General features: G+C 44.7%; 52 protein-coding genes (1 of these 52 cut by a window edge). 9 read left to right on the top strand and 43 right to left on the bottom strand.

Annotated elements, in window-relative coordinates; translation table 11 throughout:
* Positions 1-298: 298 nt before the first annotated feature.
* Positions 299-673: a hypothetical protein gene (locus HZB61_01685; protein ID MBI5055317.1), complete on the bottom strand. Its 375-nt coding sequence runs from the start codon at positions 671-673 to the stop codon at positions 299-301.
* Complete coding sequence (locus HZB61_01680) at positions 663-947, bottom strand: hypothetical protein (GenBank protein ID MBI5055316.1); 285 nt, start codon at positions 945-947, stop codon at positions 663-665. The genes HZB61_01685 and HZB61_01680 overlap by 11 nt, the downstream gene beginning before the upstream one ends.
* A gap of 87 nt (positions 948-1034) precedes the next feature.
* Between HZB61_01680 and HZB61_01675 the strand changes: the two genes are divergently transcribed.
* Entirely contained in the window at positions 1035-1391 is a 357-nt protein-coding gene (locus HZB61_01675) for a hypothetical protein (GenBank protein ID MBI5055315.1), read from the top strand.
* Here the strand turns inward: HZB61_01675 and HZB61_01670 are convergent.
* Both HZB61_01670 and HZB61_01665 read right to left on the bottom strand, forming a co-directional pair.
* Positions 1388-1864 carry an OsmC family protein gene (locus tag HZB61_01670; GenBank protein MBI5055314.1) on the bottom strand — a complete coding sequence of 159 codons (477 nt, stop codon included), beginning with the start codon at positions 1862-1864 and terminating at the stop codon, positions 1388-1390. The genes HZB61_01675 and HZB61_01670 overlap by 4 nt on opposite strands.
* A gap of 183 nt (positions 1865-2047) precedes the next feature.
* Complete coding sequence (locus tag HZB61_01665) at positions 2048-2380, bottom strand: divalent-cation tolerance protein CutA (protein MBI5055313.1); 333 nt, start codon at positions 2378-2380, stop codon at positions 2048-2050.
* A 143-nt stretch (positions 2381-2523) separates the two neighbouring features.
* Here HZB61_01665 and HZB61_01660 point away from each other — a divergent pair, with 143 nt between their 5' ends.
* Positions 2524-3519, top strand: a complete 996-nt coding sequence (locus tag HZB61_01660) for a potassium channel protein (protein ID MBI5055312.1) — start codon at positions 2524-2526, stop codon at positions 3517-3519.
* Positions 3520-3545: 26 nt separating this feature from the next.
* Here HZB61_01660 and HZB61_01655 read toward each other — a convergent pair whose 3' ends face one another.
* From HZB61_01655 to HZB61_01465, 39 genes are all read right to left on the bottom strand, one after another.
* Positions 3546-4745: a glycosyltransferase family 4 protein gene (locus tag HZB61_01655; GenBank protein ID MBI5055311.1), complete on the bottom strand. Its 1200-nt coding sequence runs from the start codon at positions 4743-4745 to the stop codon at positions 3546-3548.
* Positions 4742-5806, bottom strand: coding sequence for a glycosyltransferase family 4 protein (locus tag HZB61_01650; GenBank protein ID MBI5055310.1), 1065 nt, complete (start codon positions 5804-5806; stop codon positions 4742-4744). The genes HZB61_01655 and HZB61_01650 overlap by 4 nt, the downstream gene beginning before the upstream one ends.
* Before the next feature lie 17 nt (positions 5807-5823).
* Positions 5824-7434: a capsule biosynthesis protein gene (locus HZB61_01645; GenBank protein MBI5055309.1), complete on the bottom strand. Its 1611-nt coding sequence runs from the start codon at positions 7432-7434 to the stop codon at positions 5824-5826.
* 88 nt (positions 7435-7522) lie between these two features.
* A complete protein-coding gene (locus HZB61_01640) occupies positions 7523-8221 on the bottom strand; it encodes an acylneuraminate cytidylyltransferase family protein (protein ID MBI5055308.1) in 699 nt (232 codons plus the stop codon).
* A gap of 24 nt (positions 8222-8245) precedes the next feature.
* Positions 8246-9148, bottom strand: a complete 903-nt coding sequence (locus HZB61_01635) for a glycosyltransferase (protein MBI5055307.1) — start codon at positions 9146-9148, stop codon at positions 8246-8248.
* A 108-nt stretch (positions 9149-9256) separates the two neighbouring features.
* Positions 9257-9757, bottom strand: coding sequence for a hypothetical protein (locus tag HZB61_01630; GenBank protein MBI5055306.1), 501 nt, complete (start codon positions 9755-9757; stop codon positions 9257-9259).
* Positions 9758-11830 (bottom strand): hypothetical protein, encoded by a 2073-nt coding sequence (locus tag HZB61_01625; GenBank protein MBI5055305.1) that lies wholly within the window; start codon positions 11828-11830, stop codon positions 9758-9760.
* 22 nt (positions 11831-11852) lie between these two features.
* Positions 11853-12716, bottom strand: coding sequence for a glycosyltransferase family 2 protein (locus HZB61_01620; GenBank protein MBI5055304.1), 864 nt, complete (start codon positions 12714-12716; stop codon positions 11853-11855).
* A gap of 82 nt (positions 12717-12798) precedes the next feature.
* On the bottom strand, positions 12799-13620 hold the full coding sequence (locus HZB61_01615; GenBank protein MBI5055303.1) for a class I SAM-dependent methyltransferase: 822 nt from the start codon (positions 13618-13620) through the stop codon (positions 12799-12801).
* A gap of 65 nt (positions 13621-13685) precedes the next feature.
* A complete protein-coding gene (locus HZB61_01610; GenBank protein ID MBI5055302.1) occupies positions 13686-14504 on the bottom strand; it encodes a class I SAM-dependent methyltransferase in 819 nt (272 codons plus the stop codon).
* 54 nt (positions 14505-14558) lie between these two features.
* A complete protein-coding gene (gene asnB / locus HZB61_01605; GenBank protein ID MBI5055301.1) occupies positions 14559-16478 on the bottom strand; it encodes an asparagine synthase (glutamine-hydrolyzing) in 1920 nt (639 codons plus the stop codon).
* Positions 16479-16490: 12 nt separating this feature from the next.
* Entirely contained in the window at positions 16491-16700 is a 210-nt protein-coding gene (locus tag HZB61_01600) for a hypothetical protein (GenBank protein MBI5055300.1), read from the bottom strand.
* Positions 16694-17638 carry a hypothetical protein gene (locus HZB61_01595; protein ID MBI5055299.1) on the bottom strand — a complete coding sequence of 315 codons (945 nt, stop codon included), beginning with the start codon at positions 17636-17638 and terminating at the stop codon, positions 16694-16696. Before HZB61_01595 ends, HZB61_01600 begins: the two co-directional genes overlap by 7 nt.
* A complete protein-coding gene (locus HZB61_01590; GenBank protein ID MBI5055298.1) occupies positions 17638-18993 on the bottom strand; it encodes a radical SAM protein in 1356 nt (451 codons plus the stop codon). Before HZB61_01590 ends, HZB61_01595 begins: the two co-directional genes overlap by 1 nt.
* Positions 18994-19149: 156 nt before the next feature.
* Positions 19150-20049, bottom strand: a complete 900-nt coding sequence (locus tag HZB61_01585; protein MBI5055297.1) for a hypothetical protein — start codon at positions 20047-20049, stop codon at positions 19150-19152.
* The gene (locus HZB61_01580) at positions 20030-21250 is read right to left on the bottom strand and encodes a glycosyltransferase (GenBank protein MBI5055296.1); all 1221 of its coding nucleotides are present in this window, start codon (positions 21248-21250) and stop codon (positions 20030-20032) included. Before HZB61_01580 ends, HZB61_01585 begins: the two co-directional genes overlap by 20 nt.
* Complete coding sequence (locus HZB61_01575; protein ID MBI5055295.1) at positions 21247-22173, bottom strand: NAD-dependent epimerase/dehydratase family protein; 927 nt, start codon at positions 22171-22173, stop codon at positions 21247-21249. The genes HZB61_01580 and HZB61_01575 overlap by 4 nt, the downstream gene beginning before the upstream one ends.
* Positions 22167-22856, bottom strand: a complete 690-nt coding sequence (locus HZB61_01570) for a class I SAM-dependent methyltransferase (protein MBI5055294.1) — start codon at positions 22854-22856, stop codon at positions 22167-22169. The genes HZB61_01575 and HZB61_01570 overlap by 7 nt, the downstream gene beginning before the upstream one ends.
* A 164-nt stretch (positions 22857-23020) precedes the next feature.
* Positions 23021-23713, bottom strand: a complete 693-nt coding sequence (locus HZB61_01565; GenBank protein MBI5055293.1) for an acyltransferase — start codon at positions 23711-23713, stop codon at positions 23021-23023.
* A complete protein-coding gene (locus tag HZB61_01560) occupies positions 23713-25404 on the bottom strand; it encodes a capsule biosynthesis protein (GenBank protein MBI5055292.1) in 1692 nt (563 codons plus the stop codon). The genes HZB61_01565 and HZB61_01560 overlap by 1 nt, the downstream gene beginning before the upstream one ends.
* A gap of 54 nt (positions 25405-25458) precedes the next feature.
* On the bottom strand, positions 25459-26400 hold the full coding sequence (locus HZB61_01555; GenBank protein MBI5055291.1) for a glycosyltransferase: 942 nt from the start codon (positions 26398-26400) through the stop codon (positions 25459-25461).
* Positions 26401-26631: 231 nt separating this feature from the next.
* Positions 26632-27405: a methyltransferase domain-containing protein gene (locus HZB61_01550; protein ID MBI5055290.1), complete on the bottom strand. Its 774-nt coding sequence runs from the start codon at positions 27403-27405 to the stop codon at positions 26632-26634.
* Positions 27402-28727 (bottom strand): UDP-glucose/GDP-mannose dehydrogenase family protein, encoded by a 1326-nt coding sequence (locus HZB61_01545; GenBank protein MBI5055289.1) that lies wholly within the window; start codon positions 28725-28727, stop codon positions 27402-27404. The genes HZB61_01550 and HZB61_01545 overlap by 4 nt, the downstream gene beginning before the upstream one ends.
* Positions 28728-28740: 13 nt before the next feature.
* Entirely contained in the window at positions 28741-29676 is a 936-nt protein-coding gene (gene nadE / locus HZB61_01540; GenBank protein MBI5055288.1) for an NAD(+) synthase, read from the bottom strand.
* 31 nt (positions 29677-29707) lie between these two features.
* A complete protein-coding gene (locus HZB61_01535) occupies positions 29708-30679 on the bottom strand; it encodes an NAD-dependent epimerase/dehydratase family protein (protein ID MBI5055287.1) in 972 nt (323 codons plus the stop codon).
* 16 nt (positions 30680-30695) lie between these two features.
* Positions 30696-31709: a class I SAM-dependent methyltransferase gene (locus HZB61_01530; GenBank protein MBI5055286.1), complete on the bottom strand. Its 1014-nt coding sequence runs from the start codon at positions 31707-31709 to the stop codon at positions 30696-30698.
* 468 nt (positions 31710-32177) lie between these two features.
* Positions 32178-33080 (bottom strand): FkbM family methyltransferase, encoded by a 903-nt coding sequence (locus HZB61_01525; protein MBI5055285.1) that lies wholly within the window; start codon positions 33078-33080, stop codon positions 32178-32180.
* Positions 33081-33090: 10 nt separating this feature from the next.
* A complete protein-coding gene (locus tag HZB61_01520; protein MBI5055284.1) occupies positions 33091-34365 on the bottom strand; it encodes an ABC transporter ATP-binding protein in 1275 nt (424 codons plus the stop codon).
* Positions 34366-35211, bottom strand: a complete 846-nt coding sequence (locus HZB61_01515; GenBank protein MBI5055283.1) for an ABC transporter permease — start codon at positions 35209-35211, stop codon at positions 34366-34368.
* Positions 35212-35342: 131 nt separating this feature from the next.
* A complete protein-coding gene (locus HZB61_01510) occupies positions 35343-36278 on the bottom strand; it encodes a transketolase family protein (GenBank protein MBI5055282.1) in 936 nt (311 codons plus the stop codon).
* Positions 36214-37107: a transketolase gene (locus tag HZB61_01505; GenBank protein ID MBI5055281.1), complete on the bottom strand. Its 894-nt coding sequence runs from the start codon at positions 37105-37107 to the stop codon at positions 36214-36216. Before HZB61_01505 ends, HZB61_01510 begins: the two co-directional genes overlap by 65 nt.
* Positions 37108-37268: 161 nt before the next feature.
* Positions 37269-38753 carry an aldehyde dehydrogenase family protein gene (locus tag HZB61_01500; GenBank protein ID MBI5055280.1) on the bottom strand — a complete coding sequence of 495 codons (1485 nt, stop codon included), beginning with the start codon at positions 38751-38753 and terminating at the stop codon, positions 37269-37271.
* 15 nt (positions 38754-38768) lie between these two features.
* On the bottom strand, positions 38769-39575 hold the full coding sequence (locus tag HZB61_01495; protein MBI5055279.1) for an SDR family oxidoreductase: 807 nt from the start codon (positions 39573-39575) through the stop codon (positions 38769-38771).
* Positions 39568-40113, bottom strand: coding sequence for an HAD hydrolase family protein (locus tag HZB61_01490; GenBank protein ID MBI5055278.1), 546 nt, complete (start codon positions 40111-40113; stop codon positions 39568-39570). Before HZB61_01490 ends, HZB61_01495 begins: the two co-directional genes overlap by 8 nt.
* Before the next feature lie 8 nt (positions 40114-40121).
* On the bottom strand, positions 40122-41168 hold the full coding sequence (locus HZB61_01485; GenBank protein ID MBI5055277.1) for an N-acetylneuraminate synthase family protein: 1047 nt from the start codon (positions 41166-41168) through the stop codon (positions 40122-40124).
* Positions 41169-41426: 258 nt separating this feature from the next.
* Positions 41427-42356 carry a GDP-L-fucose synthase gene (locus tag HZB61_01480; GenBank protein MBI5055276.1) on the bottom strand — a complete coding sequence of 310 codons (930 nt, stop codon included), beginning with the start codon at positions 42354-42356 and terminating at the stop codon, positions 41427-41429.
* A 49-nt stretch (positions 42357-42405) separates the two neighbouring features.
* The gene (gene gmd / locus HZB61_01475; GenBank protein ID MBI5055275.1) at positions 42406-43533 is read right to left on the bottom strand and encodes a GDP-mannose 4,6-dehydratase; all 1128 of its coding nucleotides are present in this window, start codon (positions 43531-43533) and stop codon (positions 42406-42408) included.
* A 126-nt stretch (positions 43534-43659) separates the two neighbouring features.
* Positions 43660-44247 carry a winged helix-turn-helix transcriptional regulator gene (locus HZB61_01470; GenBank protein ID MBI5055274.1) on the bottom strand — a complete coding sequence of 196 codons (588 nt, stop codon included), beginning with the start codon at positions 44245-44247 and terminating at the stop codon, positions 43660-43662.
* A 63-nt stretch (positions 44248-44310) separates the two neighbouring features.
* Complete coding sequence (locus HZB61_01465) at positions 44311-45297, bottom strand: NAD-dependent epimerase/dehydratase family protein (protein MBI5055273.1); 987 nt, start codon at positions 45295-45297, stop codon at positions 44311-44313.
* A 232-nt stretch (positions 45298-45529) separates the two neighbouring features.
* Here HZB61_01465 and HZB61_01460 point away from each other — a divergent pair, with 232 nt between their 5' ends.
* The 7 genes from HZB61_01460 to HZB61_01430 form a co-directional block, all read left to right on the top strand.
* Positions 45530-46498: a peptidylprolyl isomerase gene (locus HZB61_01460; protein MBI5055272.1), complete on the top strand. Its 969-nt coding sequence runs from the start codon at positions 45530-45532 to the stop codon at positions 46496-46498.
* Positions 46499-46599: 101 nt separating this feature from the next.
* Positions 46600-48060, top strand: coding sequence for an IMP dehydrogenase (gene guaB / locus HZB61_01455; protein ID MBI5055271.1), 1461 nt, complete (start codon positions 46600-46602; stop codon positions 48058-48060).
* Positions 48053-48898 (top strand): M23 family metallopeptidase, encoded by an 846-nt coding sequence (locus HZB61_01450; GenBank protein MBI5055270.1) that lies wholly within the window; start codon positions 48053-48055, stop codon positions 48896-48898. Before guaB ends, HZB61_01450 begins: the two co-directional genes overlap by 8 nt.
* Before the next feature lie 76 nt (positions 48899-48974).
* Positions 48975-49616, top strand: a complete 642-nt coding sequence (locus tag HZB61_01445) for a hypothetical protein (GenBank protein MBI5055269.1) — start codon at positions 48975-48977, stop codon at positions 49614-49616.
* Between the two features lie 127 nt (positions 49617-49743).
* Positions 49744-50313, top strand: a complete 570-nt coding sequence (locus HZB61_01440; GenBank protein MBI5055268.1) for a SocA family protein — start codon at positions 49744-49746, stop codon at positions 50311-50313.
* Between the two features lie 690 nt (positions 50314-51003).
* A complete protein-coding gene (locus HZB61_01435; GenBank protein MBI5055267.1) occupies positions 51004-52650 on the top strand; it encodes a hypothetical protein in 1647 nt (548 codons plus the stop codon).
* Between the two features lie 4 nt (positions 52651-52654).
* Positions 52655-52785, top strand: the 5' end (the start) of a protein-coding gene (locus HZB61_01430) for a M48 family metallopeptidase (GenBank protein MBI5055266.1). It continues 1117 nt past the right edge of the window; the window shows 131 of its 1248 coding nt (coding positions 1-131); its start codon is at positions 52655-52657; the stop codon falls past the right edge of the window.

The raw sequence follows: 52785 nt of genomic DNA, 5'->3' as shown, positions 1-52785 counted from the left end.
CTTCTTCCACTCCTTCTGGCTCAGCATGATAATGTCCTTTCGTGTCACCGTACCTCCTTATTGAAAAGAAGGCAGTTTAGCATCTTAAATCCGGACATTCTTATTTTGGTTGTTTAGGACATTATCATTTTGGTATTACAGAAGGAAATTCAAACCACGGTGGAAAATGAATATTAAGCACCACCACTCATATTTTTACCTTTCAGGCACCACCCTGACATGTCATCTGTACAACTCCCAAAACTCTTCAACCCTCAACCCTGCCCTTTCCTATCTGAAAGACAAGACAATAAATTGGTTACACCATTATCTCAACCAGTATCTTTTCATACTCTACAACCGGCTTTGTCTTTTGCCTGCCGTTTTTGGTCTTTTTAATTTCAATTAATCCAAGCTCTGACAGGTAATGAACGTCGTCTGATACATTTTTTGTGTCTCTCTTTAACAGCTTTGCAAGCTCATAAATGGATTCCGGTTTGTTCTTCTTTATTGCCTTCAATATCCTGAGCCGTTCATCTGTTATGAATTTTCTCATTACCTTCAGGGACTTAAAAGAGATTGCCGATTTAGGCACTACAGCCTTGCCTTTTGCTACTGCCTTCATGGCGCTCTTTGCCTCTGTTATAAATTCGTCCTCATTCTGGATGTCTAATCTTACATTTTTAATCTTCATTTCTGGACCTCCTTACATCATTGAAAAAATCTTCAAAGAGTTTATCAATGCCCTTGAACTCATAGGGATATACTTCGTCTCTGTCATGCCGATGGTCTCCTTTTCTTTCAGCATTGTCATAACCGATTATCCGTTTACCCTCTCTTATATATACAAGTGAATATTTAAACCCGTGCGGTTTATCCGGCGTCATGTCGACATGCCATGACTTAATTTCAACAATGTCCCCATCCGGGTAAACTCTTTTACGAATTATAAAAGGCCCAGCCTTCATATAGGTTATTATATGCCATGCATTAGGATAAGGCAATAAGAACCGGGCAGGTGGATAATCGAGATATTTTCATATAAGATATACCCCATGGAAAACGCGAAACTTTTGAGCATAGACTTTCTTAAAAATGACAAAGAATTTGTTGGGGACATCAGGTGGGACATTACGCCGAAGATATTTTTGCCCCGCACCCCTTCTAAAGATCAGCCCGTGGACACTACTCACGGCTATATGCTTTACGTTGATCTTATTGATGACAAGCCTGCCCTGATGGTCATGCATTTGAAATATACCCTGAGCAAGACACTCGGTTATGTAGAGGGAGTCCCCGAGGATTTGTTGAGCGAGGCAATGCAATGCGCCTCTACGGAATGCATGGGTGGCATGTATCCGATAACGGAAAAGATCGAGAACTGGCTTAAAACAAAATTGGGAATTTCTTAGCCGCCGTTGCCGTTGATCTTATAATCTACTTTTACCTCTATGTCTTTGCGCAGGGCATTGTAAACAGAGCAGTATTTGCTGTGAGAGAGGGACACTGCCCGGTCCATTTTTTTCGGCGTTAACCCGTTCCCCGAGACGTTTATCGAAAGCAGAATAGATTTATAATACTGGGGCGGGTCGGTCTTCCTTACCCCTGAAAAATTGATCCTGAAGTCCGTGATGTCCGCTTTCATTTTTTTCAGGAAGTAGAAGACGTCAATTGCCATGCATCCGGCAAGGCTTGTCAAAAGGGTCTCTGTAGGTGAGCATCCCCATTGCAGGTTTGCGTCATAATCAATTTCGTAACCCATCTGGGTCCTGACTTTAAAAATGAGGTCTTTGTCCCACTCAAGGGACCCCTTGTTGATTTCCAGGATCTTCTTTTTATATCCCTGTAATGAATCTTCCAGTTTTTCCGCAAGCTGTTCTTCCATATTATTCTAAAACCTCCATTGGTTAATTGTAGTTTGTTTATAAACTCAATTTATCTGTCTGTCATTCCGGCAGTTCTTAAGCCGGAATCCAGTCTTTTTAAGAAGTTCTTGGATGCCCGATTAAAGACCCCCGATTACGAATTTCGAGGGCAGGCTTCAGGCATGACAAACACTAATTCGCATTCAGTCTGTTGAGCGCCTCAACCAGTTGAGATAATCTTCAGAACCCGCTGCGATCGGCAGCGCGATAATCTCCGGCACCTCGTAGCTGTGCATTTCTTTGACCTTTGCTTTTAATCCGTCAAAAAGTTTCATCTTTGTCTTTATGATCATAAGGGCCTCTTGATCGTCTTCAACCTTCCCCTGCCACGTGTAAATAGAGCGGATGCTCCTTATTATGTTAGCACATGCGGCAAGCCTTGCTTCAACAAGCGCTTTGGCGATCGCGGCCGCCATATCTTCATTGGGAACGGTAACAAGTACGACGATCTCCCCTGTTTCAATGTTTTTGCTCATGCAAAATATTTTCGCAAAGATAACATGAAAAAAGCAAATGGACCGGCAACCGGGCAAAGCCATTGTAAAATATGTCCATATCTGTATAATCTAATAGCAATTTATATAATCTTAATCCGGGAGTTTTGGTTTTATAATTAACCGTGAACCCAAATAAGCAAATTACACTTTTATTTTTTCTTATACTCGGAGTTATTTTATTTGGGACAATCGGATATACGGCAATAGAAAGATGGGACCTCTTCGATTCGCTTTACATGACCATCATTACACTGACGACCGTGGGATACATGGAAGTCCACCGACTGTCAACGCCCGGGAGGGCTTTCACGATTGTCCTGATACTTTCCGGCGTCGGAACAATGTTATACGCGCTTGGGGTCGGGGCCAAGCTGCTACTTGAAGGCGAGATAAGAGAACTTTTCGGGAGGAGAAAATTGAGCAAAAAAATAGAGGGATTAAAAAACCACTACATCATCTGCGGGTTCGGAAGGATGGGAAGAATAATCTGCCGGGAAATGCAGCAGCACGGCGCGCCTTTTTTGATAATTGAGAAGATACCGGAGGTCTTTGCCTCCATTGACAAGGACATCCTCTCAATGCAGGGTGATTCGACCCAGGATGCCGTGTTAAAAGAGGCAGGGATTGAAAGGGCGAGCGGCCTGATCTCCGTGCTCTCAACGGACGCGGACAACCTCTATGTCGTCCTGTCCGCCAGAGGGCTGAATCCAAAACTCAAAATAGTGGCAAGGGCCAGCGATGAGGGTGCGGAACAAAAGCTGTTCAGGGCAGGGGCTGACAGCGTTGTCTCTCCTTATTACATCGGAGGACTGAGGATCGCCCATACGATATTAAAACCCGCAGTCGTTGATTTCATCGAGTTTGCAACAAGGAGCGGCAATCTCGAACTTCAGATGGAGGAAATCAAAGTGAAAGAATCTTCTTCAATCACAAACAAGACACTCGATGAATGCGGGATAAGAAAAGAGCTCGGGATAATAATCGTTGCCATCAAGAGGGAATCAGGCGAGATGGAGTTCAATCCGACTTCCACGAGCGTGATTAAAAATGGCGACACACTCGTAGCCATGGGCGAGACTAAACAGTTGAAGGCGCTTGAGGAGTTAGTGGGGGTGTGAAAAGCAAAGAGGTGAGGGCGTAGAGTTTAGAGCAGAGATATTGATCCGCCGAAAAATTCAGAAATTTTCCTGTCTGTAAAGTCCTTAAATTCTTTCCTGAATCTCTCTATGCCGAACCTTTCGGCATTCTTCCTTATTTCAAAGGGATCAAATTTGTCCTCAATGGAAATAAATCTCTTTACAGCGTCAATTAAAGCTGAAGATGTTTGCTCATAAAAGAAGACGCCGGTAGGGGGTTCCTCTGTGCGGGCGTATTGCAATACGCCCCTGCTTCTGACTTCTGACTTCTGACTTCTGACTTCTCCGAAGGGGACCACCGATTCCGTGACCCCGCCTTTGCCATAAGCTATCACGGGTGTTCCGCAAGCCTGAGCTTCGACGGGGACAATACCGAAATCTTCTTCAGCAGCAAATATAAAGGCCTTTGCCTTTTGCATATACTCTGCCAGCACACTTCCTTCCTGGTATCCAAGAAACTTGATGTTCTTTTTCGCCCTGCTTTTGACCTTCTTAAGATCGGGACCGTCTCCGATGACGACAAGAGGCAGCCCTAATCCAGAGAACGCTTCAACTATAATGTCCATTTTTTTATAAGGGACCATCCGTGAGACGGCAAGGAAGTAATCATCTTTTTTATCACTCACTTTGAAACTGTCAACATCCACGGGCGGATAAATAACCGTTGCGTCCCTGCCGTATGCGCGCTTTATTCTGTCCTTTATATAATTTGAATTGGCGATGAAATAATCCACCCTTTGCGCAGTTTTAAAGTCCCACTTCCTGATGCGGTCCAGAATAAATTTGACTGCGGCCCCCTTGATGCCGGAGTCAAGCCCCGTCTCTTTGAGATACTGGTCCCGAAGGTCCCACGCATACCGCATCGGCGTGTGACAATAGCATATCTGAAGCTGTTTTGAATTTTTCCTGACGCCTTTTGCCACAGAGTGGGAATTCGATATTATCAGGTCGTACTCAGACAGATGAAACCGTTCGACGGCAAAGGGCATGAGCGGCAGGTAGCTGCGGTATTTAGCTTCAGCCTTAGGCAATTTCTGGATGAAGGACGTTTTTGCTTTCTTGTTCAAGATAAACCATCTCTCACCCTCTTTGAGAAAATCGACCTGGCAGAAAAGATCGGCGCCGGGGAAGATATGAAGGATCTGCTCCAGCACCCTTTCAGAGCCGGCATAATTTACAAGCCATTCGTGGATGACGGCGGTCTTCAACCGCGCAAAACCTCTTCAAAAACTTTTATATGCTCCCTTGCTGATTTTTCCCAGCTGAATATCTTCGCCCTTTCAAGGCCTTTTTTTATCATATCCTGTCTTAAGGAATTGTCCGTCGATACTCTATGCATTCCGACGGCAATGCTTTCTTCACTATACGGGTCAATATAATATGCGGCATCGCCGCAGACCTCCGGCAGGCTCGCGACGTTGGAGACGACTACAGGGCAACCGCACGCCATCGCCTCAAGCGGGGGCAGGCCAAAGCCTTCGTAGAGAGAGGGGAAGACGAACAGTCTGGCTTTCTTATATAAATTTGCCAAATCATCATCTGACGCATATCCGACAAAAATTATTTTTTTATTTTCATCAATTAAATTATTTAATTCCACATCGGCAAAGATCTTTTTCCTTTCACCCGCAATAATTAGTTTAAACCCTGGTAGTTTTATTCTATCGAAGGCCGATATCAACGCTTTGAAGTTCTTCCTCGGGTCAAGAGAAGAAACCGCCAGGATGTAGTCTCCATAGCCGAAGTCGACAGGGTATTCTGAAGGGCGTAAAAACTTTTCTGAAACAGCGTTATAAATAACTTGCACTTTTTCTTCAGGCACCTTCAATAACCTGACAATTTCTTTCCTGGAAAAATAACTTACTGTTATAATTTTCGCAGAATTCTTTGCAATTTGTGGAATTAGAAACTTGTAGTAGCAGGAAAACGTTTTGGAAAACCATTCCGGTTTTCTGAAAAATGCCATGTCATGAATGGTGACGATCTGATTTTTGTAAAATAAAGGTGCGGTGTTCGCGAGGTTCAGAAGCAGCGGGCTTCCAAACTTTTTAAGATGCAAGGGTAATTCTATTTGTTCCCATAAAGAACCTGTTGTTTTTCCGATTGATGCAGGGGTCAACTCCTTTGAAAGTCTTTTATTGATAGTATTTAGGGGAGATATAAAGGCTGTATCCGGATACAGCCTTTTAATCTGTTTTGAAATTTCCGCGGCATAACGCTGAACGCCGGTAATATTCTGGGAGAGAAAACGTGAGTTGATGAAAATCATTGGGGGAATTAGATGAGTTAACTTGAAGGATCGAAAATAAAATCTGAACCTTTTAATATCCCGTCACATATAACGTCAAATCCCGCATTTTTGCCGGGCATTAATTCATTCAGATCGGCAAGCTCTGCCTTAAAGGGAGGGTTGGTTCCAGTAGGTGACATGAAATCAAGAGGAATCATTCGTCTGAAAAAGAAATGGTATGCATATTTTTTTGCTTTAAGAATATCCTCGTCCGACATTTTTTTGTTCAACGGCAACGCATCGAGAAGCTTAAAGTATGTAGGGGGATCGATAACATCAATTGCAAAGCCTTTATTTCTTATCCAGGCTTCTCCCGCAACTATTACAGGTATTCCCATGGCCGCCAGTTCAACCCCGGTTTTGGTGTTATAAATAATTACCGTATCACATTGTGTCATCAACATGTAAGTGCTTATGCTGCTTTCCGGAGGAATTATAATGATGTTCTTGGGGATTTCGGAGTAGACCTTGTTTATCTGGTCCAGCATTTTTTGACGTGACGGCAGGGTGCCGCGCACTTCCGCCGGATGTATCCTAAGTATCAATTGAAGGTCCGGGCGTCTGATAAAATAAGCAATCGTACTCGTGACCCATTCAAGCATATTCGGAAACGCGTTCGAGGGATAGTGCAACTGGGCGTCCCACATTACACTCGTAAGCATCCCTATGCATGGTTTTGAAAAATCTATGCCGGTTTCCTCAATGATTTTTTTCAGTTCAAACTCGGGTTTTTCATGGAACCATATCCAGTCCTTGGTTCCCTGCCATCTGCTTTTCAAATAGTCCATCAAACCGGCTTCCAACCCTTCAGACCAATTCAGGTTCGTCCATTTATCCATCGGCTCGGTTATCATTGTATGGTGATAAGAATCGCCGTGACTGAAGATAAAGGTCTTTTTCCTGTAGCCTGGATTCCAATTAACGATCCTAACCCCTTCCCTGCGGCATACTTCTCCGATGAGCCCTTGAGGCACATAGATGCCGTGATGAAATACAGCGCATTCGTATCGATGCTTTATCAAGAGATTGTTCATTGCATAAGTTGTCAGCAGGGACGCCTTCAAATATCTCCTTAAAATCCGCTCGGAATAAGGTTCACCATTGACATCCCCGCGGGCAAAGAAGCGTAAAGCCCCTGCAAGCGCATGCTCTCCCACGGCTATGCCGTTCAGCGCGTAATGCCCGATCATATCAAACGGAACCGATGAGGAAATACGCCCGGCTTCACTTATTTCGCCCGGCGATAAGAATTCGCTGTACCGGTGAACATGTGTTCCGAGAGAACGGTACATTTCATATGCGGGTTTAAAGCAATCCCTGCACAAATCTTTTTGCGGTCCGTGCTCGGAAAAATATTGCTGGTCGGAATACCATCCAACCCAACATGAAAGGCACGCCGGGAGTATGGAATCACACAAGAGGATCTCAATGGAAGCTCCTCTCAGCGTTAAAGCAACAGCAAGGACGCTTTCGAGGATCGTTCCGGCCAAATGTCCGCCAACGCTTGTGGCAATGAGTATTTTCGGCCCGCCTTCAGACCGTCTTAAGGCCGAAGTCCATATTTCCTGGTCTTTTTTCAGCACTGGCGCCCAGGAAGGCTGGTTCATTCTCTGGGTATAACTTCTATGGGCGTTTCTCAGAAACAGGCTCTTTTTGGCGAGCCCCTTGATTGCGGTAAGACTTTTATTCATTAAATCATTCTCTGATCAACGCTTCCGCAAACGTAAAATCAAGCGGTGTATTTATATCTATAGATTCAAACTCATCCATGATATACGGAATTATCACATCGCCTGTTGGTGATTTCCTGTTTTTTATGGTTGATGGTTTAGTGATGTAAATACTGGCATTTTGAATAAATGTCGTCGGCAGCAACTGATACGAAAGGGTGTGAATATTGGAATCCTTGCCTTTCACGAAAGGTTTGAGATAGTTGCCTTCAATAACCCACATTTTATAAGGATGCTCTGAACACAGTCTTATTGAGCGTAAAGAATCCGCTTCGGGATGTTTTAGCATTACTTCCACCGCACGGTCAATTGACTCGGCCTTTCTGAAAGGCGAGGTCGGATATAAAAGAACAATTAAATCCGGCTCGTAATTTTCATTCTCCATAAACCAGCCCAGAGCATGTTCAAAAAACTGCATCTCCGTGGAATCGCTTTGAGAGATGCTCTCAGGGCGGAGAAAGGGGACCTCGGCGCCGTATTGTTTGGCTATTGCGGCGATCTCTTCCGAGTCGGTGGAAACAATTATCCGGTTAATAGTATGAGCGGCTTTTGCCGCCGCAATTGTATAAGCAATGAGGGGCTTGCCGTTCAGCAGTTTCAGATTTTTTTGGGGTACTCGTTTTGAGCCGGCACGCGCCGGGATAAAGGCCAAAATCTTCTTCATGTAATTTTGCGGGCCTGTTTAGGGCTAAGTGGATTTTTTTCGCAATGATTGAACAAGGTGATAATCTTTGCCCATGGCCAATAAGAAATCAAAAAAACTAATATATTTCCCTTGTAAAATATTATTAAAGTCGCGAACAACACTCTTCTTCCTTAGGCGGCTTTTATAAATTCCAGTTGATGAGATTTTTTTTAATGTGGCAATAAAACCCTGTCTCAACATATCGGTTTTCCCGTTATCTGTATGTCTCAGATATTTTTCGTTATACAATTCATAATACCGTCTGTGCTTTTTCTGTAATTTATCGTATTCTTCAGAATTGGTGTCTGTAGCCCAATTTCTATAGTGATGGATTGCAACTTTTTTTGTATACACTATTTTATAACCTGCGAAAAGCACTTTAGCGGTGATGTCGGGATCTATTCCGTAATCCTGAAACTCTTCACTGAATCCCCCGACCTTTTTCAAAACGGCCGTCGGTAACATACCTTGATTGACATTCAGTATCCCTATGGATGATATCCCCCCGATATAAGGAGCATCCGTAAATGGGCCTTCCAGGTCCTTCACCTTCAAAGCCACCATACCTATGCCGGAATCGTTTTCAAGGATATCCAGCGCTATGTCGAGCCCTCTGTTTACAATTACATTGTCATCGCTCAACCAGCAGGCATAAGGGGTGTCAATGAGATTGAAAACGTCATTATACGCCTTTGCCTGTCCCAGTTTTTTCCCCGCAAAGATCGGAATGACTTTATCGGATGCAATAGATTTTAAATAGTCGATTGTGCCGTCAGTGGAGCCGGCGTCTGTTATGTATACCTTTGCCCCGATCGAGGTCTCTCTGAATACGCTTTCAAGGCAGTTTTTAATCTGCCCGATCCGGTTATATGTCCCTATGACAATTGAGAGTTTCAAATTGTGCATTTCCCTCTTTATAAGATTCTGGCTGCTGCTATTGCGAACGCCTGCTTAGTTGTATGAGAACGGGCAGAAAGCCATTCCGCTCATATGCTGAACTGTAAATGAGGCGATTTAGTTAATACTAACGGAAATATCCAGCGGCGTTGCACCGTTATTGATAAAGATTCCGCCGACATCCTCCTGTGCCATAGTAAATCTCAAAGTATATTTGCCTGCGCTATCAGGAGCAGTAATCTCCGCGTTTATAACTTCCGAATCACCTGGGGACAGATCTTCTTTAAGATATCCCCCGTTTTTTATTATGGAATTACCGGATTCGTCGATCCAATAGTATAAGAGATGAACGTGATTTTTCCCCACTGCATTGTCATATGTATGCCACTTTTCCCTGCTGATATTTTTTACGGTTACCGGCAGCGTCATTGCCTCATTTACCTTAAGGGATTTAAGCGACGTGGAAACGGTTATATCCTGTTTAAACTCTTGCAACGCGGGAGGAATGAATACCGGAAACGACATTGAAGAACCTGCTTTATCCCCTGGTTTATTGCATGCAGCAGCCAACAATATAATAAAGAATAAGCCTATTAACCGAACCATCCTCTTTTTCATTTAAGTGCCCATCTTTTTTGTTGTATTGTACTGTTTGTGATTAGCTCGTACTGGTACTTTCATAAGCTCGCCTATATCCTCAGTGGTAATTCTGTACAACACTATGTCATTGGTTTCTGATAGCTTTGCTCCAAGATTGTTAGGTCCGATATAATCTACTGATTTACTTATAACAGCATAGTCCGGCATTTCTGTAAGCCCACCGGCCGGAAAATTGTCGTTGACGTCAAACCCGTTATCGATGATTATGCCATCCTGAAAATAACTCCTGTATTTGCTGAATACGAAAATTGCATAGTATGGAAATGCCCATGTTTTTACTCTTGGAATGTTTACCAGTAAAAGGCTGGGCGGATTTTTATCCAGGTAATCCGTTATAGCAGATATATCATACTGCTCTGGTTTTGGCTGCGATACCACATCGATAACCATTCTCTGATATCGCGCCATATCAATCCAATTGAAACCCAAAGCTGATTGCAAAACCAGCCATAAGGTAATTAATAGGCTTAAAAAGACTCTTATTGGTTTAAACGCAAGGTATTTGTAGTCAGACAAATATTTCGGTAATAACGGCAAGGCAAGAAAATAAAAAGGATAGAATAACATTAAGGCTTTTCCGGCGGGATAATAATTATTTCTAAAATAAAAAATAGTAAAAGTTATGAGGGAGGCGGCAATGAATGAAAAGACTATCTTGTCTGCAGTTTCATTTTTTTTACGAGTCATAAGTATTAACGCACTAACTAATGATAGGCTTAATATACCGCCGACAAGGTGGAGCAAAGTTTTTATTCCCTCATGTGAATAATATAAATTCCTGGCAGCAGATAGATCCCAAAAGTTAGTATTGGGCAAATTTGCCAAATTACTCATAAGGGGTAACAGTCCCCACGCTGTGAGAAAGAAGTCCTTCTCAAGAAAAGTAAGGATATGTGATTCAGTAGTATATGGAACGGAGTTGAATATATTTCCGTATCCCAGTGAAATGCTCCTTAAATGATAATCGACCTGGCCCATAGAAATAATAAATATCAGGACAATAGTATAAATATGATAACGTACCTCAATAGGACTTACGGTCTTGTACAATATGCCGAGTGCATAGTAAATGACAAAAGAAAGCGCAAGGGGCGACAGGGTTTCCGGATAATAGCACATGATAGCCGATATTGAGACAGCAAGAAGGACCCTGGCTCTGGAGATTTTCCGTAAAGGCTCATGCTCCAACTGCATCCAGGCAAATGCGACCAGAAGAAACAAGGGGATGGAATTCATCTGGCTCGATATGTCTTGCTCGCGTATGAAATGTGGGAGAAAGCCCAGAGCTATTGCGGCGGCGACCCCCAGACGCATATATAGCTTCAAGCCCAGACGGGCACATAGTGACAGCGATACAGGAATAGCGGCGGCGAAAGAGAGGAGATTGAAAGCATAATAAAACGCATATACAGGGATATTGACAATTTCCGATGCCCAGCCAAGTAATATGCACGAGCCCAACCTGTATGGCATAAGAATAAACCGGGCAGAAAAAAGAGCTGCTGGCGATTTTTCCGCTAAATTTGCTACGCCCTGAAGATTCCTCATATCTGCTCCATTAAAGAGCGTCTGCCAATCGACTACTCTTAGAGACTCTGCCATTGACATATAAGTAAAGGCATCGGTTGCGTTATTGAGAAAGATTGAATATTGCATGCCGCCGGACAGCATTGTCCCTGACAGTATCAGCGTGCAAACAAACAGGAAAATCGCGGCAACAACGGCTCTACGTCCGTCCGTGAATACGCTATAGTCGCGACGATTAAGTTTCCAATCATTAGCGAGGATGATAAAGCTTACAAGCACAAGCAGTGCCGTTACAATTTCAGCCCATGTCTTTATCGGGGCCATATATCTCACAAGCAGGAACCCTGTAAGCGCGATTATGGACATACCCAAAGCAGGGGCTATGCCGAATGCGTAAATAATACGCCTTTCCCCCTTTGTTGACACCAATAACAGCGCAGGGCCTATCCCGATTAATGCGAGAATGATAAAACAGGCAAAAAAGCTAACTGTCTCTAATAACATATAACTCTCTTGTCAATCTCTTTTATTCTTTCTTTTGGCGTCGCAGAAGTACGACCTGGTCGGCTAACAACCCGAAACACGCAATATATATACTGGACAAAAGAAGAGTTGTACCTGCAGCCTGAATACCACCGGTCAACCATAGTTGAAAACCACTTACAAGCACACCTAATAGAAAAAGTAATCCACCCAACGGAACGAAAAGCCTCTGGGGGCTGAACAGCATGATTATGCGGAATATGATAGCTATAAATTTAAAAAAATCCCTAAACGGTTTGATGTTGCTTTTCCCATTTTCCCTTTGCGTTATAAGATCAATAGGAACGTACTTGACAAAATGGCCTCCATGGAACATAGCTATTGTTATCGTGGTTGGATAACTGTAGCGTGCAGGGAACAGATGCAGATATTCAAGAAGATGTTCACGTTTTATCGCCCTGAAACCGCTCGTCAGGTCATCGATCTTTCTTCCTGTTATCCACTGAGCGACTGAGATGAGCATGGAGTTGCCGATGTTTCTGAATTTCGAGGTCCTGGATTTCTTTGTACGGGCACCTACAACCATATCATACTCCCCTATCCATTCCAGTAGTCGCGGTATTTCATCGGGAGGATGCTGTCCATCACCATCGATAAACACTACTACGTCTCCTGATGCGCAGCGCGCGCCGTCTTTGATCGAGGCGCCATTGCCTATATTATAAGGATGACGGATTATCCTTGCTCCTGCATCCTGTGCAATACTGGAGGTGCCATCCTGGGAACCGTCATCAACAACTATCACCTCATACGAAGGATCAACGGCTTTGATTTTCCTGACAACGTCTCCGATAACAGACGCTTCATTGTATGCAGGAATTACTATTGATACTTTATTCTGGTTCATAAGCTTTCGTAGTTATTAATGCCGATCGAATGTTTGAAATCGCACCGGGGGTCCTGTTATATATATTTTCAGTAAAGCCCTTTCATTGACGGATAGCCGTCGCTGTCACTACCGTCTTCAACCCTGTGATTCCCTGTATCATATATAAAATATACATCCCGGCCTTTATAATAGATGGAACCGTATCCACTCGCTCCAATTGATATTCAGCCATTGTTATGTCAGTTACCTTAAACCCGCTGTTCTCGATCATCCAGGTCAAAGACTTCCTCGAAAAATAATAAATGTGGTGGATCCCGTAAAGATGATAAAGGGGGTACTTTATTCTGCCGAAACTTAACCTGTACGCCAGATGACCGACATAATTCAGGATGCTCCTGTAACATATGGTATTTATATAGAGTGTTCCATCCTTCTTGAGTATTCTCTTTATCTCCTTCAGGAAAACAACCGGATTTGGAAGATGCTCTAAAACGTCCCACGCTGTTACTACATCGAAAGATTGGTCAGGGAAGTATGTCTGTTCAAGTGTCCCTGTAAAAACGTCAAGTCCGAAGTTTTCCCGTGCATATCCACTTGCCCATTTGGAAAGTTCGACACCTCTTGTGTTCCATCCTTTCTTACGGGCAAGGTCGAGAAACACCCCGGTTGCGCAGCCGATATCAAGAAGCTTACCGTTAGGAATATCTGGAAGACGGTTCAATACCTTCCGAAAATCTCGAATCGTAATGCTGTCCATGGAATATCCCTTGAAACATTCACCGAAATAGGGAAGATGGTCTTTTGTGAAATAAGATTCATTGTTATAGAAATCTTCAAGAAAGTCTTGTTGTGGAACCGGATCAAGAAAGGCGAGGTCGCAGACCCGGCATCGCCGAATATCGGCAAAATCAAGATGGTACAAAAGACGAGCATTTTCGCTAGAGCAACTAACGCACTTAACGGTCTTTTTAATCATTTTCGCGTCTATCACAATGGTTTTCTTAAGTAAAAATAAATCATTGTACCCCAGAACTTGTCCAGAAGCCGATGGATAAATAAGGGCATATACTTATTCAACGGCAAAAATCTCTTAGGGAAAAAATGCAATTCATGTCCATCTACAATAAACCCAGCGTTCTCAAGAAGCACCTTCCATTCTTTTGAGTTCTTGCCTATCCCAACAGGATTATCAGCACCATCATATTGTCGGATAAAATCATCTATGTCTTTTGCTTGCTCCGCAAGATCGGCGCCGGGATGCTTAACAGATAATAGCCTCATGAATAGCCTTGTAAAGAAAAAAATAATCTTGTTGTGCAGAAACCCTTTGTAGTACAAAGTAATTTTCGACTCTCCACCGGGCTTAAGAACCCGGTAACACTCTTCAAAAGCCTTAAAGGTATCAGGTGTATGGTGCAATACCCCGGACGAAATTACCAGATCGAACATGCCATCCTGAAAAGGCAGACTTTCGGCGCTTCCTTCTCTCACAACAGCCTGCACATTTCTGAATTTGAGGTGATTTTTTGTAATCTCGACGGCAATCGGTGTAAGGTCTACAGCATATACATCAGCGCCCCCTAATGTATAATTGACCGTATACCAGCCTGGACCACAGCCTACATCCAGCACCCTTTTGCCGGCAAACTTATCGAACGCCCAGTAGGTCATAGCAAAAGCTTCCGCATCATTTTTTTTAGCTATGTCTAAATTTTTAAAAAACTTTTCAGAACCGGGATTATCAAGCTCATAACTCAACAGCGGATGCTCCTGCCAGTATTTTCTTACATCCTCTATAGTTGCCATTTCCCCTCCGTTATTTCGGAAGATTTACAATATATCAGATTTTGCTTTTAAGGGTTAAAATTTTAGCACTTTTTCCAGCCAGAACTCAAGCATTACGAGTGACATCAACTGCTTACCGACAAGAAACGGTGATTGTGAGAACTCTTTTACCAGGTCTTCAACCGCCTCTATCCTGAAAATACCCCTTTCTCTAAAAGAGGAACTTAGAAGCATGTCTGAGATCATTTCTCTCAGCACTGCGCCATAAGCACCGTCAAGGGGCACCATGAAAGCTTTTTTCTGCTGCGTGAGAATTTCCGGGGGGATAAGCTTGCCAGCTACACGGCGCAAAATCTCCTTGTTCCTCTTTTTGCCGGTTTTTAAACGCATCGGCAAACATGCAGCGAATTCAACAAGACGATGGTCGCAAAACGGAACCCGTCCCTCAACGGAATATGCCATCAGAGTTTTGTCCTGTTTAAACAGGATATTGTCGGGCAGCCATATCCTGTATTCAAAGTCCAGTATCTTGTCAATCGCTTTTCTTCCGTTTCCCGGTTTCATAACGGATTGGACAAGCTCATGGAGTGGTCTGTTTTTTGCCAGAGTACCGATGAATTCATCTGTATAAAGTTTCCGCCTGTCGGAGGATGTAAAAAGAGAAATATATGCGAGGTATCTATCTATTTCGTTATCCGCAACTTTTAATAGCCCGGACAGCCTTTCACGTCCCTTTTCACCTGGAGATGCGGGATAATTGAATAGATAATCTATGGCCACCATAGGCATAGCTTTGACAAGATTTGATGCCCCTTTGATAAAACTGACAGGCAGGTGCGAAGCGAGCCGTTCCATCATTATTAAATGCGGATGATGCACATAACCCGACAGTAGCTCATCAGCACCCTCTCCGGTCAGTATAACTTTGACGTCGCCGGATGCCCTTTGTGCCAACCTCATCATCGCAAGAACAATCGGGTCTGCATAGGGCTCATCCATAAACCATGCAACATCCTGCAAACATCGCAAGTCATCAGGGACAAGGGATATCGCCGTATGTTCTGTGCCGAAGTAGCCAGCTATTTTTTCAGCGGCATCAAGCTCGCTGTGCGGCATATCAAAACCTATCGAATATGTACGTACCGGCTGTGTCCCCAGTTGCGACATAAGACCTACGATTGTTGCACTGTCTACCCCCCCGCTTAAAAAAGCGCCGAATGGCACATCGCTTCTCATCCTAAGTTGTACCGATTCGCGTAATTTGTCCAAAAATTGTTCTTCCAATGTGATGTCATCTTCGCCTTCAAGGTCAGTATTGAAAGAGTTGAAATTTATATCCCAGTATCTGGTAAATTCCAGCCTGCCGTTTTTGTAAATGGCCCAGTGACCTGCCGGGAACTTGAAAATGCCCTTTATCATTGTACTTGGACCAGGCACATACCTAAGGGCGAGATATGAATCAAGGGCGTCGGGATTAATCTCTCGGTGGATATCTTCTACACAAAGCATGGCCTTAAGCTCCGATGCGAATACAATCTTCCCCATCGCCGGCGCGGCATAGTAAAGCGGTTTTACCCCAATTCTGTCCCTCGCAAGCAGAAGCGTTTGCTCTTTAGTATCCCACAATGCGAAGGCAAACATTCCTACGGTTCTTGATAAGAACTCAGCACCGTGCATCGTAAGGCCTGCAAGAAGTACTTCAGTATCAGATGTAGTGCGGAAATGCCATCCATCCCTCTCTAATTCAGGACGAAGCTCAACGTAATTGTAAATCTCCCCGTTAAAAGTAATGACAAACCTATTATCAGGACTTACTTGGGGCTGAGCCCCTGTGGATAGATCAATTATTGACAGGCGTCTGTGACCCAATTCCACCATTTTCCCATCGCTCCATATCCCGGACCCATCCGGTCCGCGGTGAACCATGGTGGAAAGCATGCGCTTCATTGTGCCGTTACCGGCAGAAAAACCTATTAAACCTGCAATCCCGCACATATTCGGTTTACCTCAGCAATTGTTGTTGCTCTTAGATTCATCCTTAGTAAGCTCTCTAAGATCAAAAAATCTTGATGAAGCAACATACTTTTCTCCGGTCTTCTTTGAGTATACGAGCGTTTTGAGAAGCAGGAACCTCAGTAGTTTGCTAAAAAATGCGCTTCTCCCAAAGCTGACGTTATACAAACGCAATACTATCAGCCTGAAGGTCGTCATCAGCATTTGACAAGTTCCTCTGCGGACAAGAGATAATCGATAGCAAACGCAATACAATAACGGTCGTCCATCCATGTTGGATTTAAAACAGTCCCGCCTTCGATCCCTCTTGTAAGACGGTCCAGTAGTTCGCTTTTCATTACCGCAAGGGCATACGGGTAAATATATTGTGTATCTCTGCTGTTTTTGGAAGGATCGGTCCGTCCGTCATGATCGATCTTGCCAGAAAGAAATCTTTCGCCCTTACGCAGTATCTCTTCCAAATCCCCATCCCCGCCGGACAAGGCTATTGTCCGGGCAAGAGCACTCATGGTTATGCTCTGATACCCGGCATCGAAACCTCCATATTCCGGGAAGATACCATTATTATCAGCAAGGGAAATGACATTGTCCCGACGCTCGCGGGCCATTCCTGCAAATCTGTTGTCGCCAGTAAGTACCGAAAAACCGGTAAGCGCCAGAAGGGAAGCAGCCATCTGGTTTACAACTTCTTCATTTCTGTTTCTGTAAAGCCAGAGGACTGTTGACTCGCATTCTTTAATCTCTTCTTCCCATTCTTCCGCACCACCTTGCATCAGTACTGTTTCAACAAAGGCAGCTGTCGAGAACGCCGTTGAGCAAAAGCTCCGTTCATATGGGTAAACCTCGTTTGTGGAGCCATCACGGTTTCGTCTCCTGAGCCAGAAGCGCCAGATATCTTTAGTCCATGTCTTAAGCATCGCACTGCCGTAAAAAAAATTTCCGGGTAACTTTACGGAATAGGCAAGCGCGAAGAGCAAGCCGGCTTCCTGATAACGAGCATTAGGTATATCTATAAGACGGTAATGCCAGTACGTGCGGTCGCAGCATCCCAAGGTGGGGGAATTCTCTTTTCTGTCACAAAGGCCGAGTATCCTCGGTATGGTCTCAAGGGCTTTAGATGCAAGTATATCCGCAGACGGCATCAGCCCTCCTTCTTGTTTGTCGAAAAAGAAAATACATTAAGCCCGCCTATTATTGCATTACGCAGCATGTTGCGGTTACGTATTCGCAACATGCTACGTAATAAATATCCGGGACGCAGATAGAATCTTCTGTAAAACTTTTTCAGGGTGTGCTTTAACATAGCTGAGTTTACGGAACTGTACAGATGATTAAACTCGCCTTCGACGTGAAGACTCTCCATCGCTGCGGCCACGGAACCGTCACCGATACTCGAATCCTGATTCAAAACCTTTTTGAAGAGCGGGGTTCCAGGATATGGGGTGCATATGCCAAATGTGACCGTGGTTGGTTTAATTTCAAGTGCCAATTTCAAGGTATCATTCAAGCTGTCCTCTGTTTCTCCCGGCATACCGAGCATTAAGTGAGCGTGTGTGTTAATACCAATCTTGCGACATAAGTTAAATGCAGTCCTTGTCTGTTCCAAGGTAATTCCTTTTCCTGCGGCAGTTAGAACTTCCTGATTGCCTGATTCAACACCGAATTTGATTAAATGGCATCCGGTTTTTTTCATCAGCCTCAGTGTCTCCTCGTTAATAGTATCGACACGGGAATTGCAAATCCATGAGAACCTATATCCCCTCTCAAGTATGCCTTCGCAGATAGATATTACACGACTTTTGTCTGCAGTAAACGTTTCATCACGAAAATAGAGTTCTTTAATGCCGGCTTTTAAATAGTATCCTATATCGTCAAGAACCTTCTTTGCCGATTGCATTCTTATTTTAGCCCCATGGAAAAATGGAGCTGTACAGAAGCTGCACTTCCCCGGGCAGCCGTGTGATGTAGATACTGTAATATAGGGCAAATTGCGTACTATCGGATTAAAATACTCCACTCCTTTCGGGAGAAAAGATATATTTACAGGTGGAATTGCGTCGAGGTCCTCGATGTATGGATAGTGCGGATTAATCTTTAGACTGCTGTCCTTCTGAAAAAATGCCAGACCTTTGATATGATATATCTCTTCAGGTTTGCCTGCCGATAGCGCTTCGGCCAAATCTCGCAGAACCCACTCCGGCTCCCGCTGAACAGCAAAGTCTATCCCCTTTTTAAGTGTATCTTCCGGCCTGAAAGTCGGATGAGAGCCATATGCAGCCACAATAAGCCCGGGGATTCTCTCTTTCAGCCTTGCAACATATTTCGCATCGCTGTTGATCGTCATAACCGAAGAAGATATTATCAGGAGCACGGCCCCCTGAATGCGGGACACAACCTCCTCGATAGAAAGCTGTTCCGCCTGGGCATCGGCAAAAACTACTTCATGACCTTCTGATTGCAATATAGTGGCTACGCGCAACTGTTCGAACGGAGGCACCGTAGCGCCCCCAATCCTTTTCCCCCCGCACCAGCACCCATAAAGCACATCACGGACAACGTTCTTTTTTACTTCAAGGCAAGGTTCAAGGACCGCTATTTTTAATGGCGCTGACTTCATATTTTTAACAGGATAATGGGACAAGAGCAAGACCTTTTATTCAAGCAGCTTATTCTGAAAAATTTTTTTCATTATTTCGTTCATTTCTTCCAGAGAAATTATTGATACCCGTCCCTTAAGTAATACACCTTCTATATTATCCAGACGATATATTTTGTTAGCCATCGCTTTATAGTTTTTGGGATAATAGCCCAATCCTTCCAGTATTGCCTTGGCAAAAATAACATTGCCGAGTACATTGTAGTGAACACGATCCCCCACAAGTAACTCTATATTATGTACTTTTAAAATCCTTTTTGCCTTTTTGAAAGCGTGGTCAACATCAATAACCCCGGCAGAAGGAACATCTTTAGACTTTTCCATTGCTACTTTCATAATCACTTGGTTCATTGTTACACCACCTTCAATAGGAACACTCCATGAAGCATTTTGGGGAAGACCAGGAACCTCATCAGGTTTTTCATCATACGTTGTAGTAAAAAACAATTTGAGTCCCGGCAGCCCTCCTGCATAAGGATTATGAACAACATATCTATTCCTCAACAAAATCGCTTGGTAAGTCTTAATGTCCTGAGGATGCTGCCCGGCATCTTGCAACACAATAGCATCGTTTTCCTTTATAATTTTTTTCTCTACAATAATTCTAACAGAGCATAACCCCCCAGGGGCTAACGACTTAAAATAGATATTTAAATTATTATCTATTGAAATTTGGTTGAGCAACTGCACAGGATTGGAATATTTCTGAAGTTGGGGGTACTTATCCACTAAATGCCAAAAATAAGCGCCTTCTGTGATTGAATCTCCATCTATGAAGACAATTTCCCTTCCTTCAGATCGGGCTTTGTCAACATCTTCAAAGCCATATGCATTAAACTGATACAACAATAAAACAATAAGAAGACTTGCCACCAGTTTACTTCGATGTAATAGCATTACCATCCTTCCCCAGATATATCGAATGCGCCTCCTGCATAATTTCAATAAAAGTCCTTGCAAACTTTAAGCCGTTCTCTCTGCTTTGCGTTCTCGCGTTGTGTTCCCGCTCCGGCTGGACGCCGGGCCTGCACACGGGCCATACCTTTCGCAATTGCTCCGCAAGGCTGTCAATGTTTCCTGTTTCAAAAAAATGTCCATGTTCAGGAGATTGTTCTTTATGCACTTCTATGTCCGAGAGAATAATATCTTTCCCCAATGCCCTCGCATCCTCCACCGTGGTGCTCCATCCTTCGGACATGGAAGGCTGGATGACGAGGGAGGACTGACGGAATATCTGTATCTGGTCTATCCTGGGGACAACACCTAATATTTTGATCTGGCTTGAAAGATCGTTGTTCTCGATGAATTTCAGCAGAGGCGCTATATGCGCCTGCGTCCGGTAGTCGTGGCTGCTGCCGGTGCATACGAGAGGGATCTTAATGCCTTCATCTTTTAATTTTGCAAGAGCGGCAAATACCGTATCATGTCTCTTATGCAGATAAAACTGGTTGGGCAGATAGGCGAAGGTATCGGGCAGCCCGTAACGGTCGCCCACGCTCTTCGGATCGGGGGCGTACTCTTCATCAGTGAATATCGAATAAAACCGCAGTACACGGGGCCGGACATGTCGAAGGGAGGGGAAAGACCTGGTGAAATCGTCTTTAACGGACTCGCTGCTGAGGACCAAGATAACGTCTCCTTCGAGCATCTTACCGTACATATTGTCGCGTTTCTGCCGGTCGTCATCTGAGAACAGATGAGGGAACCTCTTATATTGGAAGTCGGGGATCCAGTATACCTTTTCGTATGGTCCGGGGAAATCAGGGGCCTTGATCGGGAAGGCTACGGTACAATCGTCCGACAGCCATACTTTTTTACCGGGTTCCCGCAGCGAAAACTTCTTCGTGATTTTTCTGATCACATGATTCCATTTCACTGCCAGACCGGTCATTTCCCGTACAGGCGCGTCGATAGTTACATTCGGGCAGTTGCAGAATTCAGCTTCATATCCGGAATTCATATTCTTGCCTCCGATCCTGAGGACAACCTCCGGCATTTCCTTTCGGGGCAAAAGTGCGACGGCGCGCAGGAGGTTGCGGGTATACTGTACCCCGCCTATCCAGTGAGGCCCTCCGGCCATATAAATAAAAATTCTCATTTGAGATGGATCTCTTTGAACCATGAAACACACCCGGCAATACCTGCCTCAAGATTAACGGACTGCCTGAACCCGAGCGATTTCAAACGCGAGATATCGGCCTGCCAAACAGCAGGATCACCTTTGCGCTGATTACTACTAAAGATCAGCTTATTCACTTCTATGCCGTAGCTCCTTAGGATGATTTCGGCCAGGCTTCTGATCGAAGTCTTATTGCCGGACGCCACATTTAATATTTCACATTCAAAGGAGCCCTTTTCAAGAAGCAAAAGTATGGCGGCGCAGATATCGTCCTTGTGGATAAAATCACGGGCTTCATCTCCTGTTCCGCTCAATAAAATATCCCCTCCGTCCCTGCATTTGCAGCATACGTCCCAGACAATCTGCTTCGACAAGCCTGCGCCGTATGCGGAGAATATCCGGATAATCTCCGTCCTTATTCCATATATCCTGTTGTATTCCATGGCCAGGCTCTCGCATATCCATTTGTGGTATCCATAAGGTGAGAGCGGACGCACAGGCATATTTTCATTTGTCGGCAGGGCCTCAGGTTGTCCATACACGGCAGCGCTCGATGCCAGCAGCACGCGTGTCTTCGGGGAATACTTGCGCACAGCTTCAAGGAGGTTGAAGAACAACTGCGGTCCTGACATAAAATCATCTGCAGGGTCCGACAATGACTTACCGACATTTGCATTGCCCGCCATATTGATCAAATAATCAGGCTGCCATCTTGACAGTATCGGCTGAAGGTCGACATTACAGAGGTTGGCCTGGTAAAAGGCCCTAAAAGCGATAGACTTATCTTCAGGTACCCGATCCAGCCCGATGACATTACAATCTGAAAACAAACAGGACCGCGACAGCGCTTGTCCGAGAAATCCGGCAGCTCCAGTTATTAAGACTGTCTTGCCCTTTACCATCTGCGCAGAGCGAACCCTACTCCGTAGCCGATATCAGCGCAGGTCCACGTTGTAAAGCGCTGTTCCTTTTCTACAAGATCGCGCCATACCTCCCGCAAATACAGATGCTTAGGATGGCAGATGTCGTCAAAAACAACAGCGCCCCCGACCTTAAGGTGAGGCAGAACATCGCAGATGTCCTCAATAGCTCCCTCGTAACTGTGGTCTCCATCAACAGTAACCAGATCAAGAGCAATAGCCGGGTCCTTTGCAAAAAAAGCTTTTAGGGTCTGGTGGGAATTTCCATTATGGTAATCTCTCAAACCCTTGTGGCCGATTTTTTCCAGTTCCGACTCGATAAAGCCCGGCCCCGGGTTATCCATTCCCGCATAATTTGGGGTCCACTTGTCAAACATATGGATTGCGCACTCCGGCGACCTGGATGCGACTGCGCAGACGCTGCGCCCCCGTCTTACCCCGATTTCCAGATAGGATTCCGGCTTCAGCAGCTCGGAAAGGCCGAGAAGCACGGTCACGATATCGGCGTAACGCCAGTTTTCGCCATAACGCCTTAAACCTTCTTTATAGTACAAATTGAGGTAGGAGGTGTAGTCATCGGACCCCAGACGTTCCATTAATTTCACCGCATCCTCCACATATTTTTTATCAAGTATCCGGTCGGCGAGCGACTCAGCAGTTACCATTAGCGGCGGATACCACTGCGTCCCCCCCTCTGTACGATAGCAGACGTTTTTAACTATCTGCTCCATATCGCCGTATTCCGGCGTCCGCGTCTGTTTCCCCGCAGTGTCCTGCGGGACCTCTTTTTTCTTTTGGTTCCAGAACATTTTTTTCCCTCTCTAAGTGTCTAAATGGATGCGTCTTCAGAGACCAGTTTCTTTAATTCCCTCTGACCGGCGCCGCCGATCAGCGTATCTGAAGGAACGTCGTTTGTCACAACGCAGCCTGCTCCAACGATGGACCTGTCCCCGATGCTGACCCCTTTAAGAATCATTGAATTCATCCCGATCCAGCAATTTTTGCCTATGATGATCTGCGCCTTCGGTATAGTCAGCTCTCCTTTCGGGGCAATGCCGAGCAGCATGCTGAAATGCCGCCTGCGTTCCTCCCAGTGCGTCGGATGTGTCGTGTTATCGAAAAGCTGCACTCCATGCGCCAGAAGAGTGCCTTCGCCTATCGTGATCTTTTCGGCTGCGCTGATAATTACATTGTCTCCTATGTATACTTCATCCCCGATAAGAAGCTCCCCGTGTTTTTCTATGCGAATGATGCCCCTGCATACTGCATTATTGCCTATTACTACGGCGTCCCGCCTGTTGCGATTGATGATCCTCGCATTGTTTCCAATGCGGACATCTTTTCCAAGGACCGCGTTTTCCCTGAACGCAGTCCATATTTTACGCGAGTAATATTCACTAAACCACCACTCGATCATCGAGAATAAAAGGTTCGACAGGAAACCGCCTTTTCCCGGCTCTGTAACCGCCGCGCCGCTGGCAAAAGCATGGTCCCAGCGCCGCTGTCCGTTCTTTAATTTCATTATATATATTTTTCAGCGGGATAAATAAACTCGCTGCCTTTCAATATCCCTTCGCACAGGACATCAAGCCCTTTGTCCCTTCCGGGTAAAAGATCTTCAAGTGAATCGATTTTTATTTCGTACGGCACTCCGGAGCTGCAGGGTTCCATGAAATCCACAGGGACAAAACGCCTGAAGAAAAAATGGAAGGCATACTTTCTGGCGCGTCTTACAACATCTTCGTCAAGCCGTTTCCCTGCCGGCAGCCGGTCAAGTATACCGAAATAACTTCCGGGTGAATCCGCGTCCTGCGTAAGGCCCTTGTTCCTGATCCACGCTTCGCCTGCCACAATAACGGGGACCCCCATAGCGGTAAGCTCCACTCCTGTTTTTGTCCCATATATAATTACCGAATCGCTGCTTTCGCAAAGGGCATATGTGCTTATCTGGCTTTCCGGTTTTACGAGAAATATGTTTTCAGGCAGCGCGGGATATCTTTTCGCAATCTCGTCCACTATCGGCTGCCGCGAGGGAATGGAGCCCCGCACTTCCGCCGGGTGGACGCGAATAACAAGCTGGAGGTCCTTTCTGCCCTTGAAATATTCGATGGTCTGCAGCAGCCAGTCAAGCATATCTTTGAAGGCATTTGCCTTATAATGCAGTTGCGCATCCCAGAAAACGTTTGTCAGGAGTGTAACGGTCGGCTTCTTTAAATCTATCTTTAGCTCACCGGCTATCTTTGACGCATCATGCACCGGCTGATCGTGAAACCATATCCAGTCCTGGGTGCCGTACCACCTGCTCTTCAGGTAAGAGAGGGCCGCCTCTTCAGTCTTTTTGTTCCAGGCAATATTTTCCCAATTGCTCACAGGCTCATAGATCAGGGAGTGATGATAGGTCTCATGATGAGAAAAAATAAAACATTTTTTCCGGTACGCAACCTGCCAGTTCGCAATTCTGACGTTATTTGCACGGGACACTTCTCCGATCAGCCCATGCGGCACATAGATGCCGTGATTAAAAACCGCGGCCTGGAAATCATGCTTTTTATATACGTTCTGCATTACATGCGTCGTCAACAGCGCAGCTTCAAAATAGCGTCGCAGCACTTTTTCCTCATCAGGGGTATCAAGCAAATTACCGCGTGAGAAAAATCTAAGTGCCCCCGCCATCGCATGCTCTCCCACAGAGAGGCCGCCGATCGTGTGGCTTTTGATTTCCCCTAAAGGCAGATCATGTGCAAGACTGCGGAGCCTTGCGCGTTCTTCATCGGAAATAAACTCACTGAAATACATGACCGGCAGGCCCGTCGCAGAATAGAGCGAGCTCCCCTTTGCGATGCATCCCTTGCACATAATATCAGACAGTCTATAATCCGTTATAACCGAGGGGTCTTTGATCTTTCCTATATGTACACGAAGGCAGGCAGGCAGAAGGCCATCACAAAGAAGGAAATGGACCTTTGCGCCCCTGAGGGTCAAGGCAACGCCGAGGAGGCTCTCGATGATCGTAACTGCGGCATCACCGCCGACGCTCGTTGGGATTAAAACCGGGATGCCGTTTTCTGATTTCTTCCGTGCATCCTCCCAGAGTTCAGGCTTGGTCTTTATGATCGCATCCCACCGGGGCAGTGAGCCGGGTGCGGCCCCTTGCCTTTGTTCTTTAACTGCGGCGGGAGATTTAATAATTTTAGAAATAAATCTTGTGAACATTCTGTAATTGCTGCGTTAGAGAGCGGGACAGCGTGAATTTTTCTAACGGGTTAATCATTTCACTTGGTTACAGATGTGTACATACGGGTTCTCTTTGAGCCCGAGCATATTGCGGGGGATCTTCTGAGTCAGATGATAGGGATTCTGCCAGTTAATAACAGGGTCCATTACGCTGATAAAACGCCCCCTCGTTAAATTGGTCCAGTCCCTGGTGTTTAAACCAAACCTTTCGGTGTCCGGTTCGGGGAACAGCAGTTTGCCCAGCATTAGTCCAAGAGCATTCTTGACGCGCGCCGGATATGGAGATGCTCCGAGGAATTTAAATTTCCCCGCGTATATCTTTGCGTTATCGATCCCGGCCATTGACTGTTTTATTCTATCTTTGCCTTCACGTTCAATATATTCCCGGTGATGCAATACGCTGACATGTTTGGTCATAACAACGCTTTTTCCCGCAGATAACACCGAGGCGGTCAAATCCGTATCGATCGTATATGAGCGATAGAGTTCATTAAAAAATCCTACGGACCTGAGGAGCTCCATACTGAGTACCCCGTGATTGCAGGTGAGAATACCGTATTCCGAAAGCCCTCCTCCGTACGGTTGTCTCTTCCACGGGCCAACCGTGTCCTTCATCTTCAGTCCAACCATGCCTATTTCAGGTTTGTTTTCAAGTAAATTAATCGCCATATCCAGACTGCCGTTCACTATCTCGGTGTCGTCGCTTAACCAGCAGGTATATTTGCTCTCAACCTGCTTCCAAACCTGATTGTAGGCGCGTGATGTCCCTATCAAAGCTCCCTGGAAAAACGGGGTGACGTCTTTGTTCGACTCCAGATATTCAATAGTGCCATCCGTTGACCCGCCGTCAATTACAATGACCTCATGCGAACATTTAGTCCATGATGCTATCGACTCCAAAGTGAGCTTCAATAAGTCGAGACGATTGAATGTTGCTATAAGGATAACAAGAAAATCACTGCGTTTGTTGAGCAATCTCTTTCCCCCCTAAATATTGCCTTGATTAGCCAGTCGGGTTTCCCAGCCGGGATATAGTTACAAATATTATTAAATTATAAAAAAATTCAAACATTCTCCGGCAACCGCTAAAAGTCATAGGATTATTGACAAGTGATGCGTCTTTCTGAGCAATAATAATACATAATAAAGATTGCAACAGGCAATCCCGGCTTAACAACTGCTGATGCCATTGTCTAATTCCAGTTTTTATTTTTTCAGCCTTGCGGTAATTAGTAAATGCCATCCGAGTTTTTTTTCTAAAGCACTAAACATGTCCTGGGGCATTGCTGCAAACCACGGCTGCAATTCATATTCGTACTTCAGATATTTTTCAATTACATACGGGAAAATATGGTCCTGTTCGATACTTATTATTTCAAAGCCTTTTAATAGCTCAGAAACTTCTTCTTTTGTGTATGTGTATGCTATCGGGCATCCGGTCTGGGCTTCAGGCTGATCGAAACCCGCTTCGATCATAAAAGCCTTCCATGAGTTTTTTGCGTACAGCATTAATCTGAATTCGGAATCAGGAGATAAAAAGTTTTTGACAGCGGCAATAACATTTTCTGGGTGTGGGGTATGGTGGATAACTCCGAAAGAGTAAACAAGGTCGAAAGTCTGCGGGGAAACAATGGTTCCCAGCTCCTCAGCGTTTCCCTGGTAAAAAGTGCCGTTAAGCCCATATACCTCAAATCTCTTTTGTGCAATTTTCAGGCTTTCCTCCGACAATTCAAGCGCGGAGTAATCAGCCCCTGCACGGGCAAAATTAACAGCGTCTGTTCCTATGCCGCAGCCGATTTCCAAAACTTTTTTATTCTTCCATCTTTCAAACCGGGCAAAACCGGGTATGTGCGGTTCCACAAAATACTTCCTTTTCTCTACTTCGTCGAAATATTCTTTTGTTCCCACAGGTCGTTCTGAATGCCTTATATTGCATGGCCTGCGGTTCCAGTATTCCCGCACTGTTTCCAATGAGTTCATTGCTGGCTCCTTCCAATTGCGATATATTTAACATTATCTCCGAATTTATTGGGGTCTAATGTCCTCCAACAGTCTATGACCGTGGTAGGATTGTGCATGAAGTAACTGTTATCTATCAACTTAAATTCATCGTCGGGAGTTGTAATGACACAGGTAGACGCATTTGAGAAACAATCCCTTACGGAGGACGCATATAGAATATTGTCTCCGAAATGCGCCCTTGCATTATCCATAGCTATGGGGTCATATGCTATTATCTGCATGTCCTTTTTTAGAAGCTCTTCAATGAGTTTTATTGCGGGAGACTCCTCTATGACCGGCGTGTTGAATTTATAAGCAAGTCCAAGTATGGCAATTGCATTGCCGTTGTGATTGCCTGAGCTATGCCTTGAAACCAGATCGGCAAGATGCTGGACCTGGAGCCGGTTTACCTCATCGGTTGTCTTTGCAAGTTTTGCGTCTACGTTGTATTCCTGGGCAAATGCTGCAAACGCCCTGTTGTCACGGGGGAAGCAGGGCCCCCCGTAACTCAACCCGCCTTTAAGGTAATAAGGAGAAATCCTCTTGTCGGCGCCTAACGCGCTGGTAATGCTGTCAATATCAGCGCCGGGAATTGCTTCGCAGATATTAGACAAGGTGTTGGCAAAACTGATTTTCATTGTTATGTATGAATTAAGGCTTATCTTTGTTATCTCCGCGCTTACAAGCGACATCCTTGCAAAGTAAGGGTTGTTCTCGCATACCGCAGAATAAATTTTTTCAAGCTTCTCTCCCACAGTTTTATCGCTCTCCCCGATAAGCAGCATGTCCGGATTTAAAAAGTCCGTTATTACACTTCCTAAGGCGATAAATTCCGGATTATACGCGACCCCGAAATCTTTATTCAGCTTTTTCCCGGACACGGATTCGATCAGAGGAATAAGACTTGACTGCGTTGTCCCCGGAGAAACCGTAGAGGTGATTACAAAGTCATGATATTTTTTGTCCAGAGACTTTAATGCTTTTGAAAGATGGGTCAAGGCGTCTTTGAGGTATCTTTCGGAAAAATGACCGTCCTCCCTGCTCGGCGTCGGCACTATTAAAAAGGTAATGTCAGAATTTTCAACGGCCTCATTAAAATTCTGAGTCGCCCTTAAGCGCCCTTCCGAGAGGTCTATTAACTCCTGCAGCCTCGGCTCATATACAGGGGCCTTGCCGTTGTTGATTGCATCCACAAAATCTTTATTGATATCAACACCTGTAACTTCAAACCCTTTTGCCGCAAAACATGCCGCTGAGCAAGCGCCGAGTTTACCGAGTCCAATAACTGAAAGTTTATCCATCGCATCCCCCGAGTTAAAGTTTAATATTATCGACTTCCTGCAATCCGATCTCAGAACGTTTGAAGGCCTTGGGCCAGTTACGTTTGAAATGTGTATTTTTCAACTGCCGCGCAACGTGCGCAATTTTTACCGGACTATGCCCTAATTGCCCGGCTATTTGGTCAGACAATGATTTAACTTTCGCTTCCTCCCAGTTTCCGTTGCCATTGAAATTATTCTGTAACAGAGCGACAATTACTTTGTCTAAATCCTGATAGGGCAATCCAAGCTGATCCTCATCTGTTCCGCCGGGAAGCACATCCAGTCCATCGGTTGGTATGGCATCAATTGATTCTTTCGGCACTCCTAAAGCCTCAGCTATAGTGTATTCCTCCAAACCTTTCCATACATATTGAATAGGAGAAAGGTCGCCGACGTCGCCATTAAGAGTCCAGAAACCCATCCACAATTCGGACAAATTGTCTGTTGATACAACCAGGCCGCCTGTAAGCTGGGCTATGTGGTAGAGGGTGATCATTCTTAAACGCACTTTTATGTTGCCGGCGGCTTTTGACTTCTTGTGCGGCAAATCCTTTAATAAATGAGGGTCATTATAATGCTTCAGAATATGTGAGAGTTGACCGTGCACTCCCTCTGAAGAATAATAGTGTCCCATTAAAAAGTGATATTCTTTTGTCAGATCCACTTTTATCCAGGGGGTCTTAAAATGATCGAGCACAACTCTGGCTATTCGTTCTGACTCTAAATCGGATTCACACGGCATAATGACCCCGATCGGTTTAACGCCCTCAATTCCGCTAAGCAACCCTGCTATTACGGAGCTGTCAAGGCCCTCTGATTTTCCGAAGATGGCATAGGTCAAGCCATTCTCTTTAAAATATTTTTGAATTAACGCCCGTATTTTCTTGATTACGATGGTTGCTTCTTCTTTAGAAAAGGTATATGACATATTTGGGGAACCTCCTATATTGGTTATTGTTTTATTGCTGTTCAATCTGCCCTTTTATCCATGCATATGTAACTTTCAATCCGGCCTTTAACGCCATTGACGGCGACCAGCCAAGCTTCTCCCTGATCAGCCGGTTGTCTGAATTTCTTCCCCTAACACCAAGTGGCCCCGGAACGTGTTTAATGGAGAGTTTTTTGCCGGCAATTCCCATGACTGTTCCCGCTAATTGATTGATCGTCACCATTTCTTCCGAGCCGATGTTAACGGGTCCCGTGAAATTTGATCTGGTCAGTCTTATCGAACCCTCAAGGCATTCATCAACATATAAAAATGAGCGGGTCTGTTTGCCGTCCCCCCAGATTTCAATCTCTCCTCCGTCAGGCGTCATGACAACCTTGCGGCAAAGGGCGGCAGGGGATTTCTCACGTCCGCCGGTCCAGGTCCCTTCCGGCCCGAAGATATTATGGTACCTTGCAATTCTGACTTCCATCCCATGATTTCTTTGATATGCTAAATACAACCTTTCGCTGAAAAGCTTTTCCCACCCGTATTCGCTGTCCGGCGCTGCGGGGTACGCGGAGTCTTCAGAACACTTGGGGTTGTCGGGGTCCAGTTGATTGTATTGAGGATACATGCACGCGGAGGATGAATAGAAAATTCTTTTCACATTCCTTTTATGACATGCTTCCAGCATGTTTAAATTGATTGTCGCGGAATTGTGCATGATGTCTGCGTCGTTTGTGCCCGTGAAAACAAACCCCGCCCCGCCCATGTCCGCAGCGAGCTGGTACACTTCGTCAAATTTCATATCAACAATATTCCTGCAGAGATTATAGTCTCTCAAATCTCCGATGACAAAATCATCCGCTTCTGTCTCGCAGAATTCGGGGTATTTCAAATCAACACCTCTTACCCAGCAGCCTTCCTTCCTAAGTCTTTTGACTAAATGATTGCCGATAAAACCGCCGGCGCCCGCTACTAAAACCTTTATTTTTCCATTCATAGTTTCTCCTCTATTTTTAATTAGTTTTAAACCGGTCCCTCTCGCTCACCTCATTTTCAAGGCTGTCGGGGATGACTGCCGGCGAGAAAGTAAGGGCATCCACGCCGTCCAGATATGCTATCAGACACGTATTGCGGATCCGGAAGACTGGCCGCTTGCATGAAAATTCCTGAATGAATTTATAGACACCCGGACTCTTGGCTGCATAATCGTGCCAGACAATAACTCCCCCAGGCCGCAACATATCGAGTGCTTTCTCAGTATCGTTTTTTACATATTCATAAGAATGGTCTGCATCTATAAAAATGTAATCCATTTTCTTTGCATATGGCGAAGTGTCGAACTTAAGGGAATCGTCAAACAACTGGATAATCCGCTGTTTAAAAGGAGACTTTTGGATGAACTTGCCGATGTAAGGCGCATATCTGGGATCATATTCCGGCGGCAGATTGAGCGTGTAAACTCTTGTATTGTCCCCGGTCCCGGCCAGGCTGCATGTCGTCTGCCCCCGGTATGTGCCGAACTCGAAAATGTTTACGGCCTTTATAAAAGCGGCTATCGCGCAGACATATGCCATGTCCGCATGATTGGAATGATGAGATTCTTCATGAATTGTCCCGACAGGTATTCTAATGTCCCCAATACCGTGATATATCTCTGCGAGGTACAGTTCCCTAATCTTACTTCTGGATTGGGAGAAATTCAGTGTGAGATTATTGGCCCACTCGGAAAGGGCAATGTGAAACATCTTAATCAGGTCCTCATTAAGAAAAAGTTGCTCAATCGCCTTATGAAACTCATCGGGCTGGTTCGGATACCATTTTGCAAAGAAGCCATATATGTCAAAATCCTGTTTTGTCTTGAGGGTACTTATCAATCTTTCCACATCTCCGGCATTTTCCGGAAAGCTGTTTATTAATTCGACGAGTTTATTAATTAATACCCTGTAACTTTTTTCTTTAATATACCGTCTTGCAATTGGATAAAATTGATCACGGATATTATTCTCAGCAAGTAGATCCTTCAGCATTTGTTCCAAACTGTCACTTGCAATGATTGCCTGGGTGATCCATTGCAAATCGGGACAGGCAAGTAACTGCTTTACGGTCGCAAGAAAATCTTTCGCTTTAGCCGGCTCCTTAATAACACTGATTAGTTCTCGATTCCGTATAATTTGATCAGCGAAAGTAAAAACATCCCTGTCGCTTAATACCAATTTGGCGAAAGTAAAAACATCCCTGTCGCTTAATATCAGTTTGGCGAAAGTAAAAACATCCCTGTCGCTTAATATCAGTTTTGTAAAACCGAGTAACTCGCGGTCGCCAATTACCTGCTTTGCAAGGCCGAGCAACTCGCGGTCGCCAATTACCTGCTTTGCAAAGCCGAGCAATTCCCGGTCGCCGAACACCTGTTTCGCAAGGCTTAACAATTGTTTCATCTTATTGAATTTATCGAATCCCATATTCCCTTCAATGATAAAAAAGTTAGGGGGAGAAATCTATTTTACTTGCTTGTCTCTTCTGCGAGAAGCTAAACGGACATCTGCAATACCAACTGGACTTTTGCAGTTTATGTCGCGTCTGAAAATATAATTATGCAACCCGCGATGCAATTGATGCTTCTCTGCAGGAACAAAGCCACTGGCATGCAATATATGAATAATGTCAGTAGCTTCATCCACCAAATCTTCATTTATTTCAATCAACAGCGAGCGCAAACCTTCATGCATTAAAACTTGCTTACCTCCTAATAAGATATCGCGCTCGAGACCATCTACGTCAAGTTTAATTAGATTAGGCATCTCCATGCCTGGGATATTTATTAAATCATCAATCGAAAATCCAATAATGCTAAGAGATGCCTTTGGGTCAAATTTTTCGGCCTTGTAATCAATTGCCCGGGAAAAAGAGTGGAGCGATCCGCCAACCTCCATGTTTTCGTAGTGAAATTGATTCAGATAAGTCTTTTTGCATAATGGAATGAGAAGAGGTGTAATGCTGTTTTGACAATTATTCAGGATGATGTTTCGGCATAATTGGTTGAAGTTCATATAACTCGGTTCAAAGGCATACACCTTTGCCTGCCCATTTATCGACTTGGCCGCAAATAATGCGTATGCCCCTACATTTGCTCCGACATCATAGAACACGTCGCCGCAACATAACTCGGATTTTAACCATTCCACTGTCATTGGCTCTTTTCTACACGAATAGATCCTGTTCTGAAGTTCCAATTTCGAATCTACGTGCAAGTATATCTCATGTTCGGAACAATCAAGGGCATGAATTTCAGAAAGACTGTTGCGGAGCATTAATTTTTCTTCCAAAGGAAGGTACCTGCCCCATTTATGGATCGCAGTGGATAGCATTCGCAATAATATACCCGATTTCTTTTTGTCCACGAAAAACTCCTTATGAAGTTCTGCTTGCCCAATCGAAGTCGACACATACCCTGCCGTAGGAGCTCAACGGCAATTTGCCTGTGCCATAAAAATCTCCATCGAGCACCATAAGTTTGCGCGCATTGACAATCTTATCCACAAGTTGCCGGTCAATTAAGAGAGACATGGTAATTTCATAAATTCCGGGCACAAGAGGAAGGCGTTTGATCTTACAAATTAATTGCCCGGTTGGGCTTAGCTTTGTAAGATCAACAGGCAGCACTTCGCTCGGCAATCCAAATATACGCTGTTTTCTATCGTTTTCTATTACAATGCATACAAAAACATCCGAAGCAGGATTAGATAGCCGCTCCTGGAATTTGTAGTCGAGCGCAATATGGATGTCCTGCCCTGTCCTGACCGTTTCGCAGGGATTCTGGTCCTCATCCAAAATAGTGACCCCGGTGAATCTCGCCAGCCCGGTCCCGATCCTGTCTTTCCGGCTTTCAACCTTGACGGTTTCGCTCTTCGGCATTTGCTCCTCCTGGTACAGCTTGACCCCTTCGGTGGCTTCGCCGTCAAAGCGGATCCTGCCGTTCTCCAACCAGATCACTCTTTCGCAAAACCGTACAACCTCTCCCAGGCTGTGCGACACAAACAGGATAGTCCTCCCCCCTGAAGCAAGACCTTCGACACGCTTAAGGCACTTCTGCTGGAAGGCCAGGTCTCCGACGGCGAGGACCTCATCCAACAAAAGAATGTCGGGGTCAAGGTGGGCGGCTACGGAAAAAGCGAGCCGCATATACATGCCGCTCGAATAGTATTTCACCGGCGTATCCAGGAATTTGCCGATCCCTGAAAATTCTACAATATCATCAAATTTCTCATCAATCTCGGCGCGCTCCAATCCATACAATGATGCGTTCAGATAGATGTTCTTCCTGCCGGTGAGATTCGGATTAAATCCTGTTCCTACCTCAAGTAAAGAGGTTACCCTGCCGCATATTTTTACCACACCTTCCGTAGGATAAACCAGCCGTGATAATATTTTCAGCAGGGTCGATTTTCCCGCGCCGTTAAGACCGATAATGCCGATTTTTTCGCCGTGATATACATCGAAACTGATGTCCTTCAGCGCCCAGAATGCGTTTTTCCCATCCTGTATAAAGGGTTGGCTTAAACTTTGCAGCGCTCTGTATGGGGCCAGCAGGGCATCTTTCAACCCGCCGTTCCTTTTGCGGATGAGCTCGATTCCGATGTTGTATTTTTTTGAAATTCCGCTGACTGTGATTACGGGCTTTTCCATTTATAGCTTATCAGCGAAATATATTTCTGCATGCCTGTACATGATCGTGCCGATTACCAGAATCACACAAGAAAAAACTGCCGAATATGCCCACTGAGAAACGGGGAAAGGGAAATCGCTGAACATACATGATCTGAAGGCCAGGAGCGTCCCGGCCATCGGGTTCAGAAAATAAAAAAACCGCCCTCGTGCAGGGATCATATCAGGGGCAAAGATAACAGGAGAAATAAAGATGCCGAGATAAAGAATAAGGCCTAAGAAACGCTCCGAATCCCTGTTTGTAAGTGAAAGTGAAGCGAATATCATCCCGATACCCATACTCAGTGTCATGCACTGAAATAATACCGCAGGCAGAAAAAAGAGGCTTAATCCCGGATAAATGCCGTGCCACATCATCATGAATATGAGAGGAATCGATGCTATTCCAAGGCTGTATAGATTGGAAAGCACCGGGACCATCGGGGTCACGAGACGGGGGAAATATATTTTTTTAATTAGGTTGGCGTCTTGCGTGACACTCGCAGCAGTTGCAGTTGTGGCCTCAAGAAAATAGAACCAGAAAATAAGTCCACTGTAAACATATACGGAGTAGGGGATCGAAACATACATATTGGCGCTTGAGAAGCGCTTGAGAAGCGCAAAAACACTTACCATTGTAAGAGGCCGGGCAACCGCCCAGAACCCCCCCAGGTACATATCATCAAACTGCGCCCTGATATTCCTCCATACCATGCTCCACAGCATATGGCGATATTTGTATAATTCACGGACATTGAGATGCGCCAGCTTTGAAGGCGGACGAATGATTATCTCCTGTTCATGGATGTTATTTTGTGATGTTGCCATTGTATTTCCTTAATGTAACAGGCAGGGAAAAAGAATCCGGATATTCATCCTTCGCAGTTCAGCCTTCGTAGCACTTTGGCGAAGCAGGCTGCTACGGAGAACGGAAGCGGAATGACCAAGTCGTTTTATTCCTAACTTCTTACTAAATCCCTCACACTCTTTACTACATTCTCAACCGTCAGTCCTTCTTCCTTCATTAAACATGCTGCCGAGCCGATGTCTGAGAAGCAGTCCTGTATGCCGATCCTTTTTACCTTTGCCTTTGCCGTTTCAGCGACGACCTCGCATACAGCTCCGCCGAGACCGCCCAGGATATTATGCTCTTCAACTGTTACTATGTTACCTGTTTCAATGGCGGCCTTGAGGACCGCTTTTACATCAAGGGGCTTTACCGACGCCATCTGCAGGACACGGACGTTCAGGCCGTATTTGCTTTTAAGGATATCGGATGCTGTGACTCCTTCATAAGCCATTGTGCCGGTAGTGATAATCGAGGCGTCATTTCCTTTTCTCAACAAGGTCGCTCTGCCTATAGCAAAACGGTCTTTTTCTCCATACACATCTTCCGCATCGCCTGCGCCAAGGCGAATGTAAACAGGACCCTTATGCGCGAGCGCCGCGTCAACCGCCTGTTTCATTTCCCTCACATCGCCGGGCACGAGTACAGTCATGTTCGGGATGGCCCGCATTATGGCTATATCTTCAATGGCGTGATGCGTTGTCCCGGCCGTGCCGGTGCTTATTCCGCCATGCGTTACCAGGAACTTCACATTCATTTTTGTATAAGCGATGGTGGTCCTGACCTGTTCGCATGCGCGCATCGAGATAAATGTGGCAAATGAATGCGCTATGGGTATCTTGCCGGAAAGCGACAATCCGGCGGCGATGCCCACCATGTTTTGTTCTGCGATCCCTACTTCAATATACCTTTCAGGATACACGTTCTGAAATTGCATTGATTGCGTGGATTCCTTGAGGTCTGCTTCAAGAACGATTATGTCTTTATTTTTCGCGCCGAGCCCGGCCAGGTACTTGCCGTACTCTATTCTCATTGATTGCTTTGCCATGTTCTTTTAATTTTAAACAAACCTCCTTTTTTGCAATTTCAGCGTGATCGCCTTTGAGCGCCTTGCCGTGCCATTCGGGATTATTTTCCATGAACGATATCCCTTTCCCTTTGACTGTATCGGCAATAATGAGCGAAGGCTTCCTCTCCTTAAAGGGGATTTCTTTCAGCGTGGCTGCGATTTCATGGATGTCGTGGCCGTCAATGGTTTTTACCGCCCATCCGAAGGCCTTCCATTTTGCCGCATAAGGCTCAAGCGACATCACATCTTCGGTGAACCCGTCTATCTGTATCCTGTTTCTGTCCACGATAGCCGTGAGATTGTCCAGCTTATAGTGACTGGCGGACATGGCGGCTTCCCAGATCGAGCCTTCCTGCGTCTCGCCGTCGCCCAGAAGGACAAAAGTCCTGTATCTCTTTTTGTCGAGTTTGGCTGCCAGCGCCATCCCTACGCCGACGGAAAGCCCGTGGCCCAGAGAGCCGGTGCTCATCTCAACGCCCGGCACTTTGTGCATGTCGGGATGCCCCCCCAGGATGCTGTTGTCCTGCCTGAAAGTCAGGAGGGTCTTTCGGTCAAAAAAGCCCCTCAGATGCATGACCGAATAAAGCGCAACCGATGAATGTCCTTTGCTCAAAATGAAGCGGTCGCGTTTGTCCCATTTCGGATTTGACGGGTCTATTTTTAATGTATTGAAAAACAGCACCGTCATTATATCTAAGCTGGAGAATGCGCCCCCGGGATGCCCGCATCCGGCGCAGATCAAAGAATCTACTATTGCATGTCGCGCCTCTGCGGAAAGTTTTTGCAGTTTTTTGATGTCGTTTATCATGTCCGCCTCTTTATGTATTGTCTACTTTTTCTGTCATTCCGGCAGTCTCCCCGATTACTACCTTCGAGGACAGGCTTAAGCCGGAATCCAGTCTTGATTTTCTGGATTCCCGCTCAACAAACTGCGGGAATGACGGTCCAATGGTTCTCTATATACAAATTCTACGTTGTTTTGAACTGAGAATTTTGTGCAACCCCGCTGTAGTCGATGTAGATTGTTTTCCATTCCGAAAAAACATCCAGCGCCTGCGTACCCGGCTCGCGTGTTCCTATCCCTGATTTCTTTACGCCGCCAAAGGGCATGTGCGGCTCCGAGCCGAAGGTCGGGGCATTTACATAACAGCAGCCGGCCTGGATTTTTTCAAGGGCCAGCATGGCAATATCAACGTTTGCCGTAAAGATGGATGCGGTCAACCCGTATTCGACGGAATTAATTTTCGCAATCGCGTCCTGCAGGTTTGAGATCTTAAAGACCGCAAGCACGGGACCGAATATTTCTTCCTGCGCAAGCCTGGAATTTATATCAACATCGGTAAAAATGGTCGGCTCAATAAAATTGCCTTTTGCAAGATCACCCTCCGTCAAAGCCCTGCCTCCGAGTAAAAGCTTCGCGCCGTCCTTTTTCGCGCCTTCTATGTACGACATGATGCTTGTAAATTGTCTTTTGTTGATTATCGGGCAGACCTTTGTGTCGGCATCGCTCCCTTTGCCGACTTTCATCTTCCCGGTTTCAGCAAGGAGCTTTTTCAGGAATTCATCATATACGGCCTCATGAACAAAGACGCGGCTTGTTGAAGCGCATCTCTGCCCGGCAGTGGAAAAAGCCCCTGACGCAACCGCTTTTGAGGCGGAATCGAGGTCAGCGTCATTCATGACTATCAAACCGTTCTTGCCGCCAAGCTCAAGGGAGCATCCCTTCAGTTGGCGACCGCATTCCTCGGCTATCATTTTTCCCACATTGGTCGAGCCTGTAAAGGACATTAAATCCACGTCCTTGTTTTTCACGAGGGCCTTTCCTGTTTCAACGCCTGTTCCGTAGACAATGTTCACGACTCCGTCAGGGAACCCGGCCTCTTTTAAAAGCTCGCCTAATAAATGCGCTGTCAGCGGTGTGTCTTCAGAAGGTTTCAAAACAACAGTGTTGCCGCAGATCAACGCGGGGAAGAGTTTCCAGGTGATTATCGCCATGGGGGCATTCCACGCGGTGATCAATCCGCATATCCCGACCGGGACTCTTTTTGTCAGCGCCCATCTTTTCTCAAGGGCTGAAAAACTTGTCTGCCCGTACATGCGGCGTCCTTCCCCAGCCATAAAATAAGCAACGTCCGCGCTGGACCTTATATCGCCCATCGATTCAGGCATTGTCTTTCCCATCTCCCTGACTATTACCTTCGCAAGCCTTTCCTGGTTTGCCAGCAGCAACTCACCGGCCCTGTAAATTAACTCTCCTCTTTTTGGAGGCGGCATATCGCTCCATGAAGGGAGGGCGTCTTTTGCCGCCTGTACCGCGAGCTCAATATCTTTAGCGCCTGATTTGGGAAATAAACCGACGATGTCGCTGCTGTCGGCTGGATTGATGTTCTCGAAATATTCTCCTGAAGCAGGCGGAACTGATTTCCCGTTGATCAAATTATTGTATTTTTCCATCACGCCTCCAGATTATCACCATGCTGAAAAACCTCCGTCCACAATGAGATTTGACCCCGTCATATACGAAGACGCATTGGATGATAAAAATAATATCGCGCCGTTATATTCGTCCTGATCTGCCATGCGCCCCAGTGGGACCTTGTTTGAATAGTTTTTCAGGAAAGTCGCGTCCTGGTTATTGAACACACCCCCGATCGTCAGGGTGTTTACCCGTACGCCTTTTTTTGACCAGTATGTTGCCAGATACCGGGTAAGGTTTAATACTCCCGATTTGCTTACGCAATATGTCACCGGCTTGATAAACGGCTTCTCCTTGTATTCATAGATCCTCTGGTCGGGGGAAAGTATCCCGTATATGGATGCGATATTTATTATGGAGCCTCCGCCTGCTTTTGCCATATGCCCGCCAATTACCTGGCAGCAGAGGAACATGCCCTTGAGATTGACGTCCATCATTATGTCCCATGAAGATTCTGGATAGGTTTCAAACGGTCCAGTCTCGTGCTCATCCGCATTTGGCGGGGCATCAATCGCCGCGTTGTTTATTAAAATGTCAGGGTTGCCAAGAACGGATATTGTTTGCCGCAAAGCGTTCTCTATTGACTCCCGTTTCGTTATGTCTACTTCAACCTTGAGCAGCCGTTGGGAATTGATTTCTTTAAGGCGTCCTCTCGGATTGTCTATTTTCAAATCGAAGGCCGCAACGGACGCACCTGCATCGAGAAGCGTCTGTGTATATTGTGTGCCGAGCTGCCCGGCTGCCCCGGTGACAATTGCGGTTCTGCCGGTCAGATCGAAGAGTTTTTTTATACTATCCATGGGCAGTCCTTAATCGTTTAGCGTCCTTCTGTTTTCTTGCCGCCGCAACAAAGTCACAGAACTCCCGCACTGCGCCGTGACCGCCTTTTGTCTGCGTTACATGTATTGAGGCCTTTACAACTTCGGGATAGGCGTCGGATACGCAAACAGGGAAACCGACGATCTTGAGGCATTCAAGGTCGTTTATATCATTTCCCATATATGCAATATTGTTAAGGTGGATATTTAATTTTTCGGCTTCGAGCTTTAATGTCCCGGATTTATTATCACACCCGTGAATGCACGGCAAATTGAGCTTTTTACATCTTGCGCTCACGACGGAATTTTTCTCGGTTGAAATAACCAGTAATTTTATACCGGCGCTTCTTGCTGCATCCAGTCCGAAGCCGTCGGACCTGCTGCATAATACTCCCTCTGTGCCGTCCTGCAGGACCAATACGCGATTGTCGGTAAACACGCCGTCGAAATCAAAGACGATCATTTGGATCTGTTTCGCCGTGTCAGCCGTCAATTTCTTAAGATTTTGCCTTGCCTTCATTTTGAGTTTTATTCTACGTTATCCGGTGACAGGGCGGCCTCATCATCAAGGTTGATCTTCAGTTTTTTACCGATGATCTTATCAATCATGTACGGCGGGGTCCCGTTGGTGGGTGTTTTCAGACAGATGTCATCCCAGGTAATTATTGTTCCAGCCGATAAAGGGCGGGAAGTATAAATCCCTTTTCCCATCTTCTTTTTTGCCTCGACTTCAAAATCATAAACTGTTTTGCTGCTGTCGCCAAGCGCGATATCCACCCGGCGCAAATCCCTTATTTGTTTGCGAAGCCCTTCCGGTTCGAGGGAGAACCGGTGGTCCGTTCCTTTCCACGAACGGTTTAAGGTGAAATGTTTTTCCAGCACAGTTGCGCCCATCATATATGAAATTACAGCGGCAAGGATACCGTTATCGTGACCGGAATATCCTATGATCACATCGGGAAATTCTTTCTTTAATGTGTCAATCACTTTTAAATTGAGATTGTGATATTCGGTCGGATAACCTGCTATACAGTGCATAAGACAAAGCTTGTCGTTATATTTGGTAACAGCTTTATATGCAATACGGATTTCTTCCATGGTTGCGGCTCCGGTTGAGACAAACATGGGCTTGCCCAGTTTTGCAATATATTCCAGCAGAGGGGTATTCGTTACATCCGCTGATGCAATCTTAAAACTTGTTATCCCGAGACCGTTAAGAAAATCCGCGCTTTTAAAATCAAAGGCTGTAGACATGAACTCGACGCCGTTTTCTTCAGCGCACTTCATGCATTCCATATAAGCAGCCCTGTCGAATTCAAGAAATTCCCTGTGCTCGCCATAAGTTGCTCCATAGCTGTTTTCATTGTCATATGGTTTATTGTACATCGCTTTGGTATAGAGAGTTTTGTTGTCCCTCTTCTGCAATTTTACCGCCTGTACGCCGTATGACGCGGCAACTTTAATCATTTTAAGGGCCGTCTCAAGGTTCCCCTGATGATTATGTCCGATCTCTGCAATTACGTAACATGGACCATTAGTAGATATTTTGCTTTTGCCAAAGTTGATTGTATTCATAAAAACCTCCTAAGAAAATCGGCATTTTTCTGACCGCCCTTTGTAATGTGAAATAATTTTCTATGTAAGAGCGGGTTTTAGTTTAAGGAAAGAAAAAGTATAACAATATGCAATTATAAATTCCAATTCACATATTTAATACTTTTTCTATTTTGTTTGAAAACCGGATTTGAATCTTTCTATGTTTATTGGGACAAATCTTTATAAGTTATGCCCGGCGACAGGGTTGTATTAGAAGTTTCAAACTGCAATATCTGCTTAACCCGTGCTTTCCACATACCAGTCATAAGTCATTTTTATTCCGTCGCTGAGGCTGATTTTCGGCATCCAGCCCAGAGATTTTAATTTCGATATGTCCAAAAGCTTACGCGGGGACCCGTCAGGTTTGTTTCTATCCCAGACAATTTCACCTTTAAACCCTGCGATATGCTTTACCAATTCAGCAAGCTCTCTAATAGTTATATCTTCCCCTGAACCTATGTTGACAATTTCGCTGCCTTCATAATTGCGCATTAAGAAAATACAGGCGTCCGCCAGGTCATCTACGTGCAAAAGCTCTCTTCTTGGAGAGCCGGTACCCCAAAGGGTTACGGAATCATGTCCTGATTTTTTTACGTCGTGAAATTTCCTGATAAGGGCAGGCAGCACATGTGACGTCTCAAGGTCGAAATTGTCATTGAGGCCGTACAAATTTGTCGGCATTACGGATACGAATTTTGTTCCGTACTGCCTGTTATATGACTGGCACATTTTTATGCCGGCAATTTTTGCTATTGCATATGGCTCATTTGTGGGCTCGAGCTTGCCTGTCAGCAGATACTCCTCTTTCATCGGCTGGGGAGCTAACTTCGGGTATATGCAGGAGCTTCCGAAATAAAGGAGTTTTGTAACTCCATATCTATATGCTGAATGAATAATATTTGCTTGTAATATAATGTTGTCATAGATAAACTCAGCGGGGTATAGATTGTTTGCAAGAATGCCACCGACTTTCGCGGCAGCCAGGAAAACATATTCCGGCTTCTCATCTTTAAAGAAATTTTCTACCTCGATTTGCCTGGTGAGGTCGAGTTCGGAGCGGGTGCGGACGACAATGTTTGTGTATCCTTCTGACCGGAGTTTCCGCAGCAATGCAGACCCGACCAACCCTCTATGTCCCGCAATATATATTTTAGTGCGTTTCTCCATTTATTGAGATTATAAATTTAACAATAATGACTATATATTCTGCTTTCGTTCACCGTGCCATTATTTGATTTTTAGTCCAGGATATTTCTTTTGCGTTCAAAATGTCCTTACCTTTACCTGGGGGGGTAAGCCCGATCAGCTCCATATCTGCGTCCACCATTATTTTCACAAGCTCCTTAAATGTGACCTTCGGCTGCCAGTTAAGTTTTCTCCCGGCTTTTGAGGCGTCAGCAAGCAGATAATCCACTTCTGCCGGGCGGAAATAACGGCTGTCAATTTCAATTATCGTATCTCCGGTATTGAAATTTGTATTTCTTGCAGATGAACGGACGATCCCTTTTTCATTTAATTTATTGCCCCACCACTCAAGTTCTATGCCGACATAATTAAAAGCGTGTTCAATAAATTCCCTGACGGAATGGCTTTCAGCGGTTCCGATTACATAATCGTCAGGTTCGTCCTGTTGAAGCATCAGCCACTGGCACTCTACATATTCCGGGGCAAAACCCCAGTCTCTCCGCGCATCCAAATTCCCTAAAAAGAGCTTTCCCTGTTTTCCCGCGAGAATATTTGCCAATGTTAATGTAATTTTCCGGGTTACAAACGTCTCACCTCTACGCGGTGATTCATGGTTAAAGAGAATGCCATTGCATGCAAACAGATTATATCCTTCCCTGTAATTCACCGTCATCCAATACGAATATACTTTTGCGGCGGCATAAGGGCTTCTTGGATGAAACAACGTCTTTTCATTTTGTGGCGGCGGAGCGGAGCCAAACATCTCTGATGAAGAAGCCTGATAGAATTTAGATTTTATTCCACTTCTTCTTACAGCTTCAAGGACCCGTATTGTCCCGAGGGCAGTTACATCTCCTGTATATTCAGGCATATCAAAACTTACTCTGACGTGGCTCTGCGCACCGAGGTGATAAATCTCATCAGGCTGGATATTATAAATAAGGTTGGTAAGTTGTCCTGCGTCTGTAAGATCACCGTAATGAAGGAACAGCCTTGCGCTCGGGGTATGGGGATCAACATATAAATGATTTATCCTCTTTGTGTTAAAGGTGCTCGCCCGACGGATAAGACCATGTACCTCATAATCTTTGGAAAGCAAGAACTCAGCAAGATATGAGCCGTCCTGTCCGGTAATGCCGGTAATTAAAGCGCGTTTCATTATTTTGTCTCCTTAGTCACTGCTCCGCCCTTTCAGTTACAATTTTGCAACTTACAGGGACATATGTGTAGAGGCGAACGGGAGTCCGCCCGAATGAAGGTCACGGCATTGCCGTGCCCCTATGGTTTATAACGAATAAATTTTCCAGGCGTCAATACCGAGAGTTTTTATCCTATTCAGCTCTTTCTCATTGAACGAAGCTATCAGTATAGCATCATAATCCAATTTTGGAACGTCATTATAAGAATAAATATGATAACCGAAAAATCCTTTTTCTTCTTTATTGCCGTCAACCACGCCAACAAGGTTCAGCGGCAGGCCGCGCAGGGACAAATAAGATAATTCCGCAATCTCCCCGTCACCCCATATCAGGATGTTTTTAATCCCGGCTTCTATCATTTGCCCATAAATACTGTCGATCCGCTGCCGCGCATCTTTGAAATAGTTGATGGAGGATTGCATGTAGTGGTACGTCAAATCAACCCTGTGCGCAAAGCCTTTTGGGGTCAGCGCATATTTCACCCGGTTCATAGGGCCTTTATTAATTTTTATATGGCCTTTTCTTGCCAGTCTTTTAATGTATGCGTTGACAAGCCCGAGAGCGATGTTGAGTTTGCTTGAAAGGGTACGCTGAGTGACGAGGGACTCGCTGTTTATTTCATTAAGAATTCTCAGAGTTATATTATCATGCTTGCTGCTGCCGGGTTTGTTCATGACATGAACAAGATACTTGTTTTGATTTCATTTGTCAAGAACCGGAAATCGATGTATTCTCTTTTACTGCCTGGTCATTCCGGCTTTTTCAGCCTGTTCCTTGATCCACTTATAAGTTGTCTTCAACCCGTTCTTCAACGGTCTCGAAGGCGCCCAGCCGAGTTTCTTTTTTATAAACCGGTTGTCCGAATTTCTGCCCCTCACGCCAAGAGGACCAGGGACATGCTTTATAGAGAGTTTTTTGCCTGCAATCTTCATTATTATCTCTGCCAGCTGATTAATTGTAACCATCTCCTCGGAGCCGATATTTACGGGACCTGTAAAACTGGACCTGGTTAATCTTATTGTGCCTTCAAGACATTCATCGACATATAAGAATGAACGGGTTTGTTTGCCGTCGCCCCAGATTTCAATCTCTCCTTTGTCAGGAGTTACGATCACTTTTCTGCAAAGGGCTGCGGGAGATTTTTCACGTCCTCCCGTCCATGTGCCCTCCGGACCGAAGATGTTGTGGTATCTCGCAATCCGGACTTCCATCCCGTGATTTCTTTGATATGCCAAATATAATCTTTCACTGAAAAGCTTTTCCCACCCGTATTCGCTGTCAGGCGCTGCAGGGTATGCGGAATCCTCGGAACATTTCGGATTGTCGGGATTCATTTGATTGTACTCTGGATACATGCAGGCTGATGATGAGTAAAAAATTCTTTTCACGTTCCTTTTGTGACAGGCCTCCAGTATGTTCAAATTAATTGTTGCGGAATTGTGCATGATGTCTGCGTCGTTTGTGCCCGTGAAAACAAACCCCGCTCCGCCCATGTCTGCTGCAAGCTGGTACACTTCATTGAATTTTGTGTCAACAATGCTTCTGCAGAGATTATAGTCTCTCAGGTCTCCGATGACAAAATCATCAGCCGCCGTTTCACCAAACTCCGGATATTTTAAGTCTACCCCCCTTACCCAGAAACCCTCTCTTTTGAGTCTTTTCACAAGATGACTTCCAATGAATCCCCCTGCGCCGCATATTAGAGCTTTCTTCTGTTTTTCCATCTTAGTCCTCCATTAATTGCCTTGAAATCTTATGCATTTTAGAAATACTTACTCCGTCGCTGTGATAAGTACCTTGTTTAGCCCGGATAGCTGAGTATAGCATATTCAAGCCTTGATAGAATTTAGTTTGTCTCTTTTATAGCAAAGTTATACCATTCTGTAATCGCTTGCTTAAAAACTTTGAGCCGTGTCATAATTGCATTTATTTGAAATTAAACAGGCGGCGCCGACCATGAAGAAGACTTTCTTTTTGACATCAATATTCTCAATCTTGATCGTGACTTTATTCATTTCTCAGAACTCTTACGGGTCTGCTTTGCTTGACAGGATTGTCGCTGTCGTTAATGACGAAGTCATAACATGGAGCGAGCTCAGGAACGTTATAGCGCTCGATGGAAAGGCGCTGCTTGAGAAAGTGCCTGAAAGCCAGAAAGAAGAGGCCATGAAGGAGCTTGAGAAGGAGTTCCTGAGCAGTCTAATTGATATGAAATTGCAGGTGCAGGAAGCAAGAAGGAGCGGGCTTGATGTGGGCGGCCCCGAGATAACCAACGCTATCGACGAAATTAAAAAGAAATATAATCTGTCAGAGGAAACCCTCATGAGATCATTAGAGGCAGAGGGTTTGACCCCGGAAGATTACAAGGCGAGACTCGGGGAGCAGATACTTCTATCGAAGGTCGTCCATTTTGAAGTGAAGGCCAATATTGTTATCAGCGACAGGGAGATCGAGGAATATTATAATGCAAACAAAGATGCCTTTGAGGGAAAAGAAAAATTCAGGATCAGGCAGATATTCTTCGCCTCCGCCAGGGACGATTCCCGGAAAACGGCCGTCGGGGCCAGGGCTTATGAGGTGATGCAGAGGATCAACAATGGAGAGGATTTTTCAAAACTGGCGAGTGAATATTCAGAAGACCCGAGCAGGGAGTTCGGGGGGGATTTAGGATATATTACAAAGGGCAGTGTTTTGAAAGAGGTGGAAGATATGGCGGCTGCTTTAAAGATAGGCGAGGTCAGCAAACCTTTCTGGAGTCCGGCGGGCCTTCATATTATCAAGCTTGAGGACAGGATTAAAGATGAAGGACTGGACAAGGCCAAAGATAAGATAAAAGAGATACTCTTTGAGAAAGCCTTTGATACAAAGTACCGTGAATGGAAAGCCCGGCTGAAAGAAAAAGCGTATATTGAGATAAAATTATAAGTGAGAACTAAGAAATTAGAAGTGAGAATTAAGGAACACATATTTCTTGACTTCCTACTTCTTGCTTCCCACTTGTAATTTAAATTTAAGAGGAGTGATACATGTTAGAGGACAACATAAAAATAGGTCTTACTTTCGATGACGTGCTTCTTGTGCCCGCCAAATCCGATATCCTTCCCGGCGAGGTCGATGTCCGCGCGCGCCTTACAAAGAACATAAAGATCAACGTTCCGATAGTCAGCGCGGCAATGGACACTGTTACAACGGCAAAGCTCGCGATCGCAATTGCAAGAGAGGGCGGGATAGGGATAATTCATCGCGCCATGCCTGTTAACTCGCAGGCGGGGGAAGTCGACAAGGTGAAAAAATCCGAAAGCGGCATGATCGTAGACCCGATTACAATGGGTCCCGAAGAAAAGATTTCCAAGGCCCTTGCCATCATGGAGAAGTACAGGATTTCAGGCGTGCCCATTACAAAAAACAATAAACTTGTCGGGATACTTACAAACAGGGACCTGAAATTTGAGACAAACCTGCAGAAAAAAGCCTCAGAGGTAATGACCAAAAAAGGGCTTATCACCGCCAAGGAAGGCATAACTCTGGACGAGGCAAAAGAGATACTTCATAAGCACAAAATTGAGAAACTCCCGATCGTTAAAAAGGATTCCACGCTTATCGGCCTTATAACCATAAAAGATATTGAGAAGAAGGAGAAGTACCCAAACGCCTGCAAGGACTCTTTAGGCAGATTGCGGGTCGGCGCTGCCGTAGGAGTAGGCAGGGACGCCATCACCCGCGCAGCCGCTTTAATAAAGGCAGGAGCGGACGTGATCGCGATCGATACCGCTCACGGGCATTCAAGAAGGGTCATCGCCACGGTCAAAGAGTTGAGGGACAATTTCCCCGAAATTGAGATCATAGCAGGCAACGTGGCTTCAGCAGACGCGACCAGGGATTTGATCGAAGCAGGCGCAAGCGCTGTAAAGGTCGGGGTGGGCCCCGGCTCTATCTGCACGACGAGGATCGTCGCCGGAGCGGGTGTCCCTCAATTGACCGCGATAAAGGAATGTTCAAAAGTCGCTGACGCAGCGGGCATCCCCATAATTGCTGACGGCGGCGTAAAATTCTCCGGCGATATAACAAAGGCAATTGCGGCTGGAGCGAGTTCAGTGATGATCGGAGGACTTTTCGCTGGCACTGATGAAAGCCCCGGAGAGCTGGTGCTTTTTCAGGGCAGGACATACAAGGTTTACAGGGGCATGGGATCTCTCGGCGCAATGGAGGCAGGCAGTAAGGACAGATACGCGCAGGAAGGCGTTGAGACCAGAAAACTCGTTCCCGAAGGAGTTGAGGGCCGCGTTCCCTATAAAGGCGTGCTTGCAGCCAGCATATACCAGCTTGTGGGCGGACTCAGGTCCGGCATGGGTTATTGCGGATGCAAGACCATTGAAGAACTCCGCACCAAGGCGCGTTTTATCAGGATAACCCCTTCGGGCCTCAGAGAAAGCCATGTCCATGATGTCATCGTCACCAAAGAGGCGCCTAATTACACGTTTGATTAGCAGGGCAGCGATAACTGTTTTTATCACACTCCTTATGCATCTTAATGCCTATGCCCTAACGGCAGAGGCGCGGCCAAAAGAAGTAATTCCCGGCGATGTCTTCCTTCTTGAAGTGCGGGCAGATAAAAGTTCCGCAGCCGATATACTCCCTGGCGCTGAGTTTTCCGGGAGGAAGATAGATTTCTTCCGGGATGCTGATAAACATTTCATGGCATTAGTCCCCGTTGATGTCGATACAAAACCTGAAAGATATTCTATCACCATCAAATCCGGGGAGGAAGAAAAAATCATCCATATCAAAGTAAAGCCGTATAAATTTTTGACCAAAAAAATCACCCTGCCCGAAGAAAAGGTCATATTAAGCCCGGAGGACCTGAAGCGCGCGGGCAAAGAAGCGGAGCTTCTGAAAAACATTTTGTCTCAGACCACGTCTCCTGAATGGGACGGGCGTTTTAAAGCGCCGATTGATACAAAGGTTTCAGAAACATTCGGGGTCAAGCGCATCATGAACGGAAAAAGGACCAGCGTGCACGGAGGGCTTGACTACAAAGGGCAGACGGGCGCGCCAGTAAAAGCGGTCAATGCCGGGACGGTTGTCTTAAGGGATGAACTCTTCTTCGGAGGAAATACGTTAGTCATAGATCACGGCATGGGGCTTTTCTCAGTGTACATGCATCTTTCAGAATTCAAAGTTGCAAAAGATGAGAAGATAGCAAAAGGGCAAGTGCTTGGCCTTGTCGGCATGACTGGCCGGGCCACGGGACCGCACCTGCATTTTGGTTTTAATCTGCTGGGAGTGAAGGTCAATCCGGCGTCGCTGTTTAGGTTACAATTATAAAACAATCCGCAGATTACACAGATTTCTCAGATTTTTTTAAAATATCTAATCTGTGGAATCTGCGTAATCTGTGGATATGAACAATTTAATTAAAATCCTCTGGCTCACCGTTTTCAGCATTGCGATGGCGTTTGCGGAATCAGCCGTTGTCGTTTATCTACGCGCGATATTTCATCCTGAGGGGTTTATCTTCCCTCTGAAAGTGACCACAGATCACAAGTTAGGCATTGAGGTCTTCCGTGAAATAGCAACCATCATAATGCTGCTGGCCGTTTCATTTCTTGCGGGTAAACAGCGCTGGGAACGGTTTGGATACTTCATGCTGTCTTTCGGCGTGTGGGATATTTTCTACTATGTCTGGCTGAAGTTGCTAATCGATTGGCCGTTGTCGCTGTTTGACTGGGACATTTTATTTCTTATCCCCATTGCATGGATAGGCCCTGTCATCGCGCCTGTCTCGATTTCATTGCTGATGATAATTTTCAGCATCTTTATTATTCATTCAATTCATAAAGAACATGAATTTAAACCAACAGCGCTCTCTTATATTCTCGCATTGTCAGGCTTATCGCTAATACTCTATTCATTCATGCACGACACCGGCGCGACATTACACCAGCAAATTCCGAAACCGTACCGTTATGAACTTCTGATCATCGGAGATGCTTTATTCATAGCGTCGTTTGTAATTACGTATTTAAAAAATAAGGCGGGGTAGGGAAGCACTAATTGACATCTTTTAAATTAAATTGGTATAACACAGCATAGCTTGGGCAGGTTTTCTAACTTCTGATATAATTAAAGTATAAAATTCTTACCACCGATAGATATTGTAGGGAATATATATGATAGAGACATCCACCATAATTGAAGCAATATACTATCTTCTCAGGAAACTGAAAAAAGCAGATAAAATCAAACTCGTCAAACTAATATACCTCGCTGACAAGTATCATCTCATCCGCTACGGGAGGACTATAACAAATGATGACTATTATGCTATGGAGCATGGTCCCGTGGGAGCCACTGTTAAGGATGTCCTCAGCTTTGATTCATTCAATATTCCTCCAAAAACATTCAAGTATCTCTCAACATTAATTATTAAAGATGATGCTAACCATTTCAGTGTTAATCCTGACGCAAAAACTACTTTCGATATGTTATCGGATACTGACAGAGAGGCCCTGGATTTTGTTATTGAGAAATTCGGCAAGATGGGACAGTGGAAATTGCGGGATTACACTCATAAGTACCCTGAATGGTATCAGTATAAAGACTTGTTTGAAAATAAATTGACGAGAAGAGAACGTATCGAGACCAAAGAGCTTTTATCTACATTAAAAAATGACCCCCTATCAATGCCACGCAAGCACGTCAAAGAGTCAGAAAAAATTCTGACAGGTAACTTTGACTGATTGTGGACTTCCCGCCGGATTATATTGCACGGACTTTATCAGGATTCTGTGTATGTTACTTTAAAAATACTACTCACGACCCCGAAGCCCCGCCTCACTATCATATAACAGTGCCCATTAGTGACGATTCGAGCCTGCTGTTATGCATCATCACTTCACAGATTGAAAACAAAGCCTGGTTCTACCACGGAACAAACGAAAAAGCTATATCGAGCCTTGTTCGTGTTGATAAAAGGAGTTTGTCTTTCCTGAAAAAAGAAAGCCTAATTGAATGTAATCTTCCTATTCTCATTCATAAAAATCAGATCAATAAAATTGTTGACCCCGATCATAAATTCAAAATAATATCACGGGATATACCGGAAGATATAAAAGAGAAAATCGTTCAAGCAATAAAAGCCAGTCCGATCGTGAAGCCGTTTATTAAGCAGCTTATTCGGTATCCCTAAGAAGATATTATTTCCTGAACATCGCACCTCTGTATTTGCTATAATCTTTTGAATCCATAATATTTTCATGATACAATCCATTTTGCCGGTGTTGGTAAAATGGTGAGGGAAAAACGCTGCTCCAAAACTGGAATTGGATGAGAAAGATGCAAAGGGATTAATCGGGCATTTGGGAGAGGAATGAAGGGGAAAAGTAAATTTTTAATAGTAGATAATGAGATTGCGGGATATAGAGAGGGGCATGGAGATTATTCAACAAGCCTTATATGAGCATTTGTTTCTCCTGAGTGAATCAGATGTTGACTGTCTGATTAACTTCAAGCTTAAAGATTTTGATCCGGTGGAGTCTATCTGTTATTCATCTTTTCTAAATATGATCTGTCAAACAACTCCTGTTGAAGAATTGTTAAACCTGCAAATATGTGGAATAGGAAGGCTTTTTGAAAAAAAGCATATGCTAAACCTTTATTTGAATCCAAAGATTATTTATCATCGCGATAATCTTTTGCACTATATAGGTAGAATTATTTCAAATAAAATTGATGGTGAGAATAGAATTACCGGCAAAGATGTAGGTTCCAATCCGAATATCTGGAAATATGGTGAGGCTCTGTTACTTATAAACAATAAGATAAACTTCTTGGGCTATCAAAATTATGAGCGAGAACTTATTAAATCTTTTCCATATCATTTTCCTAAAACACTATTCTGGCTTTATAAGCAAAGAATTATCAGATACTCGTATATTTACAAGGGAATATTGCCTAAAAGCATAAAGCAGAAAGATACATTACAGGCAGGAATAAAATTAATAGAAGAAAAATACAGCATTAAGCTTGATGATTACATTGATACCATTAAAGGTCTCTTTGTTTGGTTCTTAGCGGTTAAAGAAACAGGTCTTGGTTCTCCACATTTTGACATGAATAATCCTCGTACCTTTTATATTGATACAGATAAATTTAAAGGGACAGCGGTTTTTCCAACTGTGGCAGCATTGTCAAAAGATATTGATGGTTTTTATGAAGAATTTAAGAAAGAGCGACGAGACAAGATTGATAACGATTTGTTTTGTTACATGCAGGCAATATTCGATTATCCAGTATTCAAAAGTAGTGATACAGAATATTGTATTATTGATTTTAAGTTTCTCGTTGATGGTATTTGTTCAGGACTTTTTTGGAAAATAGATTCTATAGTTAAAAATGAGAATAAGAAAAAATATTCCATACAAAAAATTAAGGAAGAATATGGTTATTTATTAGAAGAATATTTTGCTTTTTTGATAGAGAGAATATTCTCGGCAGTAGATGTAACGCGTAACCAAGATGGTAAACCTGATGCTGTATTGACCGTTAATGATGATAAAAAGGAGTATATTGTAATTTTTGAATTTACAACTAAAGCTTATAGGATTTCATCACTCTATAATAAAACGTCAAAGGATTTCGTTGACGATTTAAATCGTATTTTATTTAGTGATAAAAGCAGTGATAAAGGGAAATTCCTGAATTTGGATAAGTACGTATCTGATTATAAAAAAGAGGGTTGTGTAATCATTCCGATCTTGGTTACAGAAAGTTGGATAGGTGATTATGATCTGTTAAATAAAATTGATAACATTTTGAGTAAAAATCTGCAAAAGCATAATCTCAGCAACTTACTTATGCTAAAACCGATTATTTTAAGTTTAGATGACCTGGAAACTTTTTGGGCTGTTGGCACAGAAGGCAGGGAAAGCAGCGAATTTATTGAGTTGCTTAAAACATGGGAGAAAGTTCAAAAGGGCAATTATTGGTATAACTTCGCTTCGTTTGTTTCTGATGATAAGAGTGCAACAAATAAAAAACACCTGGACTTTTTCAGGATATCTAATTTAACGAAATAAAAATATGAACATCTGCCTTATCCTCATTCTCATCGCCTATCTACTCGTGGTCCTCTTCGGCTACTGGCTGGATTATCTGAATCTCTCCCACACGAAGAAGCACGGCTCTGTTGTCCCGCCTGAGTTTGAAGGGCA

This window comes from Nitrospirota bacterium, assembly GCA_016214845.1.
In the GTDB taxonomy this organism is placed as follows: domain Bacteria; phylum Nitrospirota; class Thermodesulfovibrionia; order UBA6902; family UBA6902; genus SURF-23.
The sequence above is the reverse complement of the archived record's forward strand: the minus strand, read 5'-3'. Positions and strand labels throughout refer to the sequence as shown.

What these genes read in the sequence shown, in the direction of transcription:
- HZB61_01515 (MBI5055283.1), bottom strand. Translation starts at nt 35,211, where the DNA reads ATGGCAACATCACAAAATAACATCCATGAACAGGAGATAATCATTCGT.
- HZB61_01435 (MBI5055267.1), top strand. Translation starts at nt 51,004, where the DNA reads ATGGAGATTATTCAACAAGCCTTATATGAGCATTTGTTTCTCCTGAGT.
- HZB61_01495 (MBI5055279.1), bottom strand. Translation starts at nt 39,575, where the DNA reads ATGGATAGTATAAAAAAACTCTTCGATCTGACCGGCAGAACCGCAATT.
- HZB61_01570 (MBI5055294.1), bottom strand. Translation starts at nt 22,856, where the DNA reads ATGGTAACTGCTGAGTCGCTCGCCGACCGGATACTTGATAAAAAATAT.
- HZB61_01600 (MBI5055300.1), bottom strand. Translation starts at nt 16,700, where the DNA reads ATGCTGATGACGACCTTCAGGCTGATAGTATTGCGTTTGTATAACGTC.
- HZB61_01595 (MBI5055299.1), bottom strand. Translation starts at nt 17,638, where the DNA reads ATGCCGTCTGCGGATATACTTGCATCTAAAGCCCTTGAGACCATACCG.
- HZB61_01680 (MBI5055316.1), bottom strand. Translation starts at nt 947, where the DNA reads ATGAAGGCTGGGCCTTTTATAATTCGTAAAAGAGTTTACCCGGATGGG.
- HZB61_01630 (MBI5055306.1), bottom strand. Translation starts at nt 9,757, where the DNA reads ATGAAAAAGAGGATGGTTCGGTTAATAGGCTTATTCTTTATTATATTG.
- HZB61_01650 (MBI5055310.1), bottom strand. Translation starts at nt 5,806, where the DNA reads ATGATTTTCATCAACTCACGTTTTCTCTCCCAGAATATTACCGGCGTT.
- HZB61_01565 (MBI5055293.1), bottom strand. Translation starts at nt 23,713, where the DNA reads ATGAAATTAAAGAACGGACAGCGGCGCTGGGACCATGCTTTTGCCAGC.
- HZB61_01485 (MBI5055277.1), bottom strand. Translation starts at nt 41,168, where the DNA reads ATGAATACAATCAACTTTGGCAAAAGCAAAATATCTACTAATGGTCCA.
- HZB61_01635 (MBI5055307.1), bottom strand. Translation starts at nt 9,148, where the DNA reads ATGCACAATTTGAAACTCTCAATTGTCATAGGGACATATAACCGGATC.
- HZB61_01620 (MBI5055304.1), bottom strand. Translation starts at nt 12,716, where the DNA reads ATGAACCAGAATAAAGTATCAATAGTAATTCCTGCATACAATGAAGCG.
- HZB61_01460 (MBI5055272.1), top strand. Translation starts at nt 45,530, where the DNA reads ATGAAGAAGACTTTCTTTTTGACATCAATATTCTCAATCTTGATCGTG.
- HZB61_01585 (MBI5055297.1), bottom strand. Translation starts at nt 20,049, where the DNA reads ATGCTATTACATCGAAGTAAACTGGTGGCAAGTCTTCTTATTGTTTTA.
- HZB61_01490 (MBI5055278.1), bottom strand. Translation starts at nt 40,113, where the DNA reads ATGAAGGCAAGGCAAAATCTTAAGAAATTGACGGCTGACACGGCGAAA.
- HZB61_01645 (MBI5055309.1), bottom strand. Translation starts at nt 7,434, where the DNA reads ATGAACCAGCCTTCCTGGGCGCCAGTGCTGAAAAAAGACCAGGAAATA.
- HZB61_01665 (MBI5055313.1), bottom strand. Translation starts at nt 2,380, where the DNA reads ATGAGCAAAAACATTGAAACAGGGGAGATCGTCGTACTTGTTACCGTT.
- asnB (MBI5055301.1), bottom strand. Translation starts at nt 16,478, where the DNA reads ATGTGCGGGATTGCAGGTTTAATAGGTTTTTCTGCCGGTAACGGCACA.
- HZB61_01505 (MBI5055281.1), bottom strand. Translation starts at nt 37,107, where the DNA reads ATGATAAACGACATCAAAAAACTGCAAAAACTTTCCGCAGAGGCGCGA.
- guaB (MBI5055271.1), top strand. Translation starts at nt 46,600, where the DNA reads ATGTTAGAGGACAACATAAAAATAGGTCTTACTTTCGATGACGTGCTT.
- HZB61_01625 (MBI5055305.1), bottom strand. Translation starts at nt 11,830, where the DNA reads ATGTTATTAGAGACAGTTAGCTTTTTTGCCTGTTTTATCATTCTCGCA.
- HZB61_01535 (MBI5055287.1), bottom strand. Translation starts at nt 30,679, where the DNA reads ATGAATGGAAAAATAAAGGTTTTAGTAGCGGGCGCCGGCGGTTTTATC.
- HZB61_01440 (MBI5055268.1), top strand. Translation starts at nt 49,744, where the DNA reads ATGATAGAGACATCCACCATAATTGAAGCAATATACTATCTTCTCAGG.
- HZB61_01685 (MBI5055317.1), bottom strand. Translation starts at nt 673, where the DNA reads ATGAAGATTAAAAATGTAAGATTAGACATCCAGAATGAGGACGAATTT.
- gmd (MBI5055275.1), bottom strand. Translation starts at nt 43,533, where the DNA reads ATGAAACGCGCTTTAATTACCGGCATTACCGGACAGGACGGCTCATAT.
- HZB61_01480 (MBI5055276.1), bottom strand. Translation starts at nt 42,356, where the DNA reads ATGGAGAAACGCACTAAAATATATATTGCGGGACATAGAGGGTTGGTC.
- HZB61_01575 (MBI5055295.1), bottom strand. Translation starts at nt 22,173, where the DNA reads ATGGTAAAGGGCAAGACAGTCTTAATAACTGGAGCTGCCGGATTTCTC.
- HZB61_01520 (MBI5055284.1), bottom strand. Translation starts at nt 34,365, where the DNA reads ATGGAAAAGCCCGTAATCACAGTCAGCGGAATTTCAAAAAAATACAAC.
- HZB61_01465 (MBI5055273.1), bottom strand. Translation starts at nt 45,297, where the DNA reads ATGGAAAAACAGAAGAAAGCTCTAATATGCGGCGCAGGGGGATTCATT.
- HZB61_01510 (MBI5055282.1), bottom strand. Translation starts at nt 36,278, where the DNA reads ATGGCAAAGCAATCAATGAGAATAGAGTACGGCAAGTACCTGGCCGGG.
- HZB61_01550 (MBI5055290.1), bottom strand. Translation starts at nt 27,405, where the DNA reads ATGAACTCATTGGAAACAGTGCGGGAATACTGGAACCGCAGGCCATGC.
- nadE (MBI5055288.1), bottom strand. Translation starts at nt 29,676, where the DNA reads ATGTCATATACCTTTTCTAAAGAAGAAGCAACCATCGTAATCAAGAAA.
- HZB61_01545 (MBI5055289.1), bottom strand. Translation starts at nt 28,727, where the DNA reads ATGGATAAACTTTCAGTTATTGGACTCGGTAAACTCGGCGCTTGCTCA.
- HZB61_01580 (MBI5055296.1), bottom strand. Translation starts at nt 21,250, where the DNA reads ATGAGAATTTTTATTTATATGGCCGGAGGGCCTCACTGGATAGGCGGG.
- HZB61_01445 (MBI5055269.1), top strand. Translation starts at nt 48,975, where the DNA reads ATGAACAATTTAATTAAAATCCTCTGGCTCACCGTTTTCAGCATTGCG.
- HZB61_01560 (MBI5055292.1), bottom strand. Translation starts at nt 25,404, where the DNA reads ATGTTCACAAGATTTATTTCTAAAATTATTAAATCTCCCGCCGCAGTT.
- HZB61_01670 (MBI5055314.1), bottom strand. Translation starts at nt 1,864, where the DNA reads ATGGAAGAACAGCTTGCGGAAAAACTGGAAGATTCATTACAGGGATAT.
- HZB61_01530 (MBI5055286.1), bottom strand. Translation starts at nt 31,709, where the DNA reads ATGCTGAAGGATCTACTTGCTGAGAATAATATCCGTGATCAATTTTAT.
- HZB61_01500 (MBI5055280.1), bottom strand. Translation starts at nt 38,753, where the DNA reads ATGGAAAAATACAATAATTTGATCAACGGGAAATCAGTTCCGCCTGCT.
- HZB61_01610 (MBI5055302.1), bottom strand. Translation starts at nt 14,504, where the DNA reads ATGGCAACTATAGAGGATGTAAGAAAATACTGGCAGGAGCATCCGCTG.
- HZB61_01470 (MBI5055274.1), bottom strand. Translation starts at nt 44,247, where the DNA reads ATGAACAAACCCGGCAGCAGCAAGCATGATAATATAACTCTGAGAATT.
- HZB61_01640 (MBI5055308.1), bottom strand. Translation starts at nt 8,221, where the DNA reads ATGAAGAAGATTTTGGCCTTTATCCCGGCGCGTGCCGGCTCAAAACGA.
- HZB61_01675 (MBI5055315.1), top strand. Translation starts at nt 1,035, where the DNA reads ATGGAAAACGCGAAACTTTTGAGCATAGACTTTCTTAAAAATGACAAA.